The sequence below is a fragment of the Candidatus Limnocylindrales bacterium genome, assembly GCA_035559535.1.
Classification (GTDB): Bacteria; Moduliflexota; Moduliflexia; order Moduliflexales; family JAUQPW01; genus JAUQPW01.
Map to the genome: position 1 here is coordinate 1 of DATMBG010000027.1, position 46,188 is coordinate 46,188.

The 46,188-nt window shown below is 47.9% G+C and carries 30 protein-coding genes; 25 read left to right on the top strand and 5 right to left on the bottom strand.

From position 1 onward, the window contains the following. Positions 1–156 precede the first annotated feature (156 nt). Together VNM22_09260 and VNM22_09265 are read right to left on the bottom strand one after the other, a co-directional pair. Positions 157–510 carry a response regulator gene (locus VNM22_09260; protein ID HWP47335.1) on the bottom strand — a complete coding sequence of 118 codons (354 nt, stop codon included), beginning with the start codon at positions 508–510 and terminating at the stop codon, positions 157–159. Between the two features lie 299 nt (positions 511–809). Further along, positions 810–1,163 (bottom strand): response regulator, encoded by a 354-nt coding sequence (locus VNM22_09265; protein ID HWP47336.1) that lies wholly within the window; start codon positions 1,161–1,163, stop codon positions 810–812. Positions 1,164–1,334: 171 nt separating this feature from the next. On the opposite strand from VNM22_09265, the gene VNM22_09270 reads away from it, so the two are divergent. Then, the gene (locus tag VNM22_09270; protein HWP47337.1) at positions 1,335–2,552 is read left to right on the top strand and encodes a mandelate racemase/muconate lactonizing enzyme family protein; all 1,218 of its coding nucleotides are present in this window, start codon (positions 1,335–1,337) and stop codon (positions 2,550–2,552) included. Between the two features lie 202 nt (positions 2,553–2,754). Here VNM22_09270 and VNM22_09275 read toward each other — a convergent pair whose 3' ends face one another. Both VNM22_09275 and VNM22_09280 read right to left on the bottom strand, forming a co-directional pair. Next, positions 2,755–4,596, bottom strand: coding sequence for a glycosyltransferase family 39 protein (locus tag VNM22_09275; protein HWP47338.1), 1,842 nt, complete (start codon positions 4,594–4,596; stop codon positions 2,755–2,757). Positions 4,597–5,228: 632 nt separating this feature from the next. After that, positions 5,229–5,387, bottom strand: coding sequence for a hypothetical protein (locus VNM22_09280; protein ID HWP47339.1), 159 nt, complete (start codon positions 5,385–5,387; stop codon positions 5,229–5,231). 150 nt (positions 5,388–5,537) lie between these two features. On the opposite strand from VNM22_09280, the gene VNM22_09285 reads away from it, so the two are divergent. The 14 genes from VNM22_09285 (at position 5,538) to VNM22_09350 (ending at position 30,977) form a co-directional block, all read left to right on the top strand. Then, a complete protein-coding gene (locus VNM22_09285) occupies positions 5,538–6,497 on the top strand; it encodes a WYL domain-containing transcriptional regulator (protein HWP47340.1) in 960 nt (319 codons plus the stop codon). A gap of 302 nt (positions 6,498–6,799) precedes the next feature. Further along, complete coding sequence (locus VNM22_09290) at positions 6,800–9,211, top strand: hypothetical protein (protein ID HWP47341.1); 2,412 nt, start codon at positions 6,800–6,802, stop codon at positions 9,209–9,211. Between the two features lie 12 nt (positions 9,212–9,223). Next, the gene (locus tag VNM22_09295) at positions 9,224–10,108 is read left to right on the top strand and encodes a hypothetical protein (protein ID HWP47342.1); all 885 of its coding nucleotides are present in this window, start codon (positions 9,224–9,226) and stop codon (positions 10,106–10,108) included. Between the two features lie 127 nt (positions 10,109–10,235). Beyond that, positions 10,236–11,102 carry a hypothetical protein gene (locus VNM22_09300; protein ID HWP47343.1) on the top strand — a complete coding sequence of 289 codons (867 nt, stop codon included), beginning with the start codon at positions 10,236–10,238 and terminating at the stop codon, positions 11,100–11,102. Further along, complete coding sequence (cas3, locus tag VNM22_09305; GenBank protein ID HWP47344.1) at positions 11,095–13,833, top strand: CRISPR-associated helicase Cas3'; 2,739 nt, start codon at positions 11,095–11,097, stop codon at positions 13,831–13,833. Before VNM22_09300 ends, cas3 (VNM22_09305) begins: the two co-directional genes overlap by 8 nt. Beyond that, positions 13,830–15,086, top strand: a complete 1,257-nt coding sequence (locus VNM22_09310; protein ID HWP47345.1) for a hypothetical protein — start codon at positions 13,830–13,832, stop codon at positions 15,084–15,086. The genes cas3 (VNM22_09305) and VNM22_09310 overlap by 4 nt, the downstream gene beginning before the upstream one ends. A gap of 4 nt (positions 15,087–15,090) precedes the next feature. After that, on the top strand, positions 15,091–16,764 hold the full coding sequence (locus tag VNM22_09315) for a hypothetical protein (GenBank protein HWP47346.1): 1,674 nt from the start codon (positions 15,091–15,093) through the stop codon (positions 16,762–16,764). Between the two features lie 12 nt (positions 16,765–16,776). Then, a complete protein-coding gene (locus tag VNM22_09320) occupies positions 16,777–17,463 on the top strand; it encodes an RAMP superfamily CRISPR-associated protein (protein HWP47347.1) in 687 nt (228 codons plus the stop codon). Continuing rightward, positions 17,460–19,115, top strand: coding sequence for a CRISPR-associated RAMP protein Csx10 (gene csx10 / locus VNM22_09325; protein ID HWP47348.1), 1,656 nt, complete (start codon positions 17,460–17,462; stop codon positions 19,113–19,115). The genes VNM22_09320 and csx10 overlap by 4 nt, the downstream gene beginning before the upstream one ends. Beyond that, entirely contained in the window at positions 19,112–20,599 is a 1,488-nt protein-coding gene (locus tag VNM22_09330; protein HWP47349.1) for an RAMP superfamily CRISPR-associated protein, read from the top strand. Before csx10 ends, VNM22_09330 begins: the two co-directional genes overlap by 4 nt. Next, positions 20,596–21,192, top strand: coding sequence for a CRISPR-associated protein Csx19 (csx19, locus tag VNM22_09335; GenBank protein HWP47350.1), 597 nt, complete (start codon positions 20,596–20,598; stop codon positions 21,190–21,192). The genes VNM22_09330 and csx19 overlap by 4 nt, the downstream gene beginning before the upstream one ends. Next, positions 21,189–23,717 (top strand): TIGR03986 family CRISPR-associated RAMP protein, encoded by a 2,529-nt coding sequence (locus tag VNM22_09340; protein HWP47351.1) that lies wholly within the window; start codon positions 21,189–21,191, stop codon positions 23,715–23,717. The genes csx19 and VNM22_09340 overlap by 4 nt, the downstream gene beginning before the upstream one ends. A gap of 34 nt (positions 23,718–23,751) precedes the next feature. Further along, positions 23,752–26,298, top strand: coding sequence for a hypothetical protein (locus tag VNM22_09345; protein ID HWP47352.1), 2,547 nt, complete (start codon positions 23,752–23,754; stop codon positions 26,296–26,298). Positions 26,299–26,315: 17 nt separating this feature from the next. After that, positions 26,316–30,977, top strand: a complete 4,662-nt coding sequence (locus VNM22_09350) for a DEAD/DEAH box helicase (protein HWP47353.1) — start codon at positions 26,316–26,318, stop codon at positions 30,975–30,977. A gap of 78 nt (positions 30,978–31,055) precedes the next feature. Here the strand turns inward: VNM22_09350 and VNM22_09355 are convergent, their stop codons facing one another. Then, the gene (locus VNM22_09355; GenBank protein HWP47354.1) at positions 31,056–31,292 is read right to left on the bottom strand and encodes a DUF4926 domain-containing protein; all 237 of its coding nucleotides are present in this window, start codon (positions 31,290–31,292) and stop codon (positions 31,056–31,058) included. A gap of 1,676 nt (positions 31,293–32,968) precedes the next feature. Here VNM22_09355 and VNM22_09360 point away from each other — a divergent pair. From VNM22_09360 to cas2, 10 genes are all read left to right on the top strand, one after another. Continuing rightward, entirely contained in the window at positions 32,969–33,970 is a 1,002-nt protein-coding gene (locus VNM22_09360; GenBank protein HWP47355.1) for a WYL domain-containing protein, read from the top strand. A 34-nt stretch (positions 33,971–34,004) separates the two neighbouring features. Next, entirely contained in the window at positions 34,005–34,496 is a 492-nt protein-coding gene (locus tag VNM22_09365; GenBank protein HWP47356.1) for a hypothetical protein, read from the top strand. 60 nt (positions 34,497–34,556) lie between these two features. Beyond that, positions 34,557–36,713 carry a type I-D CRISPR-associated helicase Cas3' gene (gene cas3 / locus VNM22_09370; protein HWP47357.1) on the top strand — a complete coding sequence of 719 codons (2,157 nt, stop codon included), beginning with the start codon at positions 34,557–34,559 and terminating at the stop codon, positions 36,711–36,713. A gap of 86 nt (positions 36,714–36,799) precedes the next feature. Next, positions 36,800–40,027 (top strand): type I-D CRISPR-associated protein Cas10d/Csc3, encoded by a 3,228-nt coding sequence (gene cas10d, locus VNM22_09375; GenBank protein ID HWP47358.1) that lies wholly within the window; start codon positions 36,800–36,802, stop codon positions 40,025–40,027. A gap of 142 nt (positions 40,028–40,169) precedes the next feature. Continuing rightward, the gene (cas7d, locus tag VNM22_09380) at positions 40,170–41,198 is read left to right on the top strand and encodes a type I-D CRISPR-associated protein Cas7/Csc2 (protein HWP47359.1); all 1,029 of its coding nucleotides are present in this window, start codon (positions 40,170–40,172) and stop codon (positions 41,196–41,198) included. Between the two features lie 8 nt (positions 41,199–41,206). Then, positions 41,207–41,905 carry a type I-D CRISPR-associated protein Cas5/Csc1 gene (cas5d, locus tag VNM22_09385; GenBank protein ID HWP47360.1) on the top strand — a complete coding sequence of 233 codons (699 nt, stop codon included), beginning with the start codon at positions 41,207–41,209 and terminating at the stop codon, positions 41,903–41,905. Positions 41,906–41,941: 36 nt separating this feature from the next. Then, a complete protein-coding gene (gene cas6 / locus VNM22_09390) occupies positions 41,942–42,871 on the top strand; it encodes a CRISPR-associated endoribonuclease Cas6 (GenBank protein ID HWP47361.1) in 930 nt (309 codons plus the stop codon). Then, positions 42,868–43,548, top strand: a complete 681-nt coding sequence (cas4, locus tag VNM22_09395) for a CRISPR-associated protein Cas4 (GenBank protein ID HWP47362.1) — start codon at positions 42,868–42,870, stop codon at positions 43,546–43,548. The genes cas6 and cas4 overlap by 4 nt, the downstream gene beginning before the upstream one ends. A gap of 130 nt (positions 43,549–43,678) precedes the next feature. After that, the gene (cas1d, locus tag VNM22_09400) at positions 43,679–44,698 is read left to right on the top strand and encodes a type I-D CRISPR-associated endonuclease Cas1d (protein ID HWP47363.1); all 1,020 of its coding nucleotides are present in this window, start codon (positions 43,679–43,681) and stop codon (positions 44,696–44,698) included. Between the two features lie 2 nt (positions 44,699–44,700). Further along, positions 44,701–44,976 (top strand): CRISPR-associated endonuclease Cas2, encoded by a 276-nt coding sequence (gene cas2, locus VNM22_09405; GenBank protein HWP47364.1) that lies wholly within the window; start codon positions 44,701–44,703, stop codon positions 44,974–44,976. Positions 44,977–46,188: the final 1,212 nt, after the last annotated feature.

Here is a 46,188-nt window from a genome sequence, read left to right on the forward strand (position 1 = left end):
GGCCTCCCGCCCCTACACAGGAGAGGGGGAACTGGGGGTGAGGGGAGAGGGGAGTTGGGGAGTGAAAGCAGCCCTATAAGGCCAAAATTAAGTAAACAGCGTACTACATAAGGGGCAAACGATTAGCTGGATTCAGCTAAAAAATCGAATTTAGATCTAAACATGCCACAAGATCTGTCTTATTTCAAAGGGATCTACAGGCTTAAGAAAATAATAATCAAACCCTGCTTCTTTTAATTTACGTTGGTCGTCTGCACTTCCATAGGTTATCAGGGCTATCAACAGAATCCTTGATACTAAAGATTCTTGTCGCAATCGACAGGCTACTTCATAGCCACTTATTTCTGGCAGGTTAACATCTATCAAAGCTATTTGGGGTCGGTAGGTAAATGCAGCTTCCAGAGCTGAAGGTCCATCATGAACCACTATGACTTCGTATCTCCAGAATTCCAACAATTCACCCAATGTTGTTGCGGCATCTACATAACCATCGGCTATAAGCACAAGCATAAATCGTCCCATTAATGGGATGCTATCCAGAACACGTTTGTATTCCTTTACACGAGTTGTATTTTTTTACATTCCAGGGAATTATTCAACAGGATAGTCATGCCATTCCGTTGTAAGGATACGGTCTCGGTATAACGGTACAAAAATTTTCTTTAAGGTAGAAGCGAATATCTGTTCATCTTTCTAACTAAATCGAGACTTCTCCACGATTATTATTATCAAGTAGCCGGTTATCTTATATAAGGACGGGATGGGGAAGGAAAAGTTTAAATATAACCGTATAATTGAAAAGAACGATTTCAAATCCCTGGTAAGAGTTGCTGGATCACAGATAAATTTAAAGGCTTGGTAAAGTGATAATTAAATCCGGCTTCTTTAGATTTACGTCTGTCTTCCTCTTCTCCATACCCCGTGGCCGCTATCAACAACATTCCTTGCAGTGCGGGTTCTTGTCGAAGCCTTCGAGCCAGTTCATAGCCGTCTATGCCTGGCAAGCCGATATCAATAAAGGCCACCTTCGGTTGATGAATTAAAGCAGCTTCCAGGGCTGCATACCCGTCATAAACGACTATTACCTCATATCCCCAGAACTCTAATAATTCACCCAATGTTACAGCCGAGTCGACATTATCATCTACAACAAGCACACGCATGGGATATTTCTTAAAAAAGAAACTGAATAAACTTATTTGAGCAGAATCCTGTCGATTAAAACGATCTTGCTACCATTCTTCTCTATAATATATATTTATCAAATTAAAGTGAAACAAAAAACTGCTCATATTGGTTAATCGTGCGGAGGAAATAATTAAGGAGTGTTTATTATGAAAATAACCGATCTTAAGACCTATGTGGTGGCGAATCCACCCCCCTATCATGGAGGGCCTTATTTTATTTTCTTGAAACTGACTACGAACGACCAGATCGAAGGTTTCGGGGAAGTTTATGGGGTACCGTTTCGTCCTGACAAGGTCACTCAGCTTATTGAAGATGTAGTCGAGCGGTATGTGATAGGTTGGGATCCGTTCAAGATAGAACGGCTATGGCGGATTATTTACTCCAGTGGGTACGCCCAACATCCGGATTTGACCCTGGTAGGGATACTGAGTGGTATTGAGATTGCCTGCTGGGATATTATCGGTAAGGCGCTGAATCAGCCTATTTATAATCTCCTGGGCGGCCGGGTCCATGAAAAGCTTCGTTCTTACACCTATCTTTATCCAGCTCCGGATGATACGGCCTCGAAGAGTGAAACCTCAGATGCTCTGGCGATAGCCGATATTTTCGGTGACCCTGAGCTTGCTCCAAAGAGGGCGGCTCAATATGTTAAGCAAGGCTTTACGGCTTTGAAATTCGATCCGGTTATGCCCATGTCTGCCTTTGATCCCAGACAGCTTTCCTTAGAAGCCCTGGATAATGCCGAACTGGTTACTAAGAACATACGGGAGGCGGTGGGCAGCAAGTGTGATTTACTGATCGGGACCCATGGTCAGATGACCACATCAAGTGCCATCCGTCTGGCCAGGCGGTTGGAACCCTATGACCCCCTATGGTTTGAGGAGCCAGTACCACCGGAGAATAAGAAGGAGATGGGCCGTGTTGCTCAATTTACCCGTATTCCGGTTGCTTGCGGTGAACGTCTGGTCACTAAGTATGAATTTGCCGAACTGCTTGAGAAGCAGGCAGCAGCCATCCTTCAGCCCGCCCTTGCACGGGTTGGAGGGATCTTAGAAGCCAAGAAGATTGCCGGTATGGCCGAGGCTCACTATGCTCAGATAGCCCCGCATCTTTACTGTGGGCCCATAGAAGCAGCCGCCAATATCCAACTGGCTACCTGCAGTCCCAATTTCTTAATCCAGGAAAGTATCGAGACCTTTGGCGGTTTCTATGCCGAGCTCCTCAAGGAACCCATTAAATGGGAGGATGGTTATATTATCCCCCCCGACAAACCGGGTCTGGGAGTTGAATTGAATGAGGCTGTAGTGGCCAGTCACCCCTATACCGGAACCCTCTTCCCGGAAATGGTGGACAGACCTGTCTAGTCTTTCTCAACGACTCCTCCTTTTAAGCTTTCAAGAGTAGACTTTTTAACCTGACCCTTTAACCTCCTTCCAGATACGGGAAGGGGAAACTCAGGGATAGCCTGAGTCCCTACTCTCCCCTTCCCTTCTGGAGAAGGGAATCGGAAGGGTCAGGTCCAAAAAACCCACCCTTAGAAGCTCCTTTTAAGGAGAAGTAAGAAATTCATAGAATCTTCTGAACCTCCAGAGCCTGGAAAGAAGTCTCTGGATCAAATCGGTTTAATAACCCCTGCGTCATCTCACTTAACTCTGCCCGTTTAAAGATCATAATCTTAGGATGATCAAATAAGCGAAAGGTTAATTCGGCTCGATCATCCTTTAAGGTATAACCGAACAGGGAAGGATAGGTTTTAAAGGTTTTAAGGAGTCGATATCCCAGTCGACCTGAAAAGAGGTCTTGATAAAACTGATTGAGCGTAGGGTAAGAGCTCTGCCGATGGGAATATTGCTCATAACACTCATCACTGAAGATGATAAAATCAACCTTCTCCAGACGCTCCTGTAAGTAATGTTGCCACCAGCCGGGAGAATGTAGAGCCTGTCGTGAGTCCGTAATGAGATTGATAACCTTAATGGTAAAGTAGTCCTTTTTCACAAAGTGAAGGTGGGCTTCATCCACGATATAGGAAGTATAGAATTCCGGGTAAAAGAACATTGAACCTAGCAGGGGGGTGGAGGAAGATGTGTCAATGAGCACCGTAGACCCAGGAGGAATATGCTGATGAATCCAGCGAGAGGCCTGAATTCTGACATCTTCCTGGCGGTAAATATTCAGATAAGCCAGGGAATACAGCAAAGAAGTAATAATGACCAAGGTTATAACAACCTTTACGGCCACACGCTCAATGTGGTGTCTGGTTATTTTGAGGAGGTCAAGCAGGAAGCGTGCACCGAGCAGACACAAGAAGGGAAGTAAAGGAATGGCATATCGGATAAATTTCATGTAACCACCGCCGATGAAATAAAAGTAAGGAAGGAGAAAAGACAAGAGCAACAGGTCTGGGATTTTTCGCTTCACAAAGGCCCAGATCATTCCAGCCATGCAAACAGCTTCTAATAAAGGGCCCATACCAAAATAAAGGAGGTTGGTGAACCAATACAGAAAGGTCGTGTCGGTAAACTGAAAAGTCCACTGAGGTTGATTGGTCCCCTTAACAAACTGGGCTGTTTTATGGGACATTTCCTGAAATTTCTCAAAATTAATAAGCACAAAGGGATTTAGTAAGAGAAAGGTAATCCCCGCCAGGAAAATGGGGAATAACACGAACCCCCAAAATGAAATAGAGAAAAGGACTTTTTTATAAGCGGCCCACGAGCGTAGATGTTGGAATCTCTCGATGAGATAAGCTGTCAGGATCACTGGAAGTACCATAAGGGCCGTCTGCTTGGTAGCCATCCCCACTCCGGTAAAGATTCCAGCCAATACATAATATTTAAGCCTATGCTTTTCAATAAACCGGGCTGCAAAGAAAACGGTTAAGACTAAGAAGAAGGTGAAAGGTACATCGGGGAAGTAAAAATGAGAATCTCGGACGTGTAAGACGGAAAAAGCCAGAAACACGGCGGCTAATATTCCAACGGATTGGGTATATAACTGTTTTCCCAATAAATAAACTGCAATCAAAGTGATCGAACCAAAACTGGCTGCTATACCTCGTCCCAGGAGATAATAGAGGGTTAAACTACGAGGATCTGTAAGGGAAAAAGAATGAAAAAAAGAGGCCAACGTGATCAGGCTGATGAGCAGGTACATAAGAAAAGGAGGATAAAGAAAAAACCGAATCTCTTGATGGGTGAGTTGTTGGATAGATTCGGCAGTTCTGAGTTTTTCTGTGAAGTAGGCTAAGATATGTTCATCACTATGAAAATGATAAGGTAATCCCCAGCTTAATCCGTAAAATCGCATCCCTATCCCGGTTAGAATAGCCAGGAGGAAAAGTAGAAACGTACTATTCCGGTTCTTCAGATTATAATAAATTGTCCGGATAGCCACAGGCTTTCTCATAGGCCCTCCCTGTAGGGGCATAGCAAGCTACGTCCCTTACTAAAGTGCAAGAACGATAGCCGGCAGCTCAAGCCCTGATCATCTCCTAGCTTCTGGTTCCCCGTAGGCCTTGAAACCAGGGTATGGAATGGACTCTTAAATGTTGGGCTGGGAACTAAATTTCCACACTCTCTTAGACGTTTTATTTTAAATTTTGTTCCTTTTTATCCTGAATGCTATAAAAACATAAGTAATAGCTTAATTATCAGCTTTATAACACTTTCAGTGTTGACGAATGATGAGCAGTACATAGTGAATAGTTATTCATTGGCTACTCTCCCTTTGTCGTTCACTTACCGTTAAAAATAGGTGAGGGGCCCTACATGGCCCTTGTGTAGGCAGCCCTACCCATCCTCCCTCAAGCTTTCAAGAGTATCTTTTTTGTACCTAACGCTTCTGACTCCCCTTCCCTCACAGGAAAGGAGAGAGTGGAAACCTAAGCCATTCCAGAGTACCCTCCTCCCCATGAGGGCTATACATTATCTACATCTAAAAGCCTTCTTACCCTTGGTCTTAAAACAGAAGCCTTCTTGTCCTCATAACGATGGGAATTCCTGCCTGGCTTTGGATCTGCAAGTTTTTCTGCCTCACATTCAATTTCCATAAGGATGAGGGTAAATCCCATTGCCTCTGAAAAGCCTTTCAACTTCATACTTTGAACCTGCAATTACCTCTGCTACCGGCATGGGGATTTTCCTTACCATACTCTCCCCATTGATCTGTCTTACTTTACCATGGGTTTTCCTTGTCATCGAGCGGTATCCGTTGCTTGTAGCGCCTCCTCTTTTAACGGCTAGTTATGGGAATTTGAAATGCTCTTTGGTTCAAAGTATGAACTCATTACTTCATACCCCTTCAAGTTTTTAATTGACGAGTTCATCGGTTAAAGTATAATAATTATTATGTCCCATGAAAAACTTAAAAGCCGGATCCAGCGGTGTGTAGGTATTCTCACCACGATCTGGTCAAGAAAAGCCGTAAACCGGAACGTTCTGGCAAAGAGATATCACTGTTCAACCCGCATGATTTCTGAAGATCTGGCCTTACTTCGGGAAGTGGGATTTCCGATCAAGTATGAAAAAGGGGGCTATACGCTGTCCCTTGCAGAGCTTCAGATTCCACCCCTTCCACTTAGTGAAGAACAAATACTGGCCCTGTTCATAGGTTCCCAACTGATGGTCCTGTCTCCCCTGGAAGGTCACGCCGGCGAAGCGGTCAATACGCTGTTATCGGTATTTCCAGAGGAAACGCGCACCTACCTGCGCAACCTGACCGATCGCATCTGTATAGCTCCCGGAGCCGGGGTTGGGGATGCGGAGATTATTTTCAACTTATACCGGGCGGTATCTGAATGCCGTTCTATTCGAATAAAGTACCAGGCTTTGTCCACGCGTCAGGAGGAGATCCACGACGTGGATCCCTACGGGATTTATATCAAAGACAGGGCCAGTTCTTACATGGTAGGGTATTCGTACGGAGCCTATCAAACCCTTCGTCGGTTTAAGATTTGTCGGATTCAGGAGTTGGAGTTTCGAGGCCTTCGCTTTACCTATCCCAAAGACTTTTCCATCCGCAGAGAGATGGCCCATGGGTTTTGGAGCGGTGACCGGGAGTATCAGGTATTAATCCGATTTGCTCCCTCTATTGTCCAATTAGTCAAAGAACGTGAACCGGCTGAGCGGATCGAAATGCAACCCGACGGGTCGGCGTATGTCCGTAAAACGGTCAAGAATCTGAAGGAGGTTTTATGGGATATTTTGAGGTACGAAGCCGATGCGGAAGTGCTGGAACCGGAGGAATTACGGGAGATGGTCAAGGCGAGCATTGAAAGGATGAGAAGGGTGTATGCGAACGATGGGTAATAGGCGATAGACGATGGACCCTGGACGATGAAAGATGAAATAAGAATTAGGGGTCAGATAGGTTAACCGTCTCGGTTGATGGTAGGGGTGACCAGCCGGTCGCTCATACGTAGGTATTATTTCCTTAATTCCAAATTCCTAAGTAAGGGCATAGCGTCGCTGTGCCTCCCACTTTGTGGTCTACGGTCCATCGCCGCAAGCCCAACGAGCTATAAGCCATGACCTTAGGTTAGCCGTCCCGGTTGAATTAAAGTAAGGGCGCACCGCCGTGCGCCCCTACCACGGCTAAAGGCTCTACTTAAATGATCTCAGGAAAACAGGAAACGAAAATCATTCGATTAGCTTCGTATGTGGCCCAGCAAATCCAAATGGGCCAGGAACCCGCCAAAACCCATGTAGATGATCTCTGCCGAATTTACCAAAGTGGTAACGTGGAATCCGATTTACTCAAGGCCTCGCTCAAAAGTTTAGACGTCCCTCAACTGGAACGGCTTTTACGGAGAAGACAACCAGGTTCCCTTTCCTCCCCTATCCAGACTGATAAAGGAGAAGATGAAGTTCCTTCTGTTCCAGGCAGAGAGGTTACCCGGTATAAAACCACATTACCCCGTGAAGCTCAGGCACGTGTGGCTGTGGATAGTTTAATCGCCCGTTACCTGAGCTGGCTGGCTCGCCATCCATCCCGCCGGGCTGTGGTCCTGGCGGAAAGCGATCGGCATGTGATTTTTTTTATCCCTGAAGGGAGTAAGTTTGATCCTGAAGAAGCCTGGAACGAATTCGTCCAGTTTGCCTTCTCTATCGAGGAATTAATACGCACGTTTGTGGCCATGCTGAACACAATTCACTTATCAGAGAGAGAAACCGGGGGATTCCAGGTTCCGAATTTTCCAGTGGTTAGCCCTGGTAGCCGATTGGTCATTCTGGCCTGGCTTTTGCGTGGATTAGAACAAAAACACGATGAACTTCAAAAGAGCCCAGAAAAGTTAAAGGAGTGGAATGAAGAAATCAGAGGCAAGATAGAAGCCTATTTGGAAAACCAGACCAAAATTTACCACGAAATTTCTCAGTTGAGGGAACAGTTAAAACGTGAATCTAATCCGAAACGCCGAAATGGTCTTGAAAATAAAATTCAAGGGAAGAGTTACGGGTTAGACCTATCCCTGGCCCAGGTGGAGCACTGCAAAACCCTATTCCAGGAGGCCGATGGCCACCCGTTTAAATTTCTGAAGCGTTATCAAGATGCCCATCCGGCGTTATTCGAACGGGTAAAAAAACTCTCCGAACTCTTCACCAGGAAGGCTGCCCAGCAGATTGGCTGGCGTAAGAACCGAATGGCCGATGCAATCATTGAAATTATTCGCCTTGTAAGCTGGTCTGAACTCAATCAGCAAGACAGAGAGGATGCCCTTATAGGGGCCGTAAGGGCCAGGCCTTTTCGAGTGAAACCGTTGCTGTTGGAAGCCCCGGAAACCCTGGACCCTCGCCCCCCAGGGGACAATACCGATAGAAGCAGGTTTTGCTACGTATGCGGCCGCCTGTTAAGGGCTGAGGACGAAGCAGAGATAAACCGGCTTATTTTTGAGTCTCCATCCCAGAGGCTCCAATCGAGTGGAGGCGAAAAACGTCCGGCGGTTTGTCATAACTGTGTGGCTATAGCCCTGGCCTCTCCCCTCAAACCGAGCAAGCAAAGTGTTATCATCCGGCTTGAGCCTGTAGCTCAAGATGGTTTAGTACAGGGACGTTCGGCGGCCGTACTTGGCAGGCTGGAATCGTTCCTGCGAGGGCTTACCCTCTCGCAACTGGATCTGGCAGCCGGTAACTACCTGATGCTCACAAGTAGTGAACGGGTTAAAGTCGGTGGGAAGTGGCGATATTTTGCCGACGTGGTAGGTACCAAAATTTACACCCATCTTAGGCTGGCCGAACTTTTCGATCATCAGGTTTTCATGGAGTATAAGGCCTCTATGGCCATGGGGCTATCAGACCTTCAACTGGAATCCCATCGATTAGCTTTTTTGAGCGTCCTGATAAGGGCGCTTCAGCTTAACCTGACCGAGGGGAGTGAGGTCAATCGCTCACTGGCTTCCGCCACTCGTTACGTGCTGGCTGATGAACCCATCCTTGCTATTTACGAGCTGGTCAGTCAGCCGAACATCGATCAAAGGCGTCGCCAGGAAAAGGTGCGCATGGAGATTGAAAAATCGTTGGAGGTATGGATCCACATGATAGGAGAAAATCGAGCCAAAGTCATAACCGACGTCGTCGCTATGGCCGGATTGCTGTATCCGTTCGTGGATCAGACCAAGCGGGAAGTCTGTAGGAAGAAGGAAAGCGATCCCGGTCTTGATCCTGATCGAGAGGCCTCCAAGCTGATAGAGGAGGTTGAGGAGGTGTTTAACTTCCTTTATCGTTTCGCCGATCATACGACTTACAGCACGGCCCGGCTTTATCGCAACCCAACCAACTGGTTTACCTATGAACAAACCAGATCTTTGATGGAGAAGTTAGGCATTCCTGTGAACGAACGGGAGAAGAGCGAAAACGACTCTCGGTTCCTTGAAATAACCACCAATGACGTCGAGGCCGCGTATAAGAAGTTCGCCGAGGAAGATTACAAAGCCGATGCAGATTGGCGGGCTTTCACGTATAGGTTGAAGCTGGCTCTTTACAGCCGATTTCCCGGTCTTGGCGTGAAAAAGGAAGGAATCGCATAAAAGGAGGCAAAAATGTCCGGACTTCCACAGGCCAACGGCCAGCGTTACCATTTTGATATCTATGCAATCCTGGAAGGTTCCCAGGAGCTTTACTTCGGCCATGAAGTCATGATCAACGTGAACATGGTCGAAACCGTGAGACTCGTACTCCCAAACGGTGAGGGAATTGAAAAATGTTATCTATCCCCCACCAAACGGCGGGGAATCGAACGGCGCTGCCTGCTTTGGGCCCCCTGTTCAAACGGGAAGATGCTGGGAGAGAAGTTAGATTGTCATATTCCCAAAACCTGCACGAAACCCGAATGCCCTGTTTGTGCCGTCTATGGCGGCTTAATAACCGGCAAACAAACCCTTATCGGTAGACTCACCCATGGTGGTGGTGTGGCCATCCAGCCACTTCTTCCTGAGGAAAAGCAGCGAGCCATGCATCCTTCAGCCATTCTAAATGACCCCAACACCAATTCGCCAACGCCTTTCAAGCGCCAGTATAACGAACCCGGTTTGTTATACCCGGTCTATAACCACTGTCTCAGTGTAACCGAGGACGAGTTTCAAGCCGTTGCCTATGCGTTCCTCGACAGCCTAGCACGAATTGGCTCCGGTAACCCAAAAGGGGCCTCTCTCTATGAGGTGGATAATGCACCACTCCTTGTTGTAGATAAGTATCTGGTACCCCATGGGGCGCGTCCGGTTATCTCTCCTGGCGAAACCTCGGTAGAACGGGCTTTACAGATCTTTCAAGATAAAGCCAGAAGGGTTAATGGGGGTACAGGAAATGGGGAGCATATAACCGTAAATAACGGCAACTTCGAGCGATGGATAGGATGGTCGGCGCATCAGAAACTCCAGAAATGGGCCGATACGTTCGTCAATCGCGTGTTAAAGGCTAACGATTAACGACGAAGTATGGGCGACTGGCCAGTCGCCCCTGCTATCCGCCGAGCCAAATCGTGGTCCTGTACCCAGGACCAGGGGGGTTGAAATAATAAATATAATTAACATAGCCATAACAGAAATGTATTTGATGATATTTACTATCAGACCAACAGCCGGATTGACCTTTCGGGTTTTGCCAGGCTCGATCCTCGATATCACGACCTATTCCTTTGTGCCGCCGACCACGCTTTCCGGATTTTTGCGTCGTCTGGCCATGATGCACGCAGGATTTGACTTCCCAAACACGGGACCCAACGATCAAGATACCCCGTTCTATGTGTTACCCCGTGAATTGATACCCCTGGGTGCCTATCCTGTCGGGGCCTGCTCCCGACCTGCTCACCGTACCTACCGAAAGGGTCCCCGTGATTTGGGTCATAGAGCTTTTTCTGATATGTATCGGGGTAAAGCAAGTGGACGTGAGAACATCCAATTACATACCTGGGAGTACTTGCTGACAGACGAACTCACAGGTTATGTGGTTTCCGAAAACGAAAAAGAACTTGCCCGGATGACTGGAATAGTCGGTTATGGTTCGAAGATGGGAAAAGAGGGATATGCTTTTGTTGAAAGGGTCTCTGGTCCGCTTCCACTTCAACGCACCGAACTGAAAGCCGTGCCTTCAACCCTTATTCCAGCTGATGACTTATTTGAGAAAAATCCCAGGGTCCCGGCGGATATATTCACCCTTTACAGTTTCGTCTGGCTCGAAACGGAAGAAGATCGGACTGAGTCGCAAAAAAAGCAAAGACGTGGGAAATCCACATCACTCCCGAAAATATACTCAACCAGTGCCTTTGACGAACATCCCAGTCCTGTTGTGAAATATAAACCCTTCCCTGCCGCCAGGGTCGATGGTCAAACCGGCGTGATGCTGGATTACCTGCACTACGAGGAGATTTTCATCCCAGTCTCGTTGATTGAAACCCTTCGAGGAGAAATAGTTTATGAATAACGTAATTGATATAGCCAGAGTCTTCTTTCATTATGAGAAAGAGGGAGACCCTCGCCTGCCCTCGAAGATCCTGTTACAACGACTGGAGAATCACACCGACAATGTGGCTAAACTGGTTCAACTCTGGCAACGCGAGGCCTCCGACACCGATCTTGTACTTCACCCCGACACCGAACAAAAGGTCGTGGCCGCGGCCAGGCTCCATGATGTAGGAAAACCCCAACGGTTTACCCTACAGGCCAGGACACGTAAACAAAGGAAAAACGGCCGGGAAACGGAAATCTTTGAAGGGTATGAATACTCCTTTCGGGGGCATCGGTTCCTTGCCGAGCACGAAGACCTTTACGTTCAGGAGCTCGCACAGGGCCATCACACCTATACGGTTCAAGATATTAATGAAGCCATAGTTCGGTTGCGGCAGAATGGTTATCCTACCAGTCGATTCGCCCGGGATCTTTACATCCTGGAAATGTGCGATCAGATCGAAGCGGAAATCGCCGTCCGCACGCTGGAGGGTGTTACAGAAGGTCGAACGTTCATGGAATTCACAGTTATCCCGGGGGACCCTTTAACCTACCATCTTGACCCCTACCCTTTTATCCAGGAAGAGATTGACCTTACCCTGGAGTACTACGAACTGGTTTTATCCGAGGAACAAAAAGCAGAGCTACTAAACCTGAAGTTAGAAGAACCTGAACGGATCGCTCAAGCCCTTGGAGAGTTCATCGTAAATTTCTTTAAAGAAATAAATCGTCCGGTTAAACAAACAATGATTCGCATAAAGCCTCTTATTCCTGAAATATCATCTCAGCCTGGTCGCTATGATTGTGAAACCTTTTACCTGGAAATCTGTGGTTTTACCCCCTACGAAATGCAACAGGTTCTTTTCAACCATCTGGCTACGGGCGAAGATGCTTTACTTTTGAGAGCCCCGACCGGATCTGGGAAGACCGAGGCCGTGCTGATTCCATCCCTGGCTTTGGGTAAGCGATTGATCCTCCCCCTTCCCACACGGAGTTTGATTGAGGATCATGAGCAGAGGATCCAGAAGTACCTTATGAAATTTTCAACCTTATCCCAAAACAAAGATCGTCCCATAGCTTTGATCGTAGACACCGGTGAGACATCCCGTAGGTATGTGTTCCGGAATGGTGAAGCCGTTGAGTTCAGGTATGGTAGCCAGGTACTACCTTATGAAAAGCGCCATCTTTACAAGGCTGAGGTCATTTTAACGACCCTGGATAAGTTTCTTTATCGGTACTTCGGTTTTGGGGACGTCCATAAATCCTTCATTTATCCGCTTCGTATTCAGGATGGAGCCCGTACCCTCATCTGTTTCGATGAAGCCCATACGTATGACGGAGTATCCTTTATTAATTTCCGCCGGCTGGTTCGAGCGCTTTATGAGTCAGGGCAGGGTGTGGTGGTAATGACTGCAACCCTGCCAGAGGCCTACAAGAAGGAGATAGACTTCCTTAAAGAGCTCGATTATCTGGAGGTTTCAGAACCTCCGAAACGCAAACTCACCGTGGTGGAATCCAAACACAATGATCTATCAGACGCCCTGGTCGAACAAACCGAAAGGCTGTGGAGGCAGGGAATTCATAGAATCATCGTTGTGGCCGAGAGCGTCGGTTTTCAGGCCGAGATTCAAGACAGTCGGCGGCGAGCCCTTCGGGACGGAGTTTTCAACGTCTATGAGAAACTAAAGGGGTTAGTGGTCCAAGAAAAACTACCGGACCTCATGGCCCGTAAGAACCTTCTGCTTTATCATGGAAGGATGGATGGTATCGAGCGGGCCCGGGTTTATGAGAAGCTCAAGAAGCTGGATGGGAACAAAGACGGCCGATACCTCCTTGTAACCACCAGTGCCATCGAAGTGGGTTGTGATCTGAATGCCCAGGCCTTGGTAACCGAGATTTGCAACCCCGAGCAGCTTATTCAACGGGTGGGTCGTTGCAATCGAAGGGCTGACTTTGAGGATGCTGAGGTTGTCGTGGTACTGCCGAAGGAGCTGTATTCTGACAGGGGTTGGATAAAACCCTACGTGCGTTCCCTGAGTATCGAAGAAGAAGCCTGTTATATAGAGTATTTGAAGCAGGTAAGTGGAAACCTGCTCGATCTTAAAACTTTAAGGGAAAAGATAGCCAGGCGTCCGGCCATAGACTATCGCGTAGAGACCCTCTTCGAGCTGCTGGCCGAGTATGTCTACGAAGCCCGTCTTGAAAACAAGCCCATCCACGATCGCGGGTTTGTCGTGACACGGAGTTGGGAGCCTACGCTGACCTTTGAGATTCCGTTTGATGGGGAAAAGCGTTATGTTTCGGTTCCCTTTAGTTTATGTGTTTGTTCCAAGGATGAGCAACCGGAACCGGCCGCGCTGATACAGGAAGTAGTTTACTCCCACGATACCAATCGGGAATTCAGGAAGAAACTCTCCGGGGGACCGGTTTATGGAAAGCAGGTTATCGTTACAATAACGGAAGGATTCGCTCAAAGCAATTTCAAATATGACCCTGAGTATGGTTTGGTAGATGTGCCAAAGGTCTTCACCTGTTGGCGCACTGATTATAAGGTACTTATGCAGGTGGCAGGTGATGGGGCTTACAAACCTGTTATCTGGTATTTCCGGGATCTTCCCGATAACGGCTATTTTACCGGCTATCTCGAAGGAATGGTAACCGAGGAAGAGGTAGTCGAAGAAGAAACCGAGGAGGAGGAAAGGGAATGAATTCCCAGGCCTTACAATCTGCAAAGACCGGGCATTTGTTCCTTCTGGTCGGGGGTAACCCCCTGCCCAACGCGGTGGCAGGTAAGCTGCTTACCGCGCCAGGCGGAACGATTACCCTTATCCACTCAGGAGGTGCTGCGGGCACAGCCAAAGTCGCGCAAAGGCTATGCAAGTGGTTGAAGGAACAAGGAGTTACCCAGTCTGTGGAGTTAAAGGAAGTCGGAGAATCCGACCCGACTTCCATTGTGGCTGGAGCACAGGAACGCCTCAAAGCCATCAAGGCTCAACGGGTAGGTCTCAACTATACAGGGGGTACAAAGGCCATAGCGGTGCATGCCTATCGCGCAGTGGAGCAGTGGACCAAAGAAAAAGGCATCACGCCGGTGTTCAGTTACCTGGATGCCCGCACCTTGCAGATGGTATTTGATCCCGCTGCCGGTGGTAACGAACAAAGGAAAAGGATCTATATCGGGCGAGCGTTGGAATTAAAGCTGACCGATTTGCTGGCCCTCCATGGGTGGACGCTTAAGCACGAGCCAACAGAGATCCCGCTGTTTCCTGCTACGGCTCATGCTTTGGCAAGAGTATGTGCGAACGACGGGGGATTCAAAGACTGGAAGCAGTGGATTGAGGAAGAATTTCGCCCCAAGTGCCGACGCCCGGATAAAGAGGATTGGAAAAACAAGACTCAATTGCAAGCTGTTTCTTTGATCCTGCCCACAAGCAGCTCTCTGAGCGAAGTTGTTCAATCGCTGCGCGCCGAGCTCAAAGTACCTCAAGGTGACCTGGGACTCGCCCATGGCGCTTTTGGAAACGAGCCAAAGCGGTTTTGTGAGTGGCTCTACGGTAAGTGGCTGGAACATTATGTTCTGGACATACTGAATCAGTTAGCAACTCAGCTCTGTCTGCACGAATGCGCACAGAATATCGTGCCTAATGAAGTAGAGTTTGACGTGGACGTGATGGCACTGCGAGGTTATCAACTCTTTGCCTTCTCCTGTTCAACAGAAAGTAAGAAGAATTCGCTTAAATTGAAACTCTTCGAGGCCTACATACGCGCGCGACAATTGGGCGGCGATGAAGCCCGTGTTGCGTTGGTCTGTTGCAGTGATGACCCGGATGGGTTGGAACACGAAATGCGACGCGATGTTGACCCTGAAGGACGCATCCGTGTCTTTGGACGTAAGCACCTGCGTGATTTGACCGAACATATCAAGACCTGGATTCAGTCCCAAAGCGGAGAGGAGGGATAGACCCATGTATCTGGTTATTGTAGATACCGCACAGATTCAACCCTACATCTTCGGAAGCAACCGGCTCCGGGAGAACATCGGAGCGTCCTATCTCGTTGCGCAGGCAACCGGGAATTGGGCTAAAGAGGCCATACGGCAGGTTGCCCCAAGGAACAACATCAAAGTAGACGGAGAGTTAGATACTCAGAGATGCATAGAAAATCCGACCGACAAACTGGATGCCGAGGTCTTTTATACGGGGGGAGGTAACTTTGTGGCGCTTTTTCAGACCCCCGAGGGAGCCAGAAATTTCACCCGTGTGCTATCACGGAAAGTATTGACCGAAGCCCCGAATCTGCAACTGGTTATTACCCAGGAGTTGTTGAATTGGAATGGGAGCGAGTCCCTTTCCGAAAAAATCAAGGCCGCCTTCAAGAAACTGGCGGCGGAGAAACGCGCCCGCACCTTGTCTGCTCCACTGCTGGGGCTGGGTGTGACGGTCATGTGCCGTTCCACAGGATTACCTGCTGTAGGTATGGCACCGGCAATTGGCGATGACCCGGAGCGTCCGGCTTCTGCTGAGATCTTTGCCAGGCTTCGGGCTGTTGAGCAGGCTGACCAGCGGTTACGAACTCTGCTTCTACCTCCCGCCAACTACGATTATCCCAACCGGGCCGATCACCTGGGCGGCACCAAAGGTGAACACAATTTCATCGCCGTCGTCCATGCCGACGGAAACGGTCTGGGACAGCGTATCATGGACATCGGTAAAACTTACCCGAACCCGTCCCAGAACCGCGATTATATCAATGCCCTGCGTTCGTTTTCGGAGGCTGTTAACCGTGCCGCAACAGCCGCGCTCTGCGAAACCCTGGAGAAGTTATCGGCGAGGATTCAAGACGACAAAGGCAAAAAAGTTATCATCCATAAAAACGCGAGCGGTCAAGAACTGGTAAAGATCGAGCTTAAATCTCAAGGCGGTAACTGGCTGTTGCCCTTCCGTCCCCTTGTCTTTGGGGGAGATGATGTAACCTTCGTCAGCGAGGGTCGGTTAGGGTTATCTTTAGCCATCGAGTACCTGCAACAGCTTGAAAAGCATACTACCCATCTACCCGACGGAAAAGGTCGACTGACGGCCTGTGCCGGGATTGCCATTGTGAAAGCCCATTACCCCTTCGCGCGGGCGTACGCGCTGGCCGATGAGCTGTGCAAGAAGGCGAAAAAATACCGAAAAGAGATCCGAAACCTTCATCATGATTGGGATGATGGGTGCTTAGACTGGCACTTTGCATTAAGTGGATTATCCGGGGGGATTGAGGTTATTCGCGAACGTGAGTACAAAGTTAACGCCGGCTGGCTTACGCTCCGGCCTGTGACTTTGAACGCAAACCCGAAGGAATCAGGACGCTCATGGAGCGTGGTCAGAAAGGGAATCGAAGCATTCCAGGATTTACCGCCATCTACACAACCCGGCCAGGAACCTAAATGGTCCACACGGCGTAACAAACTCAAAGCCCTGCGCGATGCCCTGAGAGAAGGTCCTGATTCCATCAAGAACTTCCTCACGAAGTTTAATGAAGGGAGGCCCCTTCCCGATGTGGACCCCTCGTTGGTTGACTGGAAGAATGCCGGTTGGCAGGGCGGTTACTGTGGCCACTTCGACGCCCTCGAGCTGGCGGACTGGTTCATCCCCCTGTAAGGAGGTAGACCCATGAGACTGGAAATTCATTTGAAACTTAAAAGCGACGCAACCTTCGGGCGCGGGGATGGCGTGGCCGGACTGGTGGATGAGGAGGTGGAATACGATGTGGAGACCGGTTTGCCGTTCCTGCGCGGGCGTACGTTGAAAGGCCTATTAGCCGAAGAATGCGCCAACATTCTGTTTGCCCTGAATCGACAAAATTCCCCGGCATATGCCCGGTTTGAACAGGCGGCGAAGTTTCTCTTCGGGCAGGGGGGGAGTACCCTGGAAGACGATGCTTTGATGCACGTCGGCGCCGCCTTGTTGCCCCAAGAGCTGCGGGATGCCATCGAAGCAGATGTGAAGTCAGACCCGCCTCGTCTGAAGCCCGCCGAGGTTTTAGAGTCACTGACCGCCATTCGGCGTCAGACCGCCGTTGATGAAAAAACAGGCGCACCCGAGGAAGGAAGCCTGCGGTCAATGCGGGTTGTGCTGCGCGACACGCCGTTTATCGCGCGACTGGATTTTGATAGGGATCCCGATGACGTGACAAAGGCGTTACTTGCAGCCTGTGTCCTGTCTTTGCGGCGCGCGGGTACAGGGCGCAATCGTGGTCGCGGACGGCTGACTGCGCGGTTAAGGGATGAGCATGGTCACGACATCACGGATCATTGCTTTCAGGACTTTCAGCAACTCGTGAAAGGAGCGTCATCATGAGAGTGATCACTTATCGTATAACCTTGCTGGAACCGACCCTGGTCACGGCTCTGGAAGGCGATCCCAACGAAGCCGTAGCTTTTGATTATTTACCCGGCAGTGTCCTGCGGGGTGCGGTTATCAAACGATATCTCCGTGCAAGGAACTTAACCCAATTAGACGCCGTCGACACGGACGCACGGCGATTGTTCTTTGATGGAACCACCCGCTATCTCAACGGGTATCCGCTGGATCGCCTGGGCAGGCGTACTCTGCCTACTCCCCAGTCCTGGCAGCGCGAGAAGGGCAACGAAATGGATGTTTTCGACTTTGCCGTGGAGATGCGTGATGAGGACGAAAAGCAATGGCAGGGGGTCGACAAACCATTTTGCGCGTTGAGTAATGAAGGGGGACAAAAGGTTCATCTTGTCCAGCCGGACCGTCACATTACCGTCCATACCGCACGTACCCGCCGGTTCGGACGGGCGATGCCTGCTCACAAAATCGATCCCTCGAAGGATGATACCCAAGGAGCCGTCTACCGGTATGATGCCCTGGCTCCGAAACAGACCTTTGAAGCCGCAATTCTTTGTAATGATAGCGATGTAACCCCTCTCAAGTTGTGGCTCATGGGCGATGCCATACTGGGAGGCTCCCGTAGCGGAGGTTATGGGTTATCAAGGTTTGAGGTTTTAAAGGATGAAGCATTGGATACCTGGCGTGAGGCAAACAGTACGTTCATCCCAGATGTAGACGGTAAGCTGATCATCACCCTATTGAGCGATGCCTTGCTGCGGGATCACAATGGTCAGTTTGTCGTTGATCCACAGGTAGTCACACGGACGCTGTCAGAACGGATGGGGATTTCTTTATCGCCTTACAAACATGCCGGCGAGGCGGCTCCTTCCAGATGGGCTTATCTTCGCGGAGAAACCGTTGGTGGTTTTAACCGCAAGTGGGGCTTGCCGTTACCACAGGCACTTGCGGTGAAAATGGGAAGTGTGTTCGTTTACGAAAAACCCCATATGGACGACCGGGAGTTAAAGGAGAGGTTACAGAAACTGGAGGTGGAGGGCATAGGTGAGCGTCGTGCCGAGGGCTTTGGACGGGTGGCCGTCAACTGGCAGATGGAAGCGGAGTTAAAGGTCGATCCCATCAGGCCAAGGCCAACCATCCAGGCCACCCCGATTTCGCCGGGATCGGATAGCGAGATACTGCTGAAACGCATGGCGGAACGGATGTTGCGTCAGCGGTTGGACGAACGATTAATTACCAGGGTGAACACCCTTCATATCGATAAGGCACCCCACAATTCCCAACTATCGCGGTTACGCAACATCCTTCACGACGAGTTGAGGAAAGAACAGCCCAATCCGCAGCGTGTGCGTGATTTCCTTAAACAGGTTAAGGATCGCAATACTGCACGCAAGCAATTTGAGCGTGCACGGATTGACAGCACGCCGTTGTTGGAATGGTTGGAGAACACCCTTCAGAAAACAGAAGAAAATGCCTGGAAGGCCATACTGGGTTTTCAGCCAGGAGATACACGCAAAGTGGGTGGCCTGACAGCGGCTCTAACCGATACGTTACGTATCGAATATGTTCTACGTTTCATGGATGCCGTGCTGGCTCGTGCTATAAAAAATCGGCAAAAGGAGGAAAAACAGCCATGACGAAATCATTCTGGTCACCTCAAACATCCCGGAAAATCATCTCTCGCATCGTCGTCGAGGGCGATTTGGTCCTTCAAACTCCGGCACATTTCAGCAATGGGGATACCGATGAGCTAACCGATATGCCGCTTTTGGTTGATCCACTCGATGGCAAGACACCCTTACTTACGGGCGCTTCAGTCACCGGAGCGTTACGAAGTTATCTTCGCGAACGTGAACGGGGATATGGACAACCCGCCGATTCAAATTCAGCCAGTGTCCGGCTCTTCGGTAGTTTGAAACGAGATGAGGAAGGTGAACAAAGCCCACTCATTGTAGAAGATGCGCTGGGTAAACCCGGAACGTTCGGTATTGAAATGAGGAACGGGGTCAGCATCGACCCTAAAAGTCGCACAGCCAGAGAGGACAGGTTATTCGACCTGCAACTGTGGCAGGCAGGTACGACCTTTCCATTACGATTCGAGCTGCTCATCCGAGAGGGTGACAATGCTGATATTCTCAAACGTGGCCTGGCGACGGCGCTGGCCGGGTTTAATGACGGTAGCATCATGCTGGGTGCCCGCAAGCGACGCGGCTATGGACGAGTGAGCGTTTCAGGATGGCGGGTCAAAACTTATGATCTGACAAAACCTGATGGTTTGCTTGACTGGATTGAAAAGGGTGACGAACCCCTTTCAGCAGTAACCCCAATCCAGGACATAGGTAAAGCCCTGGGTGTTACGAAGCTTGAGGACGATCGTCGTGAGTTTTTCCACATTAACGCCACCTTCGCACTAAATGGATCTCTGTTGATTCGCTCCGGCAGTGGTCAGGACGATCAAGGACCTGACATGGTACACCTGCATGCACGGCAAGCCGATGGCACCAGAAAGCCGATTTTATCTGGAACAAGTCTGGTCGGTGTACTGCGGGCACGGGCGTTGAAGATTGCCAACACGCTGGACACTCAAGACCGGGCACAAACGTTGATTGATGAAATGTTCGGAGCGGATATGGACGAAGTTCAGAAGCGCAGGCAACAGGGTAACCCCGATGCAACTCCGTTGGCCAGTCGTGTCATGGTCACCGAAATCGTTGTGCAAAACGCCAGGACAGACCTTGTCCAAAATCGGGTCAGTATAGACCGCTTCACCGCTGGAGCGCGAGAGACGGCGCTATTCAACGAACAACCTGCCTTCGGAGGTCATGACACGACCCTGACGGTGGATATACGATTGGTAAACCCAAAGGATTACGAAATTGGACTTCTCTTGCTGCTGCTCAAAGACCTGTGGACGGGTGACCTGCCCTTAGGCGGGGAGAGCAGTGTCGGACGGGGACGGTTGAAAGGTAACCGTGCGATTTTAACCTTCCAGGGCAGAGGTACATCCCAACGGTGGGAAATCGGGACCAACGGACAAGATCTGACCGTTATGGAAGATCGTGAAGCATTAGAAAAATTTGTTTCCGCATTGAGCTTGTATTTGAAGGGAGGGAGATCATGAAACTGGAAATTAAATCCTACCCTGCTGTCGTTCAACCGATTCCAACGGATACCATCCAGGATGTGAAAGCATGGTTACAAACCCAGGCTGTCCAATACAAGTTAAAATGGTTACTGGCCCATGCCGACGATGGTGTGATCTGGGGTAAGATAAATGACAACGGGCAACTGGTCACATCCAACGGGGTGGCACCTGAAGTATCTCCACCGCTCCGTGCAGAAACGTTACAACAGGCACGACTGTTTGCAGAACACGCCGAACTCCTGCTCTGGCGCGACGGCGACAATCGGTGGCATGCTCGCCTGATTCGCCAGCCTGTCAACGGAGAAACACCGATATTCACCGATGCCATTGATGAACCCCAGATGCTTTGGGGTACCCACGGGGAACATCGTAACGGCTTCACCTTGCTGCGAGACGGCGCGCAAGGACTGTGCCATGCTGTGCCGATGGAATTACCTTTGGGAAAGAACCGGGAGGCCAATCCGCCATACCTGTGGGTACGACACTACATCCAGGAAGACGACAGCGGTTTTGCCCGTATTGTCGCCAGTCGGCTGGTTAAACTGAAAAACGAGGAGGGACCAAAATGAGCAACCGTACCATCTTGAATTTACCCAGGCACAAAAATCCCGTTAACCCAAATGGCAAGCTCAAACCTAATCGCACCGCCAGCGCGCCTTACAACTTTGTGCCGTTGCCGGAAGTTGTTGTAACAGCCGTAGACCACGCCAACGATCTTCCCGACCATGATCGCTATTATCCCGATCGGCATACGGGTTATTTTGAGGTTACACTCATGACGAAGTCGCCGCTTTACGTACGGTGTCCGTTTACCTTGCCCGAATTCCTCCGGCAAGAGCGTGGCGAGGACAAAGACAGCTCCTATCTCCAGCAAGTAAAGAACACCCCGCACTTTTTCTACACCCGTGACCCCAACCAGCCTGTCATCCCCGGTAGCAGCCTGCGCGGCATGTTACGTAGTGTGCTGGAGATTGTGAGTTACGGCAAGGTGCAATGGGTGACAGATTCCCTCAAAATCTTTTACCGCGCCGTAGCAGCAGCAAAGGACGATCCTTTAGGTGAACCGTACAGAAAAATCATAGGCAAATTTGGAAGTAACGTCCAGGCTGGATATTTGATTAAAAAAGGGGATGAATGGTATGTTAAACCGGCTAAAAAGCCAGCAGATATGGGATGGCCGGAGAAAGGAGCCTATCTCAAGGTCAAAGAGGATAGTATTCACGATAACGCCCTACCCGGTCTTATTCGTTTTAATTCACCCCATTATCGGCCTCAATATCATCCTGTCAGTTTCGACGTAGACATTCGTAAAGGCAAAAAGGGTAATTTCATTACCATAACTCGTATCGGTCCATCTGATGCCGGATACCCATACCGGGGCATTCTTGTCTGCTCCGGCAATATGCGTGAAGCTGGCAGCGAAGAGGTTGTTTCCCCTCGCAAAAGGCATGCCTTAGTGTTAGAGGCAATTGAGGGAAAGAAACTTCTCAAAATCAACAATCAAGCTGTAACCGACTATCTGGATGCGTTGACTCCCTTCCAAATTGAACCACCTTTTGACCGATATAGGGGGTGTCTACGGGATGGGTATCCAATTTTTTACGTTGAAGTAAGAGGTGAAGTCTTGTTTTTCGGTCATACCCCGAACTTCAGAGTGCCGGCCTTCATCGAGAACGACAAACGTACCGCCACACCTCTAGATTTTGTTCCCAAAGCCTTACGCTATCCTGAACATATTGACTATGCCGAGGCCCTATTTGGGTTTGTACGCACACGACCAGAACTGGACGATATGAAGCAGCGCGGGGTTATTCAGGAAATCCCAAAGCAAGGTGATAAACACCGGGCCTATGCCGGACGTGTCTTTGTCACCGATGCTATATTGGCAGAAGGGCAATCGGACATCTGGTTCTCTCAAAATCCTATAGTACCGAGTATTCTCGCCTCACCCAAGCCGACGGCGTTTCAACACTATCTCGTACAGACGAGTGACGACAAGAACACACTCCATCACTATGGTGATAAGACGCCTGAGGAGACCGTCATTCGTGGCCACAAGCTATACTGGCACCAGGGCGACCGTACCCGACAAGATATTGAAGATCCCAACGCTCCGGCCACAAGTACTCAGCACACTCAGTTCAGACCCGTTAAACCGGGAGTAACATTTACCTTTCGCATCTATTTCGAAAATCTCTCCGATCGTGAGTTGGGCGCGCTCTGCTGGGCACTACATCCGTTAGGAAATTCTACCAGGGAATATTGCCACCATCTCGGCATGGGCAAACCATTGGGCATGGGCGCGGTGAAGCTGGAGGCCGTCCTGTACCTGACCAACCGTCCAACACGTTACGGCTCGTTATTTAACGGCGACACCTGGCAGACAGGTACTTCAAGCAGCGGCGAATCCCTGTCTGACCGTACAACCTTAGAACGGCGTACCCACGAGTTTGAGCAGCATGTTTTAGAAGTACTCAATCCTAACACCACCTGCCAGCACCTCTATGAACTGAAGCGTATCGGCATGCTGCTCAAAATGATGGAATGGCCGGGATTTAAGGCAGTACCGCCTGTTAACGGTCAGGCTGCTCCTAATAACTGTGTCATCACTGAAAATGGCAGGCAGCGTCCCAACACCCGATATATGATGATCGAATTGCCAGGCGTGCAGGGCACAAAGAAAAATGAATACCGTGACCGTCCCGTATTGCCTGATCCCTGTGCTTTTGATCCCCACATTGCCGAGCCAATCTCAGATACTACAAAGGTGCCCGCCAGCAAGCTGACCACACCATCCCAGGATCTAGGTTCTACACCTGCAGCAAAATCGCTAATCAAAACTACTCCAAAGGTAAGCCCGAAGGTCCAGAAACCGAAACAAGAAGAGGTTACAACGAAGAGGGAGTGGGTCACTCTAGTAGAAGATGTTAAGGGGGGCAAAGCAAAAGTCCAAACCGAGGGAGGTGAAATCGTTTCGTGTAGCAACTTCCCTCTCTATCCGATGGGAATGGGAACCGCCGGAATGCGTTGTCGTGCCGATGTCACGCGGCAGGATGGAAAAGTACAACGTGCGATTTTTAAAGGATGGGAGTAAGTATATCTGTCACATCAGTGCCCAGTAATTCTCTATGCGAATCTCTATAAAAATAGGTTTTCTGGAAGATCTTGCAAATTCACAGCCCGACATTGGGCTTGAGTGTCAAAAGCTTCTAAGGTTACTCCAAAAAACCGATGTGAGCAAATTGCAGGGTCAGGCCCCCACATTCTCTGGCTGGCGTTTGTATAAGTTAAGGTATTTTCCCTTTATACTGTTTTCACACCCTGGAAATCTCGCAGTTCTAGCCAAACTCGAAGGAAATCTTGTTTCCATATACCACATTTTAATTTTAAGCGATAGCAGGTGGCAGCCGCTAAGCGCAGTAAAAAAGGCACAACATAAAGCGGAGGAAGAAGCTCAAAAGAGAATTGAAGAAGAACAACGGCGGCTTGAGATGGAGCGAGTGCAACTTAACCAGGAACAACGAAAAGTCGAGGAAGCACGTCAAAGAGTAGAAGAAACACGCAGGCAATTGGAAGAAAAAGCACGACAACTTGATCAGGAACGACGAAAGGTCGAGGAAGCGCGCTGCGAGGTGGAGGAAATACGGAAACAATTAAAAGAAGAAATCCAGCGTAAAGCAGAAGAGGAAGCACAGCAAAGGATTGAAGAAGAACAGAAAATCGAAGAGAAACCCGAACAATTAAAGGGGGGAAGGTATACTCCACTTGATCATCGACCTCCTAGAAGATATGCAAGCACGGAAGAACATCCTGAGAAACCAGTATTGCGAGAGCCAGGACTACGGCGTCCGAAACCCGAGATCATCTGTTTGAAAAGGGCACGCCAATGGATTCTGGCCGTGGAGATACCGGTAGATCTTCTTGAAAACCCCGGTTTGACGGTACTTCAAAATGAATCACCTCTCCCGCAAGATGAATCAGATGAAAATTACCGGTGTCTTAAAGAATTTCATGGACAGGTCGTGATCCGTTGGGAGGAAGATGGGAGTACGAGGGAGCGGCATACTACCTTTGGTGAAGAAGGCTATCTACTATTTAAACTGAATAATCAAAATGAAGGACGCTACATCCGGTCTCCTTCATTTGGATCCTATCTGGCCGTGGTTCCGGATAGTTGGGAACGTGATTTTGAGCTTTCGGGACCGCCCCCCATAGCACCGGAGCCCGTTTCCTTAGAGGGCTATCAGGCTCATTTCTATATCCTTGAGAAAGGCGATGGCAAAAAGATCGCTTTTCGCAGCCAGGAGGGCAAGTCGGTTATAATCCAGCCCAGAGCATCCCGATTCGAACTGGTTGGGAATCTTCTAAACGATGCGAATGAAGCTATGGGTCCTTTATTTGGAGAGAAACCCCCCCGAATCCGCTCTTTAGACGACCGCCTCCAATGGAAAGATATTGGGACCATCGTTATTGGGGAGGAGGGAATCAGAAAATTAGGATGGACCAGGCTGTTGAGTCTCGACCCAGACACTCAGGAACAGGACCTGCCTTCTGAAGTTACAGAACGGGGCGATGGCTGGTATTTTATCAGGATTTACAATCTGAAGGATGAGCTTTTAGAGAGTTTAGACTTCAGATTTATCCCCGCCTTGAAGGCTATTAGAGTACCTCCACCCTCTCCGGTTCCTACTAAGGATGGACATGAGCCTACACGGGTTGAATTCCTTCACCAGCCGGGGTGCACAGTTCAACCGTCCCGTCAATTAGAAGAGCTCGTCCAGATCGAGCGTGGAGATAACAGGACGGTACTGACCCTTCCTGCCAATCCTAACTATGATAAAACCGATTGGTTTATAAGTTCTCGAGGCACGTGTCAGATACAGGTTACCATTCTTGTGGAAAGACTCTGGTGGGCCATTGGAGAAGAAAGCCAAATACCCTCAGAATGGAAAGCTCAAAAACTTCCTCTTACCCGTGAAGATTTCCTGGCCACATCAAGGAAAACGTTGTGGCTGAGACTTCCAAAACCACGTTGGGCAGATAAAGCTTTTGTTGGATTTAAAGAAGCAACAGCCGTACCTTGTCCTATAAAAGTTACAGAGAGAACCATCAGTATCCCGTTACGACAGTTCTGTGATGCACAGGAGATCCAAAATATTGGCACAATTTTATTTAATTTTTGGATTCACCATAGGGGTACAAAGTATCAAATAACCACCTGCAAGCTTACACTCAAAGCTAATTGTAGACTCTGTGAATTCTCAATTTCTACAGAAGAAGATCTATGGGATCATATTAAATCCGATCACCTGGACGCATGCTTTCGACTTTTGACTTCCGAGGAAACCCATGAAAGAATACAGGATCAAGACTCTGCTCTTCCAAGAGAAATATATAAGTGTTCTCATTGTAATTTCTATGTTGAATCCGATGATCCGAGAAATCCAACCACTGTCATGGACCGACACAGCAAAGAGAAATCTCATAAAGCAGGAGCTCCTTTAGAAATTAAAATTCTTTCTAAACCAGATGAAATCCGAGAGGTTCTCTCCAAAAACCCCCCCCATCTTTATGAATGCAAGTGGTGTCGTTATCTTTTACGTAACGCTATTCCAAGAGATAGGATAGGGCATTTGAGGGAAAACCATAAAAATATGCTTTACGTGTTTCAATAAAGGAGTGAGGATTTCTAATGGATCTCATAACGTTATCCCAACGAATTGAAGAGAGATATCGGCATTATCTCAAAACCACCTTTTATTTTAAGGATCCAGATCTCCGGGCATCTTTTGAAGAAGCCCTTCAGTCAGGATATTTGAGCAAAGGGCCGTACCTTGAGGCTACTCCCGTTTTCCAGCGGGCCCAGAGGCCAAGAGATCTGTTTCAGAACCTCCTTGGATTTGAGCCTGATGAAGCACTCTTGAGGGCCGTGCAGGGAGATAGACCCCTTTACCGACATCAAGAAGCCGCCATTCGAGGAGCCTTTGAAGGACGTAATATCATTGTGGCCACAGGAACAGGAAGTGGTAAGACCGAGTCTTTTCTTTATCCTGTCTTGCTTCACCTTTACCGAGAATTTCAGTCCGGTCAATTGGGTCCGGGGGTGCGGGCTTTGATTCTCTATCCCATGAATGCTCTGGCAAATGATCAGCGGGAGCGTTTGGGTGAAATTTGCAAACAGCTTGAATACGAGAAATCATCCTTCAGAGTTACCTTCGGACAGTATATCGGAGAAACACCGGAAGATGAAAACGACACCCGACGTCGTGCCGTCGAGCGCCTGGCAAATCGGCTACCCGGCGAGCTGGTTTTACGCTCTGAAATGCGAAGCCAACCTCCCCATATTCTGCTCACCAACTACTCCATGCTGGAATATCTACTGCTCAGGCCGGATGATAGTCCCCTCTTTGATCATGGACGTGCTCGATGGTGGACGTTCCTGATACTCGACGAAGCCCATCAATATCGAGGCTCGAAGGGTATTGAGATGGCCATGCTCCTGCGACGCCTCAAACAGAGACTCAGAGAGGGTGGGCGTCTGGAGCCTTTTCGGTGTATTGCAACGAGCGCCACGCTGGCTGAAGGAGAAAAGGATCGTGAGGCTGTGGCAAAGTTTGCCTCTAACCTGTTTGGTGAGGAATTTTGCACGAAAGACGTAATTCTTGGAGAGACTGAACCCATCCCAGAGTCAGGGATAGAATATCTTCCCGCACATGTTTATGGACTTCTACGGGAAGCCCTGCAGGGACGAATTCCAGAAACCAGGAACCAGCTTGCCGGGTTGGCGAATAGACTGGAAATAGATCTCCCGGATAGCGAGGATTTATCCTATACGGTTGGAAGGATTCTGCAACACGATATTCGATCCACGAAGCTACGTCGTCTTATTACAGGCAATCCTATGGAAGCTCGGGAAGTTGCCGAAGAGGTCTTTGCTGACCTGTCGGATACAGAACGCGTACCTGCCCTATCTGAATTGATTGAGCTTCTCCTCCAGGCAAGAGATCCTGCTTCCCATGCCCCGCTCTTATCGGTACGCTACCATCTGTTCTTACGTTCGCTTGAAGGCGCATTTGTTTCCTACTGGCCGCAAAAGAAGGTCTTCCTGGATCGTAAAGGGAAGGATCAGGAGATTAAAGCTTTTGAAGTTGCACTGTGTCGGGAATGCGGTCAACACTACTTTATAGGCCCAAAAAATCTCAAAGGTGGTAAACTGGAGGAAGCGATCCGCGACCCGGGTCAAATTGATTTTGGAGCTACTTTCTTACGCCCCCAAGAGGATCGTGAGGAAGATGACATAGAGGAGGATTATAGTGGGGTTGTCAACAGACAGATACTCCAGCTTTGCGTTCAGTGCGGCGAGATAGGACGAAGTAAACCAGGATGTAACCATGACAATTTAATCCAGGTAGTCCAGGAAGAATCTCCAAAGGATGAAGATAGAGCCGATCAGGTAGCGAAGTGTGGCGCTTGCGGATACAGTGCGGCCGGTCGTGATCCTGTGAGAGAAGTAATCCATGGAGCCGATGGCCCCAATGCGGTTATTGCTACAACTCTTTATCAGAGCCTTCCAGAGAAACGGAAAAAAATACTGGCATTTACCGATGGGCGTCAGGAAGCCGCCTTTTTTGCCTGGTATCTTGAAGATTCCTATAGAGACATTCTGAACCGCAACTTGATTTTGAGGGTGGTTCAGAGGCTGAGTCCCCATGTATCGGAAGGTCTGTCCCTGCGAGAACTGGCTACAAACCTACGAGATCTCTTTATAGAGAGAAGGATTTTTCCTCCTACCACAGGTAGCTTAGACTTGAGCCGTGAGGCCTGGCTGAGACTTTATCGGGAGTTTCTCACCGATGAATCGAGAATTTCCTTAGAGGGCGTGGGTCTGGTTCGGTGGCTGGTAAAATGGCCAGTCTGGTTCCAGATTCCTGAGATTCTCAGGAATCCCCCCTGGTCGTTAACCGAACAAGAAGCCTGGGATTTACTATTTATTCTCCTGGATTTTATGAGGGCCGAAAGGGCCCTTGAACTTCGAACTGAGCCGGGTATTTCCGTAAATTGGAGTGATCTTAAACTCCAAGGAGGGCAAACTCGGGTTCGAATCGGTGAACCTAAAAAGCAAAAGGATGTACGGAGCTGGGATGGAAAAACGGGACGGCGTGCCCAGTTTTTGACCAGGCTTCTGATAAGGAACCATCTTTCCATAGATCAGGCAATCCCTTGGGCTATTGAAACTCTGAGAGCAATCTGGGAAACTCTTAAAGAATTTGATCAGTCAGCTTCTCCCCAAGACCGTTTACTTCTTCCTGTTGAAGATGCCCGGAGGCTTAATCCCGATTGGTGGAGAGTGCATCTCGTTACCCAGCATCATAAAATTTTCCGATGTGACAGGTGTGGGCGTCTTCAGACCGTATCGGTTCGTAGAGTCTGCCCAAGGCCTCGTTGCCTGGGCACGCTTAATGGGATACAACCGGATAACCTTGAGCCTAATCACTACCGTTGGTTATATGAAGAGGATCTAGCCGGTCCTATGCGCGTGGAAGAGCACACCGCACAATTGGACCATGGGAAAGCACGGGAATTTCAGGATGAGTTCAAAGAAGGTAGAATCCATGTTCTGAGCTGTTCTACAACCTTTGAAGTGGGTGTAGACTTAGGGGATCTCGACACCATCTTTCTCCGCAATGTACCGCCGGAGGCCTTTAACTATGTACAGCGGGTGGGTCGGTCGGGACGCCGGAGTGGGTCTCCTGGATTTGCTATTACCTATTGTCGTCGCGGACCCCACGACCTTTATCACTTTGCTGAACCCAGGCGCATACTGAGTGGTAAGGTTCGACCTCCTGTGTTGAGTCTACGAAATGAAAAGATAATTACTCGCCATATCACGGCAACCGCCTTATCTTATTTCTTTCGAAACTTTAAGGATAAGTTCAAGACCGTTGAAAATTTTTTCAATGACCTAAGTCATCCTTCGGGTGTTGCCGACTTTAAAACTTTCTTAAATGAGCAGGAAGCTAACCTTAAGAAATCTTTACAGGCTATTGTTCCACCCGAAATAGCGGGCCGGGTTGGCTTAGAGAACAAAGATTGGATGGCAAAGGTTGCCGGAGAGAAAAGTAGACTGTTTCTTGCTGAAGCGGAGGTTTCCAGTGATTATCAAAACGTGATTGAGCTTGAAAAGAGTGCAAGGGAAAACAGAAATTATCGAACTGCCGAATGGGCCCGGAAGCGAGCCGATACCATTGCTAAAGAGGAGTTTCTTTCGTTTCTTTCCCGTAAGGCCGTGATCCCCAAGTATGGCTTTCCGGTAGATGTGGTGGAACTAGATACACAAAGTATTCAGCATGGCGAAGCGAAGGAAATTTCCCTCCAGAGGGACTTAGCCATTGCCGTTTCTGAGTTTGCCCCAACGAGCAAGCTGATTGCCAACAAAAAGATATGGACTTCCTACGGGTTAAAGCGGGTTGCCGGGCAGGAATGGGATCGCTGGTGGTATGCCCGGTGCCCCATCCATAACCGTTTTGAACGTAAACCCTGGCGGGATGAAAAACGGCTGCCATCTTTTAATAAATGCTGTGCGCATATGTTTCCCGCACAGTACCTCGATCCGAGATTTGGCTTTGTGACCAATCGAGAGAAACCGGAAGAGCCTAAAAGGCGACCCGATAAGGTCTTTACCACGCGGCCCTACTTTGCAGGTTTTAAAGACAAGGAAGGCAACCCGATTAACTTTGGAAGTATTCGTTTAACGACGGCCACCCCCGGTTATCTGGTGGTGCTTTGCGAAGGCCGCCGTGGGAGAGGGTTCTACATCTGTGAAAGATGTGGTGCTGGATTTCAACAACCCAAAAAGAAACATGAGACCTCCTACGGGAGTGAATGTTCCGGAACGCTGGTACAGGTTTCTCTGGGGCATGAGTTTGTCACGGATGTACTTCAGCTTCAGTTTCATGCCAAAACTGAAGAGGCTACACAGCCCGTCTGGTTCGCATACTCATTGGCTTATGCCCTGGTCGAAGGGGCTGCCTCAGAAGTCTTAGAGGTACCCTCTACGGATCTTAACGCAACCGTAGCCTATAGTAGTCAGACAGATTCTCTACCTCCCATTATCCTCTACGATAATGTACCGGGTGGAGCAGGCCTTGTCGCCCAACTGGAGAAAAAAGAAATGCTTCAAGCCTGTCTGGAAGCTGCCTGGAAAAGGGTTAGTGGGAACTGTGGCTGCGATGAGGGTACGAGTTGTTATGGATGTTTGAGAAGCTACCGAAATCAGTTCGCCCATCCCTATCTTCAACGGGGTCCTGTCCTGCGTTACTTGAAAACTATGCTCTTGGAGTGGGAAAGTGATTAAATGGCCTTCTATAACTTAAGGACATATGAATTTTGTCTTTTAACTTAACCTTTTTGTAAAAATCGGCACGAACTGGAATTAGGTTGACGCTGGAGTGAATTCCCGAACGTGCAGAATCTCTTGACCGCTCATGGGTCGAATATCCGCTCGACTGAGCGTCAGGAGCGCCACGGTTTTACCCTCTGCTGTGACAAACTCGACCTCGAAGGCTTCGCCGTCCCTGTAGCGATGCACTACGGCTCCTACATCACCTTGTTTCAGGCCGTGCTCTTCAATGTCATGGGTGAGAACGACCGTATCTAATTCTTGAATCATATTATCCTCCTCTTAACAGTTATTGATGAACAGTGAACAGACAGTCATTGGTTCATTTCAACCCACTCATATTGGATACGCGGTTACGAAGCGAGGACGGTTTTGACCTGCGTCAATGATCCAGACTGTTTGTATCCGTACGGTGCCCCCTCCCGGGGTTTGGAGTGCTCCTTCAAGGATATATTTTATGCCGTGTGGTGACGAAGTTGCTTCTTTAACATCTTCGGAACGAGCAATGGCTATTAGGCCTTGCTCCAATATGTTTATATTTGTTTCATCGAAGCCAAGGGTACGGAAGAACCTGGCTTTCGATCTACCAACAGGGTGTGTTTCCGATAATAGATAATCTCTCAATTTTGACGGCGAAATGTAAGCACTTTCCCGATTAGGGAGCTTCATGTCGGGCTCTCACTGTAGTAGAACCATAAAAATAAAGTACACTGGTTGGTTTGCCTAAACCTGATCAAACCTTCCAGGGAACTGAAAAAACCCAGTTCCTTATGTCTAAGCTTCTCAAGCCGGTCATGAGCTTCAGTCATGAGCTTATCGAAAGGGCACGATCTCAAATTCGCTGCAAGAGAACCGGGTCAGGAGAAGGTTCGGGTTTCTCCCTAAGTTCTAAGAACAAGGTTTAACTTATCCCTTGTTACCTTTATGAGGAAATTATAACACGATAAATTGAGGGCGTCAAGTTCGGACAAAATCGGGTAATTACGACTAATGCCATGCTGGCCGAGAGAGAAAAGGACCATGAGATCGTGGCAAGGCTTGCCTCTGACCTGTTGGTGAGGAATTTTGCACGAAAGATGTAATCCTTGAGCGGTATTTCAAGACCTCTTGAGGTATGCGAAACCATGTCCCAGATTATCATTAACCCTCAGTTAAAATTAAGTAAATAATTGGTACAACCTTTTGTTGAGGTTTGTGTCCAACTTTACAAACATCTGGTACAAACCTGTAACAGGCTGAGGAACTCTAAAGGGGATTCGACCTTCCGCCCCTCAACTTCCCATTCCTGTGGACAGGGAAAGGATTGAGGGGTGGGGATGGGGAGGGATCACTTGTAGTATTTGCAGGCTATGTTTATGTTGACCTCCTAGGGTATCAGGGGAGTTGGGTCTGATTCATGAATAGAAACTAAGGATTGATCCGTCCTCCTTTTTTACCTATCCCTTCCGCCTGAAATTTGCGTTATTTCGGCGGACCTATTTGACTTTTATCTCTTGAATCGTCTTACCGGAAGTTAAAGGAAAACCCTTCATATTTTTACGAAGGAAAAGATTGTAAAGAGGAATTAGCACCCTGATGTTAATCCGATAACCATCTCGACTCTGTTAAATTACGTTTTAGCCTTAAAAGCTCCGTAGGAGCCATCGGTTTGTAGCCATGTCTTATCGAATACCAGGCTTCGTGGGGGGTGGCTTGTGAAACACGGAACTAAAGGATCCTGGGGTGAGACGCCAGGATTTCCACACAGGTCGCCCTGCCGGAGCTTTTTCGGTAATTTAACAGGGTCGCGTTATAATCCAAACAGAAAATTCTATCTAAGTTCACCCTGGGGTTTACTGTGAACTGTTTCACAGTTGATTCTCCCCCTTATCGTCTTTTATCTTAACTTTAATTACTAGTGGGGCCAGGGGAATCCAAAGATTTCTCAAGGCCCTTCAAGGAGTATTGTGGAAGGTCGGAATCGTTTTCTCAGACTCTTCGAGCTTATGACCGAAATTCGGGGAAACCCGCGTCAAACCCCTGAGCAGATTGCCAGGTATTTCGGTATCTCGAAAACCCAATTCTATAAAGATAAGGCGGAACTGGAGAAATTAAATTTTCAATTTAAATACAATCGCTTAACCCGTTCCTTTGAAATAGAAAAAGATCCTTTTATTCCTACAGGTCATCTCACTCTGACCGAGATTTCAGCGTTGATTATGAGTGTTCGTCAACTCTTTGATATGAGCGATTACATCATTACCTATCGGGCCATTAAAGCCATTAAAAAGATTGTGGCCAATTACCCGGACACCCTAGTGCGTCATAAACTCGAAAGGGTTTTGGAAGACGCCATTTATAATGAAGGCTATGGCTGTAAGGAAACGATCCTGAACGCCCTGGAATACGCCATGGAGCATCGCAAAATTGTAAAAATTATCTACATTTCTCCCTATGATGACTTTCAAAAGATCACCCATGACATCGATGTCTACATGATTTTCTTTAGAAGGCGTTCTCTATATATGGATGCTTATTGTAGAACTACTGGAGACATCCGTACCTATCGACTCAGCCGGGTATTAAAGATTGAACCCTGGCCCGAACCCAATCGGTTTGAAGTTCGGGAAGATTATTCATTTAGAAATCGTCACAGAGATAGCTTTTCGGTATTTACGGGAGAGCGAAAGACCAGGGTGAAGATTCGATTCAACAAAGAGAAGGCTTTTTATATCCAAGAGGTTAAATGGCATCCCTCGGAGAGAATTGAAGCTTTGAAGGATGGGGGGATTCTCTACGAAGTCGAAGTTGCCGAACCGAGGGAAGTCATCTGGTGGGTTCGTCAATGGGGACCCGATGCAGAAGTATTAGAACCTGAGGAGATGCGGCAGTATATGCTGAACATGGCGAGAAGGGAGGTGGAGATGTACGGGCAGAATCCAGAAGACGGAGATAAAAATTTAAGATAAGTAACCTGTGAGGACATAAAGTGAGGTAAGAAAAATGAGAAAACCAAGAAGTCAACATTATATCTTTGCACATAAAATTTTACCATCCTTATTTCATGCCGACCCGGTAAAGTTTATCACAGCCTTGAGTAGTCATAGAAATGACCTTTTACATTTGTTGTGGGCACATGCAGGCACAAATATGGAAGAGTCAGACCTAGTAGCTGCAGACAACTTAGATTATGAGATCAGAAAATTGGATGAAGGAACGATCATAGTACTTATTACACTCCCGACTCCCCAAGCTGTTGCAGAGGCGTATTTTGTTGCAATGATTTATCGATCTTGGAAGAAAGAAATTTTCTGTACCCAGGAAGCTGTTACCCGTTTTATTACTTTGGAATACAGCTTCAATTTGCTAAATGATCTCCCAGGAACAGTTCTCGGTGAATGGACAGTTGACGGTACACATATAAACTTTGGTACAGGTCCCGAACCTATTTTAGAAGACTTCTTTGAAACGGTTTGGGGTTTAATGACCGAATAAAGCTTTGATTTCATTTTATCCACTTGCTTTATTAAGTAAAAACATCAGGATTAACTGACCGTGGCTCAAATTACCATTAAAGAAACCTGGTTAAAATTAAGTGAGCAACCTGAGCAGTTTTTTGTTCAGGCCAGAATTCAGCCTTATGAACACCAGGTACAAACGTTCAAATGGCTGATGGATTCCAACGTGGACGTGATTTTTAATGGAGTAATAACGGGAGGAGGGAAATCACTGGCGGCATTTTCCAGGGCTCTTTTATCTCGTCCACCCATGCCGACTCTGGCCCTTTATCCCACAAACGAACTGGGGCGGGATCAGCAGAGTCAGCTCAAGGATTATGTCTCCCGGTTTCGCCTGTCTCTTCAACCCCGGGTTTGTCGAATCTCGGCAGATTTGCTGGCAGCGATGGCAGAAACGGCAGGGATAACCAAACAAACAGAACTCCTGACCCGATTCCAGGAAAGTGAAATTATTCTGACCAATCCGGATATTTATCACTACATATTTAATCTTTATTACCTTCGCCCCCTGGATAACCGGGATAAAGTTTTTGCAAGATTGGTCAATAACTTTGATCTGGTGGTCTTCGATGAGTTTCATCTTTTCGGTACCCCTCAGGCCGTCAGTGCCATAAATGCCATCTTCCTGACCCGGCATATCTCGGGACCCGGTCGTAAGAAATTCCTCTTCCTCTCAGCTACACCTTCTCCTTTACTCCGGGGATTCCTGGAAAAAGCCGGGGTGAATTACCAGGTAGTGGAAAGTAAATATTGTCACCTACGCCGTGAAGAGAGTAAAGCCGGGGACGAGGGATTTCGCAAAAAATGGCGGAGGACTTCCCATGAGGTAACTTTGAACCTGGTGGTCCCAGAAAACGGCACCGAGCGATGGATTATGGAAAATGTAGAACCGGTTATTGTTCAATTCTTCCGCAACCATCCAGGATCTAAAGGTGCTATAATCTTAAATTCCGTTGCGGCTGCAAAGCGTCTCACAAGGGCACTGAAAGGACAGTTGACTTCCCAAGGTATTACCGTTGGAGAGAATACAGGTTTCAGTACAGAAAGTGAGAAATCAGCTTCTTACAAGGCAGATCTATTAATCGGAACCTCAACAGTGGATGTAGGAGTAGATTTTAAAATTAACCTTTTAATTTTCGAAGCGGTGGATGCCAGCTCCTTTATCCAGCGATTCGGACGGCTCGGGCGCCATGATGGATATACAAATGAAGAAGGTATTCCTATTCAATTCCACACATTCTATGCTTATGCCCTGATCCCCCGATTTATTTACGAAAGGTTGCTGATAAAGAAAGAAGGGCAGAGTGATCAGGCTTTGCTTATAGACGGGATGGCTTATAGTCGGGAGGAGCTCCGGGATGCCGTAAACCAGGTTTATCCGCCGGTCACCGATTTTCGTTACTACCCTTCGCGTTGGGGCATCCTGCAATCGGCTTATGTCTACTATGCCCTCAGTCAGAAGGAAATTAAAGGGGTTTATGAAACCATCCGTGAAGGGTTCAAGGAAGATATCCGACAGGCCTTTGGAATCCGAAATTTTAGAGCAAAGGTCGGTAAGGTTTGTGGCTATCTCAAAAAGAGAGAGGGCTATGCACCGGAGATCCTTGAAGTAGCTCGTAGTTTTCGTGGTGGAAATGGGCTTGAGTGTGGAGTTATAGACCTGACCGTGGAAGACCCCAGGGAACAATTTAAAACCTATGATCTTCCCCGCCTTCTATCCAACTGGCGGGTTTCAGGGGTTCTGGACCGGCAAGAGTTTCTACAAAAGGTTGAAGCGGTCGGAGTTTCCACGAAACCTTTTGATTATGCCGCGCTTTTCATTGAGGTAAACAGTTTCCTGGATCGTCCCAGTCGGTGGAGATTTTATCTGGATTGTGATTTGTCGGAGTTGGATCTCTCCAGGGTTTTGGTCCTGAAAGGGTTTAACCTCCTTAATATAGAATCGGATTATCAAAACAGGCTCAACGCCAAGCTTCGACAACAGCGGTTGGTCTGTTACATTCTCGAAATGAACCGGCTCGATGTAAAGTTCCGTCGGGCACTACCCCTGCTTTTTCCTGTTTATTCCCTGGCCGACAAGTACTCCATGTCCGATCCAAATCCACCGTACTCCATTGCCTTTGGTCAAGAAGCCCTGATGCTGGAATCGCTGTATTTCTTTAATAAGACCCCATCAAAGGGGTGGATTGCATAAGTTATGAAGGGGTGAGTAAGGGGTAAGAACCTCCTCCTCCCTGTGAGCGGAAGGTTCTTATCCAGGACTCTGGACCTCTACTTTTTATGGATAACTCTTCAATCTTAACCGTAAGAATTCTTCAAAAGGCAATAGAATTTGAAAATCCGGACAATTCGGTTTTCAAAGACTTTTCTACGGACGTTGTCCCCCGGCTTTTTGCCGAACTGGCAGGCTGTACGGCTAAAGGTGGGACCTGGGTCGAACAGAAGCGCCAGGAGATGTTGGCCGCAGGAAAACCGATGAAGTCGGAACGCGCCCTTGGAGATCAATCTATTACCGCCCATCTTCTTAATGGATTATTTCCCGTTGCTACCCTTGTAAGAAAACTCCGTCAAATGGATACCAGCATAGCCCGTTACCTGGATGAGCGATCCTATCGATTGTTTATCGCAGGGTATGTATTACATGATTGGGAGAAGTTTCCAGGGGTTGAAGAGAGAATTAAAGAACGGTTTGGAGCTGGATTTAAACCGGATTTTCTTAGATACAGGGAATTTGTCGAACCTATTTTGAAAAGTTGGATAGCGAGGCTTGGACTTGATAACTTTCTTAAGGCCGGAGGTTTAAACCCTGAAGATCAGATTGACACTCTGGCTTATCTGGCCCATAATACCCAGGAAAAATATGAAACCCATCACCCTACCATAGGTTTCAAACTCACAATCTCAGATAAGGTTTGTGAGTTGACGGCGCGGCTGACCCGACTTGCCGATCTACTTTCTTCTGAAGTCAAACACCCGGCTGATATTCTGACCGAAAATCTCTGTCATCTGATTTATCAATTGAGCAATGGACAATATCAATTTACCTTTCATACGATTTCAGAAAATCGAGGCGTTCTTACCAATATCCTGAACAATGCTCTCCTCGATCTCTACCGTTCGGCAGGTTATCAGCCACTGCTTTACTTCCCAAATGGTGTGGTTTATCTGACCCCTCCTCTTCCCCCTGCAAACGAAGGGGTGGAGAGGAGGTTGCCTCCCATCGATACAGCATCTATTCCAGAGAGGGTTATCGCGAAAATCCGTAAGTTATGTGCGCATCAAATCGAAAAGCGCCTGGTTGGACTGGACCGTGATGGCAAAGGGCTTAAGTTTGCCGATTATTACTGGCTTTTCTTTTCACCGGAGGAATTAGTGGTAAAAATAGCTCTCCAGGGAGCTCTTCAGAAGATTGTTGGGAAATCGGCCTCTGCTCCTAAGCGTGCCGAAAAGCTTAGAGAGGTTCAATCTAAAGTCACGGAACTCTCTCATATTTCCTTCGACTTCTCTGATGATCTTCGTATTGATCGGCTCGCCGAGTTTTGTGATCTCATAGAACGGAAAATCTGGGGTGAGTTTTGTCAAAAGCGATTTTCAGAGGGAAGTAAACGGCTGGATGTGGCTCGAGAACTACTTCAACTCCTGAATGTTAACGATCTGCAGGAGGTCTTTAATCTTCTCAAAACAAAATCGGAAGCCACCCGTGCATCCGGTGGAGTTCCCCTTGGCTGGTATTACGTGGCTGCCGAATATTTGAAACGGAACCCCGGGTTTGGGCCGGATGATTTTCCAGATTTATTGACTGATTTGGCTCAAACCATCGCCCAAAAAATCTCTTTGGCTCTGCAAGGAGTTAAAATCCAGGATGGTTGGAGAGATCTAAGGAATTACGTACTTACCACCATTGGTATTGGGACAGGGCAAGATGAGGACCAGGAGCGAGGGGAAAGATCTGGCCCTGAAGCTTTACAGGGTTTTCTGAATGAGTTGAATCGATATAATGGGTTTAAACGTTCTCATGCTCGTATCCGACCCTGCTCACTTTGTAGTAGCCCCTTTGAAGCATCTCAACAGGAAGAAGCCGGAGTCCTTTTTCAACCCCAAGTCTATACCAACAAGCAGCCTCTTTATGGTTCTCAGGCCATACGAAATATTTGTCCTATTTGTTCTCTCGAGATGATGCTAAGACAAATCCTTATGAACCGTACGAAACAGAGTGGCAAAGACTTTGAGGAGAGAAAGTATCGGTATCTTTATCTTTACCCAACCTATTACTTCACAGCCGAAACTGTAACCTTTTTACGAAAGGCTTACACCAACTTCTATCGAACAAATTTCAGAACCGATATTCGGGATCATCTGATTCCCTCTTGGGAGACGGGGAAAGTGGATTTTTCCCTGGCCCGGTTCCAGAGCTTGGATACTTTTCTCATGAGTGAGGAATCGGTAGAAGAAAACAACCGGGTTTTCAAGCTGGATTATCCCAATGATGAACCTATTACCTTCTTTTTTGCTGCAATCCCTCCGGGGCGTGACGCAACAGATACCGAATCCTGGGTTATGCCGGCTTTTCTCACTTTACTTTTCCCGTTGCTGTTTGATGTCAAGGTTGTTGCTTCCGAATCTGCCGTACCCATTTATACTAGCGGTGCTGATTTTGAAGAGACGGTGATGTTCGATGCACCCCATGATTTTGTGGCACATCTTTTAAGTCGTTGTGAACAGGGTAGAGAGGAAAAACACTTACGCCTCAGGTTGGATGAGATTCCTGCCGTATTATCCTGTTTCACGGCGGCTTATATCATTCATCTGGATGCCAACGCCCGGCAATCTCAAGGGGGTTACGATGCCAATTGGGGTCGGCTTGCCGAGTTGGCCCGTGACCTGAGTGAAACTCCCTTATATGTTTTTCATTATTTAAACAACTGGATTCGTAAAGCCCAGCTCGAATCTCCACCACCTAACAAGATTCGACTCTATGGTGAGCTTTACAAATTTATTGATCCCAAGGAGGAGGCTATGAATCATCCTAGAAGACTAGTCGAACTTTATCGACGATTTTATCGTGCCAAGCGAGCTTCGGCCAAGGCCAATGCCATTCTCAAACCGATAGATGTAGCGGCAGACGTGTTACTCAAAGCCGATAAAGATTTATTTGGCGATGCAGTGGTGGATCTGGTCGCGGCCGCGGTGATGTCCCTGATGCAACGGGTCCATAGTGGACAGGCCGAAGGAAAACCGACCTTTAATCTGGTGGAGGGTAAGTGGAAGTTGGCCCTTACCCCAGAGGAAGAACGTCAAGCCGTTTGGGACTTTGCCGAATATTTTGTTAAGGAGATTTTTGAAAAGTCCCTTCGAGGGGACCGTGCGCGTCTTGTCGGGGTCCAATTAAACCTGTTTCGGGATACCTGCGAATTCATTTACCGCAAAATAGAAGACGAGGAGCGTCGTCAGCGTGGGGTTGAAATCCCAGAAGAAGTCGAAGAAGTTGAAGTATCGGCTTCCGTTTGAAGCCGAAAAAAAGTGTCGGATCTTCCGAAGGGAGAGTCCTCCGGGTTTGATAAGTTTTATGGAGAAAGGTGAAACAACCGATTCTCGACAGAGAGACGTAAGGGTTTGATTTAGGGAAATTTTCGATCAAGGAGGAAAAAATATGTTTCTAAAAAGTTTAGATGAAAGACTTTTCTTAGGGGCTATTCCATCGAAACCGAGTGGTAACTATGTGCATTTAGCCGTTCTCCGGGTTACGGAATCCCACAGTCTTTTCCAGACCGATGGAGCACTCAATACAGCCCGGGTACAGGCTGGGGTAGAAGATCGGGGTTTAATGACACGTATCCTTATGTTCAAACGGAAACAATCCACACCTGAAAGATTAACCGGAAGGGAACTGCTTCGAAAGTATGGCATTTACGATGCAATAGCCAGACAAAGGCTGGAAGCGGCCAAAGGGACGGGGCGAGAGAAGCTGGAGAACCAATTCCGAATGTACCATGCCTGTGATTACAATGTGAGTTTTTGCATGCGCTGTCCGGATTGCATTCTCTATGGTTTCGCTATTGGCGAAAGTGGTTCAGAGAAGTCTAAAGTTTTAGTAGATACAGCCTTCTCCATCACAGCCTATGAAGATTCCCATGAAGTACTGACCCTCAATGCCCCTTTTGAGGATGGCACCATGTCCCGTGCAGGAGAAACCACCTCGCGTATAAATACGCAAGACCATGTAAAGCCTGAGGTCTTCTTCCCAAGTATTGTGACCTTGAAAGATCCTACCGAAGCGGGATTTCTTTATGTATTGAATAACATCCTTCGGACCAAACATTATGGAGCTCAAACAACCCGAACGGGCAAAATGCGGAATATGGTATTGGCTGTTGTACCGGCCGATGGAGAGATTACCAGCAACCTGCGTCTGACCCAAAGAACCTATGATTTGCTTAAGGATAAGTTGAGACCTCCTGATCCGCTTCTGGAAGAGGATGTCAAACAAGCCATGAAAAAGGCCTTGACGGAGTTGCTGCAGGGGGATGGAGTTCGTTATCAAATAATTCAGGGAGATCATCTCAAAAACGTTCTTGCAGAAGCGGATACTGTTCTATCTGAAGAAGTTATCGGCCGGTTTCTGGAGCAAGCCTTTCGAGAGTCCAAAGCTTATTTTGATACCTTTATTGGGGTAAAGTGAGGGAGATTATGCGAATACTGGAATGCGAATTAGAGTTTCACGATTTCGTATACTTTGCTACCAGGGAGGTTGGTCGGCTATATGAAACCGAGGCATTGATCCATAATTATGCTTTATGTTATGCCCTAGGTCTTGTGGTAAGTCCCTATTTTGTACGGCAACAGATACCGCAATATCGAGAAGATCTAAGTGATCTCAATCAGCGAGGGATTTACGTAACTCCGGCCGTTTCTATTCGCCACTCCTTTTCCCTGCACACGTGGAAGTATGCCATTAACTGGTATCATGTGGATATGGAAAAGCTCAAACGAGACCTGTGGGGAAAAAATGTTCCTGGTTTTGGACGTGCCAAGGAACTGGCTCCCGAAAGTCTCTTTCGGTTTTTTATATTCGATCAAACGGACCGTTATAAACCTCCTCCCTGGATTCGACTTGGGAAATGGTTAGCGAAAGCACATTTAGATTGGCATGAATGTCGGATTAAATCAGAAAGGAGTGGCTCTTATGTGGCTACTCATCCCCTCAATCCACTGGACGTTTTACCTATGAGTAGATTGAGGTTATGTGATTATATCAACATGCCTCCCATTAGCTTAATCAACAATGCACATCTTGAGGGAAATTATCTTATTGTCGAAGGTCCGGGGGGATCTTTCTGCTTCCCTGCCGGTATGCAATTTAATTTTACAGGTGATCGGCAATCTTAAACATTCAGGATTGAGAATTCAATAGGGAGCAAAGGTATGCCTTATTCTATTGTCTTAAAAATTTTTCCGAAATCACAGTTTAATCTTCGTGAAGCTACCGGGGCCAGACTTCAAGGGATGTTCCTGGAGCTCATGCGGCAGGTTGATCCGGAGCTGGCCACCGAATTACACGACAGACCGGATTTGGACGAGCCGACAGCTCTCAGGCATTATGCGGTATCGCCATTATTTATAGACAAGGGGGTTGAGAGGGCAAGGAACAGGACCGGTTCTAATCATAAGGTTCTGACCTCGGGAGGCACCCTATACTGGTTACACCTTGCAGCTTTGGATGACCGGGTTTATCCGGCTTTATTAAGTTATCTGCTGGGGCTCAGCGGAGTAAAGAAGGAAGGTGAGAGTCCTTTTCCTGTCTTGATTATTGATAAAACCCAATTTCAGATTGTCGAGGTATTGGCTTCTGGGTTTAGCCGACATCCATGGGCAGGATATAGCGAGGTGGAGGATCTTATTATCCGGGCTTCGGTGGATGAGCGGGTGATTACGTTTGAGTTTAAATCACCAACCGTATTTGAACGCCTGGACCGACAGATACCTTTACCGGAGCCCCGTCTTGTTTGGAAGAGTTTGGCCGATCGTTGGAACGATGCTTTTGGAGCAACCTATCCTATTTCCCCTGAGTTTGTGGATGCCGTAGAGAATCATCTTGTTGTTGTTTGCTATCATATCCATACCCAACCTTTTCGACAGGATAGTGAAATCACGCTTACCGGATTTGTTGGACAGGTGACATTTCGTATTATTGGTCCTGTTTCGCCGGAGTTTATCAAGATCACCAATTTATTAGCTGATTTTGCCTTATTCAGTGGGATTGGTAAGAAGACGACTCGGGGGATGGGAATGGCCAGGCGGATTTCAGACGGAGAATCTTCTAAGATCCTGGAGAGGAGTGGGAGAATTTTATGAAGACTGAGGAAGACCACATTTTAATTTCAGCCCTGAATCAATTTGATTATTGTCCCAGGCGTTGTTATCTCATTTATTGTGAGGGGCAATTTTTACAAAACGAACATACAGTTGAAGGTTCCATTCTTCATGCTCGTACGGATATTCCGGTTGAAGTCCGGCGCGGGGACACCAGGCAATTTCGTTCTGTCTGGCTTTATTCAGAGAAATACCGGCTTCATGGGCGGGCGGATGTGATTGAGGAAAAGGACGGTAAAATCTATCCTGTAGAGATTAAAAAGGGTCGTCGGGGTGATTGGAAGAACGATCAACTACAGCTTTGTGCCCAAGCCCTATGTCTGGAGGAGATGTTAGATTGTGGAGAGATCGAGATAGGGTATATCTACTATGCCGCTACAGGGAGGCGGCAAGGAGTGAGGCTTGATACTCGAATTCGGCAGCAGACAATACAGACTATTGAGAAGGTCAGGCAATTGCTCTCGAAATGTGAGAAACCCCCCTCGATCTATAGTCCACGGTGTCGTGGCTGTTCTCTTTATCCCGTTTGTTTGCCTCGTGAGACGGCGAAACTTAGTACGGGCGCAAGGCCTTGTGCCCCTACGTTCAATAAAGGTCCCACCCCTCCTCTCCCTGCGTGCGGGGAGGGAAAGGGAGGGGCTATGAAGAAAACAGATTAGCAGGAATAAACTTTCCGGTATTCGTGCAACCGGGGACGGGTACGGGTGACCGGCCGGTCACCCCTATCAAACGAGACGTTTAACTATCAAACGAGACGTTTAACCTACTAGATCTTATTTTTTGATTCTTATGGCAACTTTATATATTACAACGGAAGATTCTGTACTTCGCAAGGTAGATGAGCGTTTAAAGGTTACAAAGGAAAAGCAGACGCTCATTGATGTCCCAATGTTAAAGGTTTCTTCGGTGGTTTTACTGGGTCGTGTGGCAGTAACTGCTGCGACAGTGGAAGCCCTGTTGGAGCATGGGATTTCACTTTGTTATTTGAGTCGTGGGGGTCGGTATCGGGGTCACATTCAACCTCCCTTAAACAGGAATGTGATTTTACGTCGAGCCCAGTATCGAGCTGCTGATGACGAAGGAGTTATCAAACGCATTGCACGGGCGGTCGTAGCTGGTAAGCTAGCCAATATGCGGACGCTTTTAGTTCGCAGTCGTCGTTCGGAGGAAGACGAGTCAAGCAGTCGTTTTATAGCATTGGATAATGCCATAGAACGCATCAAACAAGCAGAGGAGGCCTTACCCTATGCACAGACGTTGGACGAGATACGTGGGCATGAGGGGGAAGCCAGTGCAGCTTATTTTAGTGTATTTGGAGTCCTAATTAAAGCGGAGGGGTTTCAATTTGAAAAGAGGATCAAGCATCCTCCCCGGGATCCTGTGAATGCTATGCTTTCATTTGGTTATACCCTGCTCACGTACGATCTTATTGCAGCAATTAACATTGTTGGTTTGGATCCTTACGTGGGGTTTCTCCATGCTGACCGTCATGGCAAACCCAGTTTAGCATTGGATTTGATGGAGGAGTTTCGTCCGATCGTAGTGGATTCGGTGGTATTAACGTTGATAAACAAGCGGATGATAGGACCTGCTGAATTCGAGCAGCAGCTAGGGGGAGTAATTTTGATGGAAGAAGGGGCACGGAAGACCTTTTTAAAGCAGTATGAGGAACGCAAAATGACCGAGTTTCGGCATCCAGTTTTCGGTTATAAAGTAAGTTATCTTCGGGCATTTGAGTTACAGGCTCGGATTTTAGCCAAGGTTTTAACTGGAGAGTTACAGGAATATGTTCCCTTACTGGTGAAATAGGAATGTTTATTATTGTTTCCTACGATGTTAGAGAAAACAAGCGACGTACTCAGATTCATAAAGTTTTGAAGTCTTATGGGGAGTGGGTCCAATACAGTGTGTTTGAATGTCAGTTGGAAAAAAAGGATTATTTACGGTTACGGGACCGATTAGACAGGCTGATTGATAAGGAGAAAGGCGATAACATACGCTTTTATTTTTTATGTGACCGATGTACCGGCCAGGTAGAACGTATTGGAGGTCGGATGCCATTGGAGGATGGAGCAGTTTTTGTTTAAGGGACAGCTCCGAAGAATGAGTGAGGAAGTACAACAGTAACGGGAGATTCGGACGAGATTAGAAAAAATTCTTCGCATCCCGGTGAAGCTTGAATGAACAAAGAGGAGCGGGAAGAACGAGGTCAACGTCCGAGGGCTGCTGCAGACCGTAGGGGCGCAAGGCCTTGCGCCCGTACATGGAGATAGCCTGAATAATTTTCTGAGTTTCTTAGATAACCATTATTTGCAGGAATTGAGGCGGAAGATGATCAACGTAGGGGCGCAAGGCCTTGCGCCCGTAAGTTAGATAGGTATAGGCTGCTAGGCAAGTACGTGATGATCGGGGTGGATGGGACGCGCACCGTGAGTTTTAGACAGCACCACTGCTTAGAGTGCTTAACTCAGAAGTTGACCTAAGGACGGAGTACGGGCGGGAGGCCTCCCGCCCCTACTTCTACGGTGCTGGAAGCTAAGATCCTCTATTCCAATGGGATGTCGATAGGGACGGAGTTTATAGGGGAGCCCCCCTTTCCCCTATATCCCCCCCCTTCAAGCCCAGAACAACTTTTACCTATTGATGCAGATCGGACGCCTGATTAACCAGTTGGTGGAGAAGGGGAGTTTAGTGAGGGAGGTGTTTAAGGGGAATATCCTGAGCCTGAAGACCTTTATTGAACGTAGGGGCGCAAGGCCTTGCACCCGTACTTGGTTTCGCAGGTGAAGAGTGCTTGGATGTCCTGGGAGAGGTGGAGTCGGCAAGATGCGAGCAGGTTCCAAATCCGGTTAGATACGTACGAGCGGGGGGCCCCCCGCTCGTACACCCAGGGATCCCCCTCAGTTGAGAAAGTGGAAATGAGGTTGAATAGGGGTGGGAGGCCTCCCGCCCGTACTTGCTGTAATAGTCTCCGTTTAATGCTTAGAAATATTTTTAATTGAAGGCCTTGTTTGGTTTTAGAGGTTGCCTTTTGTTCATTGGTTTTGGGATTGCTTGCAATACGTGTTATCTTTTATTTATTCGTCGCTGCTGTTTAAGGGAGAAATTTCTTGACAGTTTTTAACCGAATTGGTAAGGAAGCGGACATTGAGTAGGGGATTACTGATCTTTGCATAAATATCTAATAAAATCCAAGCTGTTTAATACAACCTTGGATCACATGAATTTTATGTCGTAAACGTTCCTTAGCCTTACGAAGTTCATACCGTAACTGACAAAGATGTTGACAACTCAAATTC

Coding starts and splice junctions, on each gene's coding strand:
- VNM22_09365 (HWP47356.1), top strand. CDS start 34,005: ATGAGAAAACCAAGAAGTCAACATTATATCTTTGCACATAAAATTTTA.
- VNM22_09310 (HWP47345.1), top strand. CDS start 13,830: ATGAATTCCCAGGCCTTACAATCTGCAAAGACCGGGCATTTGTTCCTT.
- cas1d (HWP47363.1), top strand. CDS start 43,679: ATGGCAACTTTATATATTACAACGGAAGATTCTGTACTTCGCAAGGTA.
- cas4 (HWP47362.1), top strand. CDS start 42,868: ATGAAGACTGAGGAAGACCACATTTTAATTTCAGCCCTGAATCAATTT.
- csx10 (HWP47348.1), top strand. CDS start 17,460: ATGAGAGTGATCACTTATCGTATAACCTTGCTGGAACCGACCCTGGTC.
- VNM22_09355 (HWP47354.1), bottom strand. CDS start 31,292: ATGATTCAAGAATTAGATACGGTCGTTCTCACCCATGACATTGAAGAG.
- cas6 (HWP47361.1), top strand. CDS start 41,942: ATGCCTTATTCTATTGTCTTAAAAATTTTTCCGAAATCACAGTTTAAT.
- VNM22_09260 (HWP47335.1), bottom strand. CDS start 510: ATGCTTGTGCTTATAGCCGATGGTTATGTAGATGCCGCAACAACATTG.
- VNM22_09280 (HWP47339.1), bottom strand. CDS start 5,387: ATGACAAGGAAAACCCATGGTAAAGTAAGACAGATCAATGGGGAGAGT.
- VNM22_09345 (HWP47352.1), top strand. CDS start 23,752: ATGCGAATCTCTATAAAAATAGGTTTTCTGGAAGATCTTGCAAATTCA.
- cas3 (HWP47344.1), top strand. CDS start 11,095: ATGAATAACGTAATTGATATAGCCAGAGTCTTCTTTCATTATGAGAAA.
- VNM22_09340 (HWP47351.1), top strand. CDS start 21,189: ATGAGCAACCGTACCATCTTGAATTTACCCAGGCACAAAAATCCCGTT.
- cas7d (HWP47359.1), top strand. CDS start 40,170: ATGTTTCTAAAAAGTTTAGATGAAAGACTTTTCTTAGGGGCTATTCCA.
- cas10d (HWP47358.1), top strand. CDS start 36,800: ATGGATAACTCTTCAATCTTAACCGTAAGAATTCTTCAAAAGGCAATA.
- VNM22_09270 (HWP47337.1), top strand. CDS start 1,335: ATGAAAATAACCGATCTTAAGACCTATGTGGTGGCGAATCCACCCCCC.
- cas2 (HWP47364.1), top strand. CDS start 44,701: ATGTTTATTATTGTTTCCTACGATGTTAGAGAAAACAAGCGACGTACT.
- VNM22_09290 (HWP47341.1), top strand. CDS start 6,800: ATGATCTCAGGAAAACAGGAAACGAAAATCATTCGATTAGCTTCGTAT.
- VNM22_09275 (HWP47338.1), bottom strand. CDS start 4,596: ATGAGAAAGCCTGTGGCTATCCGGACAATTTATTATAATCTGAAGAAC.
- VNM22_09350 (HWP47353.1), top strand. CDS start 26,316: ATGGATCTCATAACGTTATCCCAACGAATTGAAGAGAGATATCGGCAT.
- VNM22_09330 (HWP47349.1), top strand. CDS start 19,112: ATGACGAAATCATTCTGGTCACCTCAAACATCCCGGAAAATCATCTCT.
- cas5d (HWP47360.1), top strand. CDS start 41,207: ATGCGAATACTGGAATGCGAATTAGAGTTTCACGATTTCGTATACTTT.
- csx19 (HWP47350.1), top strand. CDS start 20,596: ATGAAACTGGAAATTAAATCCTACCCTGCTGTCGTTCAACCGATTCCA.
- VNM22_09285 (HWP47340.1), top strand. CDS start 5,538: ATGTCCCATGAAAAACTTAAAAGCCGGATCCAGCGGTGTGTAGGTATT.
- VNM22_09315 (HWP47346.1), top strand. CDS start 15,091: ATGTATCTGGTTATTGTAGATACCGCACAGATTCAACCCTACATCTTC.
- VNM22_09300 (HWP47343.1), top strand. CDS start 10,236: ATGATATTTACTATCAGACCAACAGCCGGATTGACCTTTCGGGTTTTG.
- VNM22_09295 (HWP47342.1), top strand. CDS start 9,224: ATGTCCGGACTTCCACAGGCCAACGGCCAGCGTTACCATTTTGATATC.
- VNM22_09320 (HWP47347.1), top strand. CDS start 16,777: ATGAGACTGGAAATTCATTTGAAACTTAAAAGCGACGCAACCTTCGGG.
- VNM22_09265 (HWP47336.1), bottom strand. CDS start 1,163: ATGCGTGTGCTTGTTGTAGATGATAATGTCGACTCGGCTGTAACATTG.